The 55,807-nt window shown below is 71.6% G+C and carries 51 protein-coding genes, 1 tRNA gene and 4 pseudogenes (1 of these 56 cut by a window edge); 26 read left to right on the top strand and 30 right to left on the bottom strand.

Annotated features, from left to right (window positions below; genetic code table 11):
- From ABD198_RS14180 to bldG, 3 genes are all read right to left on the bottom strand, one after another.
- Window positions 1-1,418: the 5' portion of a sodium-translocating pyrophosphatase gene (locus ABD198_RS14180; RefSeq protein ID WP_344001005.1), read on the bottom strand. 988 nt of this gene lie to the left of the window's left edge; only the first 1,418 of its 2,406 coding nucleotides appear in the window; it begins with the start codon at window positions 1,416-1,418; its stop codon lies beyond the left edge, outside the window.
- Between the two features lie 308 nt (window positions 1,419-1,726).
- A complete protein-coding gene (locus ABD198_RS14175) occupies window positions 1,727-2,164 on the bottom strand; it encodes an ATP-binding protein (RefSeq protein WP_344001003.1) in 438 nt (145 codons plus the stop codon).
- A gap of 110 nt (window positions 2,165-2,274) precedes the next feature.
- Window positions 2,275-2,616 (bottom strand): anti-sigma factor antagonist BldG, encoded by a 342-nt coding sequence (gene bldG / locus ABD198_RS14170; protein WP_053756513.1) that lies wholly within the window; start codon window positions 2,614-2,616, stop codon window positions 2,275-2,277.
- Between the two features lie 79 nt (window positions 2,617-2,695).
- On the opposite strand from bldG, the gene ABD198_RS14165 reads away from it, so the two are divergent.
- On the top strand, window positions 2,696-5,404 hold the full coding sequence (locus ABD198_RS14165) for a DEAD/DEAH box helicase (RefSeq protein ID WP_344000999.1): 2,709 nt from the start codon (window positions 2,696-2,698) through the stop codon (window positions 5,402-5,404).
- On the opposite strand, the pseudogene ABD198_RS14160 reads toward ABD198_RS14165, so the two are convergent.
- From ABD198_RS14160 to ssd, 7 genes and pseudogenes are all read right to left on the bottom strand, one after another.
- A pseudogene (locus tag ABD198_RS14160) lies at window positions 5,328-5,705 on the bottom strand (Rv3654c family TadE-like protein); the annotation flags it as partial. The gene ABD198_RS14165 and the pseudogene ABD198_RS14160 sit on opposite strands and share 77 nt — an antisense overlap.
- A gap of 185 nt (window positions 5,706-5,890) precedes the next feature.
- Window positions 5,891-6,265, bottom strand: coding sequence for a TadE family type IV pilus minor pilin (locus tag ABD198_RS14155; protein ID WP_344000998.1), 375 nt, complete (start codon window positions 6,263-6,265; stop codon window positions 5,891-5,893).
- Complete coding sequence (locus tag ABD198_RS14150) at window positions 6,252-6,461, bottom strand: DUF4244 domain-containing protein (RefSeq protein WP_344001061.1); 210 nt, start codon at window positions 6,459-6,461, stop codon at window positions 6,252-6,254. The genes ABD198_RS14155 and ABD198_RS14150 overlap by 14 nt, the downstream gene beginning before the upstream one ends.
- A 111-nt stretch (window positions 6,462-6,572) precedes the next feature.
- Complete coding sequence (locus ABD198_RS14145) at window positions 6,573-7,361, bottom strand: type II secretion system F family protein (protein WP_344000996.1); 789 nt, start codon at window positions 7,359-7,361, stop codon at window positions 6,573-6,575.
- Window positions 7,358-8,185 (bottom strand): type II secretion system F family protein, encoded by an 828-nt coding sequence (locus tag ABD198_RS14140; RefSeq protein WP_344001059.1) that lies wholly within the window; start codon window positions 8,183-8,185, stop codon window positions 7,358-7,360. The genes ABD198_RS14145 and ABD198_RS14140 overlap by 4 nt, the downstream gene beginning before the upstream one ends.
- 44 nt (window positions 8,186-8,229) lie before the next feature.
- Window positions 8,230-9,474 (bottom strand): TadA family conjugal transfer-associated ATPase, encoded by a 1,245-nt coding sequence (locus tag ABD198_RS14135; protein WP_344000994.1) that lies wholly within the window; start codon window positions 9,472-9,474, stop codon window positions 8,230-8,232.
- Complete coding sequence (gene ssd / locus ABD198_RS14130; RefSeq protein ID WP_344000992.1) at window positions 9,471-10,577, bottom strand: septum site-determining protein Ssd; 1,107 nt, start codon at window positions 10,575-10,577, stop codon at window positions 9,471-9,473. Before ssd ends, ABD198_RS14135 begins: the two co-directional genes overlap by 4 nt.
- 584 nt (window positions 10,578-11,161) lie before the next feature.
- Between ssd and ABD198_RS14125 the strand changes: the two genes are divergently transcribed.
- Window positions 11,162-11,995, top strand: coding sequence for an HAD family hydrolase (locus ABD198_RS14125; RefSeq protein ID WP_344000990.1), 834 nt, complete (start codon window positions 11,162-11,164; stop codon window positions 11,993-11,995).
- A 377-nt stretch (window positions 11,996-12,372) separates the two neighbouring features.
- Here ABD198_RS14125 and ABD198_RS14120 read toward each other — a convergent pair whose 3' ends face one another.
- Complete coding sequence (locus ABD198_RS14120; protein WP_344000988.1) at window positions 12,373-13,197, bottom strand: Fic family protein; 825 nt, start codon at window positions 13,195-13,197, stop codon at window positions 12,373-12,375.
- A gap of 101 nt (window positions 13,198-13,298) precedes the next feature.
- Here ABD198_RS14120 and ABD198_RS14115 point away from each other — a divergent pair, with 101 nt between their 5' ends.
- Window positions 13,299-14,333, top strand: a complete 1,035-nt coding sequence (locus ABD198_RS14115) for an ATP-binding protein (protein WP_344000986.1) — start codon at window positions 13,299-13,301, stop codon at window positions 14,331-14,333.
- A 70-nt stretch (window positions 14,334-14,403) separates the two neighbouring features.
- Here the strand turns inward: ABD198_RS14115 and ABD198_RS14110 are convergent, their stop codons facing one another.
- Window positions 14,404-15,645 (bottom strand): polysaccharide deacetylase family protein, encoded by a 1,242-nt coding sequence (locus ABD198_RS14110; protein ID WP_344000983.1) that lies wholly within the window; start codon window positions 15,643-15,645, stop codon window positions 14,404-14,406.
- A 294-nt stretch (window positions 15,646-15,939) separates the two neighbouring features.
- On the opposite strand from ABD198_RS14110, the gene ABD198_RS14105 reads away from it, so the two are divergent.
- The 6 genes from ABD198_RS14105 to ABD198_RS14080 all read left to right on the top strand — a co-directional run bounded on the left by ABD198_RS14105 (window position 15,940) and on the right by ABD198_RS14080 (window position 24,350).
- Window positions 15,940-18,438 carry a SulP family inorganic anion transporter gene (locus ABD198_RS14105; RefSeq protein ID WP_344000981.1) on the top strand — a complete coding sequence of 833 codons (2,499 nt, stop codon included), beginning with the start codon at window positions 15,940-15,942 and terminating at the stop codon, window positions 18,436-18,438.
- Window positions 18,439-18,862: 424 nt separating this feature from the next.
- Complete coding sequence (gene acs / locus ABD198_RS14100) at window positions 18,863-20,818, top strand: acetate--CoA ligase (RefSeq protein WP_344000979.1); 1,956 nt, start codon at window positions 18,863-18,865, stop codon at window positions 20,816-20,818.
- A 268-nt stretch (window positions 20,819-21,086) separates the two neighbouring features.
- Window positions 21,087-22,529, top strand: a complete 1,443-nt coding sequence (gene nhaA / locus ABD198_RS14095) for a Na+/H+ antiporter NhaA (protein ID WP_344000977.1) — start codon at window positions 21,087-21,089, stop codon at window positions 22,527-22,529.
- A 102-nt stretch (window positions 22,530-22,631) separates the two neighbouring features.
- Window positions 22,632-23,129, top strand: a complete 498-nt coding sequence (locus ABD198_RS14090; protein ID WP_344000975.1) for a phage holin family protein — start codon at window positions 22,632-22,634, stop codon at window positions 23,127-23,129.
- A complete protein-coding gene (locus ABD198_RS14085) occupies window positions 23,126-24,073 on the top strand; it encodes an alpha/beta fold hydrolase (RefSeq protein WP_344000973.1) in 948 nt (315 codons plus the stop codon). The genes ABD198_RS14090 and ABD198_RS14085 overlap by 4 nt, the downstream gene beginning before the upstream one ends.
- A 94-nt stretch (window positions 24,074-24,167) precedes the next feature.
- Complete coding sequence (locus tag ABD198_RS14080; RefSeq protein ID WP_344000971.1) at window positions 24,168-24,350, top strand: hypothetical protein; 183 nt, start codon at window positions 24,168-24,170, stop codon at window positions 24,348-24,350.
- A gap of 68 nt (window positions 24,351-24,418) precedes the next feature.
- Here ABD198_RS14080 and ABD198_RS14075 read toward each other — a convergent pair whose 3' ends face one another.
- The 3 genes from ABD198_RS14075 to nth all read right to left on the bottom strand — a co-directional run bounded on the left by ABD198_RS14075 (window position 24,419) and on the right by nth (window position 27,587).
- Window positions 24,419-25,618 carry a MarP family serine protease gene (locus tag ABD198_RS14075; RefSeq protein ID WP_344000969.1) on the bottom strand — a complete coding sequence of 400 codons (1,200 nt, stop codon included), beginning with the start codon at window positions 25,616-25,618 and terminating at the stop codon, window positions 24,419-24,421.
- A gap of 48 nt (window positions 25,619-25,666) precedes the next feature.
- A complete protein-coding gene (locus tag ABD198_RS14070; protein WP_344000967.1) occupies window positions 25,667-26,362 on the bottom strand; it encodes an NUDIX hydrolase in 696 nt (231 codons plus the stop codon).
- Window positions 26,363-26,477: 115 nt separating this feature from the next.
- Complete coding sequence (nth, locus tag ABD198_RS14065; protein WP_425580475.1) at window positions 26,478-27,587, bottom strand: endonuclease III; 1,110 nt, start codon at window positions 27,585-27,587, stop codon at window positions 26,478-26,480.
- A gap of 368 nt (window positions 27,588-27,955) precedes the next feature.
- On the opposite strand from nth, the gene ABD198_RS14060 reads away from it, so the two are divergent.
- Complete coding sequence (locus ABD198_RS14060) at window positions 27,956-28,630, top strand: Crp/Fnr family transcriptional regulator (RefSeq protein WP_010031945.1); 675 nt, start codon at window positions 27,956-27,958, stop codon at window positions 28,628-28,630.
- Window positions 28,631-28,744: 114 nt separating this feature from the next.
- Here ABD198_RS14060 and ABD198_RS14055 read toward each other — a convergent pair whose 3' ends face one another.
- The 4 genes from ABD198_RS14055 to sp36 form a co-directional block, all read right to left on the bottom strand.
- Window positions 28,745-29,575 (bottom strand): MBL fold metallo-hydrolase, encoded by an 831-nt coding sequence (locus ABD198_RS14055; protein ID WP_344000964.1) that lies wholly within the window; start codon window positions 29,573-29,575, stop codon window positions 28,745-28,747.
- A complete protein-coding gene (locus tag ABD198_RS14050; RefSeq protein ID WP_344000962.1) occupies window positions 29,572-30,453 on the bottom strand; it encodes an NUDIX hydrolase in 882 nt (293 codons plus the stop codon). Before ABD198_RS14050 ends, ABD198_RS14055 begins: the two co-directional genes overlap by 4 nt.
- 335 nt (window positions 30,454-30,788) lie before the next feature.
- Window positions 30,789-31,256, bottom strand: a complete 468-nt coding sequence (locus ABD198_RS14045; RefSeq protein ID WP_344000960.1) for a RidA family protein — start codon at window positions 31,254-31,256, stop codon at window positions 30,789-30,791.
- The gene (gene sp36 / locus ABD198_RS14040) at window positions 31,253-31,411 is read right to left on the bottom strand and encodes a Sp36 family protein (RefSeq protein WP_009189813.1); all 159 of its coding nucleotides are present in this window, start codon (window positions 31,409-31,411) and stop codon (window positions 31,253-31,255) included. The genes ABD198_RS14045 and sp36 overlap by 4 nt, the downstream gene beginning before the upstream one ends.
- Window positions 31,412-31,732: 321 nt before the next feature.
- Between sp36 and bagA the strand changes: the two genes are divergently transcribed.
- Together bagA and bagB are read left to right on the top strand one after the other, a co-directional pair.
- A complete protein-coding gene (bagA, locus tag ABD198_RS14035; protein ID WP_344000956.1) occupies window positions 31,733-32,710 on the top strand; it encodes an ATPase BagA in 978 nt (325 codons plus the stop codon).
- Between the two features lie 121 nt (window positions 32,711-32,831).
- Window positions 32,832-34,202 carry an ATPase BagB gene (gene bagB, locus ABD198_RS14030; RefSeq protein WP_344000954.1) on the top strand — a complete coding sequence of 457 codons (1,371 nt, stop codon included), beginning with the start codon at window positions 32,832-32,834 and terminating at the stop codon, window positions 34,200-34,202.
- Window positions 34,203-34,533: 331 nt separating this feature from the next.
- Here bagB and wblA read toward each other — a convergent pair whose 3' ends face one another.
- Entirely contained in the window at window positions 34,534-34,872 is a 339-nt protein-coding gene (wblA, locus tag ABD198_RS14025) for a transcriptional regulator WblA (RefSeq protein WP_344000952.1), read from the bottom strand.
- Window positions 34,873-35,290: 418 nt separating this feature from the next.
- Here wblA and ABD198_RS14020 point away from each other — a divergent pair, with 418 nt between their 5' ends.
- Window positions 35,291-37,633: a transglycosylase domain-containing protein gene (locus ABD198_RS14020; RefSeq protein WP_344000950.1), complete on the top strand. Its 2,343-nt coding sequence runs from the start codon at window positions 35,291-35,293 to the stop codon at window positions 37,631-37,633.
- A gap of 165 nt (window positions 37,634-37,798) precedes the next feature.
- On the opposite strand, the gene ABD198_RS14015 is transcribed toward ABD198_RS14020, so the two are convergent.
- On the bottom strand, window positions 37,799-38,266 hold the full coding sequence (locus ABD198_RS14015; protein WP_344000948.1) for a GatB/YqeY domain-containing protein: 468 nt from the start codon (window positions 38,264-38,266) through the stop codon (window positions 37,799-37,801).
- A gap of 131 nt (window positions 38,267-38,397) precedes the next feature.
- Here ABD198_RS14015 and ABD198_RS14010 point away from each other — a divergent pair, with 131 nt between their 5' ends.
- From ABD198_RS14010 to ABD198_RS14000, 3 genes are all read left to right on the top strand, one after another.
- On the top strand, window positions 38,398-39,324 hold the full coding sequence (locus ABD198_RS14010; RefSeq protein ID WP_344000946.1) for a metallophosphoesterase: 927 nt from the start codon (window positions 38,398-38,400) through the stop codon (window positions 39,322-39,324).
- A gap of 125 nt (window positions 39,325-39,449) precedes the next feature.
- Window positions 39,450-40,193 (top strand): Pr6Pr family membrane protein, encoded by a 744-nt coding sequence (locus ABD198_RS14005; RefSeq protein WP_344000943.1) that lies wholly within the window; start codon window positions 39,450-39,452, stop codon window positions 40,191-40,193.
- Between the two features lie 67 nt (window positions 40,194-40,260).
- Window positions 40,261-40,334: transfer RNA gene (locus tag ABD198_RS14000), tRNA-Pro, on the top strand.
- A gap of 210 nt (window positions 40,335-40,544) precedes the next feature.
- On the opposite strand, the pseudogene ABD198_RS13995 reads toward ABD198_RS14000, so the two are convergent.
- A pseudogene (locus ABD198_RS13995) lies at window positions 40,545-40,709 on the bottom strand (FAD-dependent oxidoreductase); the annotation flags it as partial.
- A 178-nt stretch (window positions 40,710-40,887) separates the two neighbouring features.
- Here ABD198_RS13995 and ABD198_RS13990 point away from each other — a divergent pair.
- The 9 genes and pseudogenes from ABD198_RS13990 to ABD198_RS13950 form a co-directional block, all read left to right on the top strand.
- A pseudogene (locus tag ABD198_RS13990) lies at window positions 40,888-41,157 on the top strand (hypothetical protein); the annotation flags it as partial.
- A gap of 221 nt (window positions 41,158-41,378) precedes the next feature.
- The gene (locus tag ABD198_RS13985; RefSeq protein WP_344000940.1) at window positions 41,379-42,008 is read left to right on the top strand and encodes a hypothetical protein; all 630 of its coding nucleotides are present in this window, start codon (window positions 41,379-41,381) and stop codon (window positions 42,006-42,008) included.
- 242 nt (window positions 42,009-42,250) lie between these two features.
- Window positions 42,251-42,715 carry a hypothetical protein gene (locus ABD198_RS13980; RefSeq protein WP_344000937.1) on the top strand — a complete coding sequence of 155 codons (465 nt, stop codon included), beginning with the start codon at window positions 42,251-42,253 and terminating at the stop codon, window positions 42,713-42,715.
- 141 nt (window positions 42,716-42,856) lie between these two features.
- The gene (locus ABD198_RS13975; protein ID WP_344000935.1) at window positions 42,857-42,982 is read left to right on the top strand and encodes a hypothetical protein; all 126 of its coding nucleotides are present in this window, start codon (window positions 42,857-42,859) and stop codon (window positions 42,980-42,982) included.
- Between the two features lie 149 nt (window positions 42,983-43,131).
- Entirely contained in the window at window positions 43,132-43,416 is a 285-nt protein-coding gene (locus ABD198_RS13970; RefSeq protein ID WP_344000932.1) for a zinc-ribbon domain-containing protein, read from the top strand.
- Between the two features lie 36 nt (window positions 43,417-43,452).
- Window positions 43,453-43,626 (top strand): annotated as a pseudogene (locus tag ABD198_RS13965) (Type 1 glutamine amidotransferase-like domain-containing protein); the annotation flags it as partial.
- 111 nt (window positions 43,627-43,737) lie between these two features.
- A complete protein-coding gene (locus tag ABD198_RS13960; protein ID WP_344000930.1) occupies window positions 43,738-44,472 on the top strand; it encodes a nucleotidyltransferase domain-containing protein in 735 nt (244 codons plus the stop codon).
- Window positions 44,473-44,567: 95 nt separating this feature from the next.
- The gene (locus tag ABD198_RS13955; RefSeq protein WP_344000927.1) at window positions 44,568-45,545 is read left to right on the top strand and encodes a sporulation protein; all 978 of its coding nucleotides are present in this window, start codon (window positions 44,568-44,570) and stop codon (window positions 45,543-45,545) included.
- A gap of 228 nt (window positions 45,546-45,773) precedes the next feature.
- On the top strand, window positions 45,774-46,229 hold the full coding sequence (locus ABD198_RS13950; protein ID WP_344000925.1) for a tellurite resistance TerB family protein: 456 nt from the start codon (window positions 45,774-45,776) through the stop codon (window positions 46,227-46,229).
- A gap of 45 nt (window positions 46,230-46,274) precedes the next feature.
- Here the strand turns inward: ABD198_RS13950 and ABD198_RS13945 are convergent, their stop codons facing one another.
- The 3 genes from ABD198_RS13945 to ABD198_RS13935 all read right to left on the bottom strand — a co-directional run bounded on the left by ABD198_RS13945 (window position 46,275) and on the right by ABD198_RS13935 (window position 49,598).
- Window positions 46,275-47,210 (bottom strand): M56 family metallopeptidase, encoded by a 936-nt coding sequence (locus ABD198_RS13945; RefSeq protein WP_344000922.1) that lies wholly within the window; start codon window positions 47,208-47,210, stop codon window positions 46,275-46,277.
- 6 nt (window positions 47,211-47,216) lie between these two features.
- On the bottom strand, window positions 47,217-47,609 hold the full coding sequence (locus ABD198_RS13940; protein ID WP_344000920.1) for a BlaI/MecI/CopY family transcriptional regulator: 393 nt from the start codon (window positions 47,607-47,609) through the stop codon (window positions 47,217-47,219).
- A 186-nt stretch (window positions 47,610-47,795) separates the two neighbouring features.
- On the bottom strand, window positions 47,796-49,598 hold the full coding sequence (locus ABD198_RS13935; RefSeq protein WP_344000918.1) for a S9 family peptidase: 1,803 nt from the start codon (window positions 49,596-49,598) through the stop codon (window positions 47,796-47,798).
- 124 nt (window positions 49,599-49,722) lie between these two features.
- Here ABD198_RS13935 and ABD198_RS13930 point away from each other — a divergent pair, with 124 nt between their 5' ends.
- Window positions 49,723-50,667: an SURF1 family protein gene (locus tag ABD198_RS13930; protein WP_344000915.1), complete on the top strand. Its 945-nt coding sequence runs from the start codon at window positions 49,723-49,725 to the stop codon at window positions 50,665-50,667.
- On the opposite strand, the gene ABD198_RS13925 is transcribed toward ABD198_RS13930, so the two are convergent.
- The 5 genes from ABD198_RS13925 to ABD198_RS30905 all read right to left on the bottom strand — a co-directional run bounded on the left by ABD198_RS13925 (window position 50,637) and on the right by ABD198_RS30905 (window position 55,778).
- On the bottom strand, window positions 50,637-51,899 hold the full coding sequence (locus tag ABD198_RS13925; RefSeq protein WP_344000913.1) for a hypothetical protein: 1,263 nt from the start codon (window positions 51,897-51,899) through the stop codon (window positions 50,637-50,639). The genes ABD198_RS13930 and ABD198_RS13925 overlap by 31 nt on opposite strands.
- A complete protein-coding gene (locus tag ABD198_RS13920) occupies window positions 51,896-52,471 on the bottom strand; it encodes a SigE family RNA polymerase sigma factor (RefSeq protein WP_344001055.1) in 576 nt (191 codons plus the stop codon). The genes ABD198_RS13925 and ABD198_RS13920 overlap by 4 nt, the downstream gene beginning before the upstream one ends.
- Before the next feature lie 401 nt (window positions 52,472-52,872).
- Window positions 52,873-53,946 carry an aspartate-semialdehyde dehydrogenase gene (locus tag ABD198_RS13915; protein ID WP_344000911.1) on the bottom strand — a complete coding sequence of 358 codons (1,074 nt, stop codon included), beginning with the start codon at window positions 53,944-53,946 and terminating at the stop codon, window positions 52,873-52,875.
- Window positions 53,946-55,223, bottom strand: a complete 1,278-nt coding sequence (locus tag ABD198_RS13910) for an aspartate kinase (protein ID WP_344000908.1) — start codon at window positions 55,221-55,223, stop codon at window positions 53,946-53,948. The genes ABD198_RS13915 and ABD198_RS13910 overlap by 1 nt, the downstream gene beginning before the upstream one ends.
- 207 nt (window positions 55,224-55,430) lie before the next feature.
- Window positions 55,431-55,778 (bottom strand): DUF8017 domain-containing protein, encoded by a 348-nt coding sequence (locus tag ABD198_RS30905; protein ID WP_486388890.1) that lies wholly within the window; start codon window positions 55,776-55,778, stop codon window positions 55,431-55,433.
- Window positions 55,779-55,807 lie beyond the last annotated feature (29 nt).

Here is a 55,807-nt window from a genome sequence, read left to right as displayed (position 1 = left end):
ACGATCACACCGACCGTGGTGAGCAGGCCGGTGCCGGCCAGCGCCACCGCGAACAGCGCCAGCATGATCGACGTACCGCCGAGCAGGAACGCCCCGTACACGCCGAGGCCGATCAACAGGGCGGTGTAGACGGCCGATTCCAGGCCGACCGAGATGCCGCCGAGGATGACGGTGGCGGGTCCGGTGAGCGAGGTCTTGCCGATGTCCCTGACCGGGCGCCGGCTGGTCTCGGTGAAGTAGCCGGTGAGCTGCTGGATCAGCGCGGCGAGCACGATGCCGATGGCCACCGCGACCAGCGCGAGGATGCGCGGGTCGCCGTCCTTGGCCTGGATCGCCGTGTCGGTGGCGCCGTCGAGGTCGGCGTACGAGGACGGCAGATAGCTGAACACCGCGATGGCGACCAGGACCAGGGAGATCACCGCGGAGATGAAGAAGCCGCGGTTGATCGCGGTCATGCCGCTGCGGTCGGCGCGCCGCGGGGCCACCGCGAAGATGCCGATCATCGCGGTGAGCACGCCGATCGCCGGGACGAGCAGCGGGAAGGCCAGTCCGGCGTCGCCGAACGCCGCCGAGCCGAGGATCAGCGCGGCCACCAGCGTCACGGCGTACGACTCGAACAGGTCGGCCGCCATGCCCGCGCAGTCGCCGACGTTGTCGCCCACGTTGTCGGCGATGGTCGCGGCATTGCGCGGGTCGTCCTCCGGAATGCCCTGCTCGACCTTGCCGACCAGGTCGGCGCCGACGTCGGCGGCCTTGGTGAAGATGCCGCCGCCGACACGCATGAACATCGCGATCAGCGCGGCCCCGAGACCGAATCCCTCCAGCACCTTCGGCGCGTCCGCCGCGTACACCAGCACCACGCAGGCGGCGCCCAGCAGGCCGAGACCGACGGTGAACATGCCGACGACGCCGCCGGTACGGAAAGCGATCTTCATCGCTCTGTGGGATACGTCGGTGAGATCCTTTTCCGGCTCGCCCGGTGCCGGGGTCGCCTCACGAGCCGCCGCGGCGACACGCACATTGCTCCGTACGGCGAGCCACATGCCGATATAGCCGGTGGCCGCCGAGAACGCCGCTCCGATCAAGAAGAACACCGACCGCCCGGCACGCTGATTCCAGTCGTCCGCGGGCAGCAGCATGAGCAGGAAGAAAACGATCACGGCGAATACGCCGAGCGTCCGCAGCTGGCGGGCCAGATAGGCATTGGCGCCCTCCTGGACCGCCGCGGCGATCTTCTTCATGCTGTCGGTGCCCTCGCCGGCCGCGAGTACCTGGCGCACCAGGACGCCCGCGACCACCAGTGCCGCCAGTGCCACTACGCCGATGACCACCACGAGAACGCGGTTGTCGTCGGTCAGCACGGCGGCTGCGAGGGATGTGGTGTGGCCCGACTGAGGTGAGATGGAAAGCCCCGCCATTCGTCCTCCTTGACGCTTGGGCTGAGCTCAAGATGTGGACGGGATTGTAGGTACCGGAACCTGATCAAAACAGAGCGCAGGAAATGTAAATGGCCCGCCTGGTAATGCCCCGAAGGCATTTACTTGATCTCATCACTATCGATTGATTGATCGTGAATGAATTCACGCGATCAATCGCACCGAGACCACTGTAAGCACGGGAGATGACACCCGCACATGCCGAAGGGCCCCACGAGTGGGGCCCTTCGGGAAGAGCTGGCTGTTCGGGTGAACCGGGCGGGGTGACGGCCGGCCGGGGGAATGCCCGGTCAGTCGATCACCGTGGGCGGCGGCGTGGTGGGCCACCGCATGCGGATCGAACCGCCGTGCTCCCCGGCGCTCACCTCCACGTCGTCGACGAGGCCGCTGATGACCGCGAGGCCCATCTGGTCCTCCTCGACCTCCGCGTCACCGCCGCCGGAGCCGCCCGCGGAGCCCGACCCTCCGGGGACCGCGTGGGGCGCCTCGTCGCCGACCTCGATGGAGAACTGCTTCTCCTCCTCGATCAGCAGCACCTTCACGGGTGCCGAGATTCCGCCGGCCTGGTGCAGTCCGACGGCCCGTGAGCACGCCTCTCCGACGGCGAGCCTGACCTCGTCGAGGACGGCCTCGTCCACTCCGGCCCTGCGCGCCACTGCCGCCGCCACCAGCCGGGCGGTCCTGACATGCTCGGGCTGCGCGCTGAAGCGGAGTTCAACGGTGGCCATGCATCCCCCTCGCAACTTCGGGCGTGCTGCGGGGAGACCGGGCCGCCTTCACGCCCGGTCCCCGCCTGCTTGGCTTCTCCCGCCCGGGCGCGCCGGCCCGGGCGGGATGGTCAGTCGGTGGCCGCAACCGCTTCCTCGACCGAGGTGTGGATCGGGAACACCTTGGTGAGGCCGGTGATGCGGAAGATCTTGAGAATGCGCTCCTGGTTGCACACCAGTCGCAGGGAGCCCTCGTGGGCACGCACCCGCTTCAGGCCGCCGACCAGCACGCCGAGACCGGTGGAGTCGAGGAAGTCCACGCCTTCCATGTCGACGACAAGGTGGAAATTGCCGTCGTTCACCAGCTCGACCAGCTGCTCGCGCAGCTTGGGCGCGGTATATACGTCGATTTCGCCACCGACCCTGACGATCGTGCGATCGCCGATGGTCTCGGTCGACAGGGACAGGTCCACGGATCCTCCAGCACCTTGCTATCGAGCGGTCGCCCTCGGGGCATCTCGGCTCGCCCTCCGGGACGGTTCGCCAGCCGCGATGGCATTCAATCACTTAACGGCAGGCGTACACGACGCCTTGGCTCCATTGTCCGTCACGCCGGTGACACACTCGGTGCCGATGGCCAAGAATCACCGATCCGATCGACCCCCTGCCGGCACCACGCCCCGGCCCGAGCCGGGTGCGGTGCTCGACCGGCTCGCGTCCGGACCGAGCCGGGCTTCGCGCATCACTCATACGGAGCACTTGCCCCCGCGCGAGGGCCGGCATGCCGTCTGGCCGGACCGGATCCGATCCGAGGTGATCGCCGCCGTGCAGGCGGCGGGCATCGGCCATCCCTGGGCCCACCAGGCACGGGCCGCCGAGCACGCCCTGGACGGGGAGTCGGTCGTGGTCGCCACCGGCACCGCCTCCGGCAAGTCCCTGGCCTATCTGGTGCCCGTCCTGTCCACCCTCCTGGACGGCGCCGAGGCCCCCAACGGCCGGGGCGCCACCGCCCTCTATCTGGCCCCCACCAAGGCCCTCGCGGCCGACCAGTGCCGGTCGGTGAAAGAACTTTCACAACCACTGGGCCATTCGGTGCGCGCGGCCGTCTACGACGGCGACACGCCGTTCGAGGAACGCGAGTGGATCCGCCAGTACGCCAACTACGTGCTGACCAACCCGGACATGCTGCACCGGGGCGTGCTGCCCTCCCACCCCCGCTGGTCCTCCTTCCTCAAGGCCCTCAAGTACGTGGTCATCGACGAGTGCCACACCTACCGGGGCGTGTTCGGCTCGCACGTCGCCCAGGTGCTGCGCCGGCTGCGCCGCCTGTGTGCTCGTTACGGCTCCTCTCCCGTGTTCCTGCTGGCCTCCGCGACCGCCGCCGAGCCCGCGGTGGCCGCCCGCCGGCTCACCGGGCTGCCGGTGGTGGAGGTGTCCGACGACGCCTCACCGCGCGGTGAACTGATGTTCGCGCTCTGGGAGCCGCCGCTGACCGAGCTGCACGGCGAGAAGGGCGCCCCCGTCCGCCGCACAGCCACCGCCGAGGCCGCCGACCTGCTGACCGACCTCACCGTGCAGGGCGTCCGCTCGGTCACCTTCGTCCGCTCCCGGCGCGGTGCCGAGCTGATCTCGGTGATCGCCCAGGAGCGCCTGGCCGAGGTGGACCGCTCACTGGCCGGGCGGGTCGCCGCCTACCGGGGCGGCTACCTCCCCGAGGAGCGCCGCGCCCTGGAACGCGCCCTGCACTCCGGCGAACTCCTCGGCCTCGCCGCCACCAACGCCCTGGAGCTCGGCGTCGACATCGCCGGCCTGGACGCCGTGGTCATCGCCGGCTACCCCGGCACCCGGGCCTCGCTGTGGCAGCAGGCGGGGCGCGCCGGACGGTCCGGGCAGGGCGCCCTCGCCGTGCTGGTCGCCCGCGACGACCCCCTGGACACCTTCCTGGTGCACCACCCGGAGGCCCTGTTCGACCAGCCCGTCGAGTCCACGGTCCTCGACCCCGACAACCCCTATGTGCTCGCCCCGCACCTGTGCGCGGCGGCCGAGGAACTGCCGCTGACGGACGACGATCTCGAACTCTTCGGCCCCACCAGCGCGGAGCTGCTGCCCCAGCTGGAGGCGGCGAAGCTGCTGCGCCGCCGGACGAAGGCCTGGCACTGGACCCGCAGGGAGCGGGCCGCCGATCTCACCGGCATCCGCGGCGAGGGCGGCCGGCCCGTCCAGGTCGTCGAGGCCGGCACCGGACGGCTGCTCGGCACGGTCGACGCGGGCGCCGCCCACACGACCGTCCACGAGGGCGCCGTCCACCTGCACCAGGGCCGCACCTACCTCGTGCGCTCCCTGGACCTGGAGGACTCCGTCGCCCTCGTCGAACAGGCCGACCCGCCGTACACCACGGTCGCCCGCGACACCACGTCGGTCTCCGTGCTGGAGACGGACACCGAGATCCCCTGGGGCGAGGGCCGCCTGTGCTTCGGCTCCGTCGAGGTCACCAACCAGGTGGTCTCCTTCCTGCGCCGCCGGGTCATGACCGGTGAAGTGCTGGGCGAGACGAAACTCGACCTCCCTCCTCGTACGCTGCGCACCCGCGCGGTGTGGTGGACGGTCACCGAGGACCAGCTGGACCGGGCCCGGATCAACCCGGAGATCCTCGGCGGCGCCCTGCACGCCGCCGAGCACGCCTCGATCGGCATGCTGCCCCTCTTCGCGACCTGCGACCGCTGGGACATCGGCGGCGTCTCCGTCCCGCTGCACCCCGACACCCTGCTGCCCACCGTCTTCGTCTACGACGGGCATCCGGGGGGCGCGGGCTTCGCGGAACGCGCGTTCCACACCGCCCGCGCCTGGCTCGCCGCCACCCGCCAGGCCATCGCCTCCTGCGAGTGCGAGGCCGGCTGCCCCTCCTGCATCCAGTCCCCCAAGTGCGGCAACGGCAACGATCCGCTGCACAAACGGGGCGCGGTGCGCCTCCTCACGGTGCTGCTGGAGGGGGCCCCGGAGGAGAAGGAGGGCGAGGAAGCCGGGGAGGCCGAGGAGGGTGCGCCGACTCCGGGAGCGGGGGATGCAGCGCCGACTCCGGGATCTCGGGAGGCAGCGCACAGGGAAGCCGAGGGTGCGCCGAACCCGGGTGGGGTGGAGGCAACGCCTCTGGAAGCCGAGGGTGGGCCGCCGCCTCCGGGAGGAGCGGAGGGGGTGCAGGGCCGGGACCGGCGGCGCCCCCGGGATGCGCGGGCGTCGTCGCAGGTCCCGCCCTCGCCCTGACCTCCGCGGCGAAGGGGGCCCGGCCCGCGGCCACCGACACGTCCGAAATCTCACCCTCGACCGTGCACCGCACAAGCCGCGTGCCCTGCGCCCTGGCCACCCGGCCGGCGCGGGCGCAGGCCGCCGCGCCGCCCTCGGCCCAGTGGTCCGCCGCCGCGAGCGCGGCGAGATCCGCGCCCCCGGCCGCACGATGCCGGACCACCACCGCGTGCCCCAGGGCGAGCACGAGACCGAACACGACGCACAGCACCGCGATCGCCCCGACGCTCCACACGGTCGCCGACCCCCGGTCCGCCCCGATCCGGCGGGCTCGGGTGCCACCGCGTCCGGCCGTCCCGCCCCGGCGAACTCGAGTGGCACCGCGTCCAGCAGTCCCGCCCCGGCCGTCTCCGGACAAGCGGCACCTCCCTCCCCGGCCGTCTCCGGATGAACGGCACCTCACTCCGCCCGGGACCGCTTCCCTCACGGTTTCCCTCTCACCGCACCTCACGTCCCCGCCCCCACGGTCTCCTCCACGGCCGCCACGGCCTCCTCCCGTACGTCGAACGGGAGCCCCCGCAGCAGCCGTGGCCTGGCCACGACGACCACCCGTACCTCCTCCGCGCCCCGGCTCACCGTGACCTGCGCCCCGGGCGGCGCCGCCTCGCGGGCGAGTTCGACGACCGCGTCCGGCGGATCCTGCCGGGCGGCCGCACGGGCGCCGGCCCGAGCGGCGTCCACGCACTGGATCTGCGCCGCCACCACCAGCAGCCCCCACACCAGCGCCGTGGCGAACAGCACCAGCACGGGCAGCACCAGGGCCGACTCCGCCGTCACGAATCCCCGGTCGCGCTTGTCACGTCCGGTGTCACATCCGGCCATCGAGGGCCTGCTGCACGATGTTCCGCAGTGCCGTGCTGACCGGCCCGCTGGTGACCACCTTGTAGAGCACCACGGCGAACGCCACCGCCGCCACGATGCCCATGGCGTACTCGGACGTCACCATCCCGGCGTCCTTCCGCCCCGTACGCACCCAGCCCGTGAGTGCCCGCAGCCGTGCCCGTACCGCCCGATTCATCCGATTCATCTCAACCCCCGTGAAGAAAGGTCCTGTTGTTCGCTGATTGCCTGCCGGCTGTTTGCCGGCCTGTCGATCACCCGCGTGTCTCGTCGCCCCCGCCGGGAGCCGTCACCGACCACCCCCTCCCAGCACCCCGCCCGCCAGCCCGATCACCACGGGCAGGACGCCCACCGCGACGAACGCGGGCAGGAAGCAGAGCCCGACCGGTGCGCTGACCACGACGGCCGCCCTGCGGGCCCGTGCCGTCGCCGCACGCGCCCACTCGGCGCGGGTCTCGGCGGCGAGGCGGGCGACGGGAGCGGCCAGCGGGAGTCCGGAGACGTCCGCCCGTTCCAGCAGCCGGGCCAGGGACCGGGCACCCGGCAGCGTGGCCAGGCGCTGCCATGCCGCGGCCGGTTCGCCGCCGAGCCGGACCTCGGCCGCGCCCCGCGCCAGCGCGTCACCGACCGGTCCCGACAAGGTCTCTCCCACGGCCTGTGCGGCGGTCACGGGACCTGCGCCCGCCGCGATGCAGGCGGCCAGCAGGTCGGCGGCCAGCGGTAGCTGACGTTCCGCCCTGGCAGCCTCCCGGGCCCGCTGCCGCGTGCCTGCCGCTTCCTGCCGCAGCCGCCAGCGCCACAGCCCGGCCGCGCAGGCCAGTCCCACCGCGACCCCGGCGAGGCCGCCCACCAGCACCCAGCCCGCGCACACCACGCCCGCCAGCGGCAGCCAGCGCCCGGCGGCTCGCCACGTCCTGCGGCGCCGAACGGCCGCCGCCCGCTCGCCGACCACCAACTCCGCCAGCCGCCGGCGCGCGCCCCGCTCCCGCCGGACCAGCCACAGCCACCGGGCCGCCCAGCCGAGCAGCGCCGCGACGCCCAGGATCATCCCCAGCCTGTGGACAACGTCGCCGCTCATGCCGCCCGCTCCTGAGCCCCGCGCATGATGTGCCGAACCCACAAGAGCCCCAGGCCCTCCAGCACCGCGCCGGCCGCCAGGCAGCCGAGGCCCGCCGGGGTGTGCAGCAGGACGTGCAGCGGGTCGGCGCCGAGGGCGGCACCGAGGGCGAGACCGAGCACCGGGAGGCCTGCCAGCAGCACCGCCGTGGCACGGGCCCCGGCCAGCTGGGCGCGCAGGTCATTGCGCTGGTCCCGCTCCGCGCGCAGGGCCGCCTCCAGGCGGTCGAGTCCGTCCGCGAGCCCGGCGCCCTGGTCCACGGCGACCCGCCAGCACGCGGCGAGTCCGCGCAGTCCTTCCGCCCCTGGCTGCCGCGCCGCCGCGGCGAGTGCCCCGGGGACGTCACCGCCGAACCGTGCCGCCGCCAGCACCGTCGCCTGGGCGTCGCCCAGCCCGCCGGAGTCCCGCGCGGCCGGCAGCAGCGCCTCTCCCGGTTGCCGCCCGGCGCGCACCTCCCCGGCGAGCGACCCGCACAACGCGATCACCGCGTCCCCGCGCCGGTCGCGCTCCCGGCGCCGCAGGGCCGCCAGCCGCAGGCGGCGCAGCACCGGCACCCCGGCCGCCCCGGCCACCAGCGGCAGCACCGAGGCACCCAGCACGGCGAGGACCACCCCGGCGACGAGCGCCCACCACTCGCCGTGCAGCCGCCCCTTGACTCGCCCCCACTCCCGGAGCACCACGGGCCTGCCTGGCGGTCCGCCGCCCACCGCTCCCCCGCCGGCCAGCAGCAGCCGCGCCCGCCGGGCACCGGCCTGCCTGCCGCCAGCCAGCCAGGCCGCGCTCATCAGACAGGCCACGGCGAGCCCCGTCGAGACCTCGGTGACCGCGTTCACCGGCCACCCCCGCTCCGGTCCCGCAGCAGCCGCCGGAGCCGCTCCCACCCGGGCTCCTGGACGAAGCCTCCGGCTCCCCAGCGCAGCGCCGGTACCGTCCGCACCAGGCCGGACGGGTCGCGCTCCAGCACGTGCACCTCGGCGATGCGCCGCCGCCCGGCCCGGTCCCTGACAAGGTGCAGCACCACTGACACGGCGGCGGCCAGCTGGCTGTGCAGCGCGAGGCGGTCGAGCCCGGCGGCCGTGCCCAGCGCCTCCAGGCGGGCCGGTACATCGGCGGCCGCATTGGCGTGAACAGTGCACATACCGCCTTCATGGCCCGTGTTCAGGGCGGCCAGCAGGTGGACGACCTCCGAGCCGCGCACCTCGCCGACGACCAGCCGGTCCGGGCGCATCCGCAGCGCCTGGCGCACGAGGTCCTCCAGAGTCACCAGCCCGGCGCCCTCCTGGTTCGCGGGCCGGGTCTCCAGGCGCACCACGTGCGGGTGGTCGGGCCGGAGCTCCGCCGAGTCCTCGGCCAGGACGATGCGCTCGTCCGGCCCGACCAGCCCCAGCAGCGCGCTGAGCAGGGTCGTCTTGCCGCTGCCTGTGCCACCGCTGACCAGGAAGGACAGGCGGGCGTCCATCAGTGCCCGCAGCACCCGGTCACCGCCCGGTGGCACGGTGCCCGCCGCCGTCAGCTCGTCGAGGGTGAAGGCGCGGGGCCGCACGACACGCAGGGACAGGCAGGCGCTGCCGACGGCCACGGGCGGCAGTACCGCGTGCAGCCGGGTCCCGTCGGGGAGCCTGGCGTCCACCCAGGGGCGGGCGTCGTCCAGGCGGCGGCCGGCGACGGCGGCGAGCCGCTGGGCGAGTCGGCGCACGGCCGGCGCGTCCGGGAAGCGGATGCCGGTCAGTTCCAGACCGCGGCCTCGGTCCACCCAGACCCGGTCAGGGGCCGACACCAGGACGTCGGTCACCGCCGGGTCGGCGAGCAGCGGCTCCAGCGGGCCGCTGCCGACCAGTTCGGACCGCAGTCGCTCGGCCGCCCGGAGGACCTCCGCGTCGCCGAGCACCCGCCCCTGCTCGCGCAGGGCCTGCGCCACCCGGGCTGGCGTCGGCTCGGCCCCGCTCTCCGCCAGCCGGCGCCGCACCTCGTCCAGCAGTCCCTCGGGCAGGCCATCGGGCTGGCCGTCGCGCTGGCTGTCGGGCCGAGCGGGTCCGACCGGAGGCGATGTGGTCGTAGTGATCGTGGTCCTCATGCCGTCCTCGCCTCCACCAGGGCCCGCTCCCAGAACTCCTTGCAGAAGTGGGCCAGCGGTCCCCGCCCGGAGGCCGCGGGCGGCCGGGCCGGCTGGTGGGCGCGCTGCAGGGCGGGTTCGACCGGCACGTCGCCCGCGAGCGGCAGGTCGAGCAGACGGGCCACCTCGTGGTCGTCGAGACCGGGTGCGTAGGGCCCGCGCACGGCCACGCGCAGATCGCGCAGCACCATGCGCACGGCGGAGGACACCCGTTTGGCCGCGGCGACGGCGCGCAGTTCGGCCGGGACCACCAGGAGCCCGATGTCGAGCTGGGCCAGGACCTCGGCCACCGCCTCGTCGACGCGGCGCGGCAGGTCGGCCACGACCGTGCCACCGCCGCGCCGCGCGGCCGCCAGCACCGCACGCACGGCCTGCGGCGGGACGGCCACGCAGTCCCCGCGGTCCCAGCTGAGCACCCGCAGCGAGTGCAGTTCCGGCAGCGAGGCCTCCAGCGCCGCACCGCCGACCCGGCCCCGTGAGGCGGCGAACGCGGGCCAGCGCAGCCCCTGTGCCGTCTCGCCGCCGAGGACCACGTCGAGGCCGCCGCCCAACGGATCCGCATCCACGAGAAGGGTGCGCAGCCCCTCCCGGGCGGAGGTGACGGCGAGCGCGCAGGCCAGGGTGGAGGCGCCGGCCCCGCCCCGGCCGCCGATGACCCCGACGGTCAGGGCGGGCCGTCCGACGCCCTCGGCCACGTCGGCGATGCGGTCGACCAGCCACTGCTCGCCGTCGGGCAGCATGAGCACATGGTCGGCGCCGATCTCCACGGCGCGCCGCCAGACCCCGGAGTCGTCCTGATCGCGGCCGACCAGCACCACGCCGCGACGGCGGGCGGCCCCGCGCACGCGCCGTGCGGCGTCGTCGCCGACGAGCACCAGGGGCGCGGCCTCCCAGCTGCCCCTCGGTTCGGGGACGCCGTGGTGGACCTCCGGTGTGGCGCCGGCCGCCGCGCACAGGCGCAGCAGATCGTCGAGGAGCTGTGCGTCCTCGGTGACGATCAGCGGTCCGCTCTGGCGGCCGCCTCCGGCGGCGGGCGGCGGATCGTGTGTGACGGTTCCGGTCATGTTCGTCCCCCTTCGCTGCGTGTCTCGCGCAGCCCCTGCGGCCCCGCGATTCCCAAACCTGTGAAGAACCGGCAAGGGCCGTCTTATGGACGGCCGACAGAAACCGGCCAAACGCGACCCCGGCAAACGGAACGGGCAGAGAACTCGCCGCGAGCGGGGCGCGCAGGAATCACGGTGCAGGGATCGGGAAATGGAAGGGGATCTTGGTTGAAAACTGTGGACAAGTCCGCCGTTGTGAATATCGCCTTCACCCGCACAGGTGAGTGCGGCTCATGTTCCGGACCGGATCCGCAGCGCAGCCTGAAAATTACCCACAGTAACAGGTCGTGCACATGCCAACACAGGGCCTGCAGCGGGCACCCGGCCACCATCAGGGCCATCATGAGAGCGAGAAAACCCACCCGGACATGCGACGACCCCCGCCGGGGGGGAGAGCGGGGGTCGTCCCCACGGCCGACTCGGGGGGGGAGGAGTCGGGCCGGGTTAGACACGGTCGCGCGAACGATCCGTGACTTCCATGGTGTACCCGAGAGCCCTCTCAGGCAAACCCACGCGCCCTACCTTACGCCGAATGAGGTGCGCCTATGCTCAGGAGCGTGGAAAACCACTCCTTGCCGCGCACAGCCGTCTTCTTTGACCTGGACAAGACGGTCATTGCGAAGTCGAGCACGCTCACGTTCAGCAAGTCCTTCTACCAAGGCGGCCTGATCAACCGCAGGGCTGTGCTGCGCACCGCCTATGCCCAGTTCGTCTTCCTCGCGGGAGGCGCGGATCACGACCAGATGGAGCGGATGCGCAAGTACCTGTCCGCGTTGTGCCGTGGCTGGAACGTCCAGCAGGTCAAGGAGATCGTGGCCGAGACACTGCACGACCTGATCGACCCGATCATCTACGACGAGGCCGCCACCCTCATCGAGGAGCACCACGCCGCGGGCCGGGACGTGGTGATCGTGTCCACCTCGGGCGCCGAGGTGGTGGAGCCGATCGGCGAGCTGCTGGGCGCGGACCGGGTCGTCGCCACCCGCATGGTCGTGGGCGACGACGGCTGCTTCACCGGCGAGGTGGAGTACTACGCCTACGGCCCGACGAAGGCCGAGGCGATCCGCGAGCTGGCCGAGTCCGAGGGGTACGACCTGGCCCGCTGCTACGCCTACAGCGACTCGGCGACCGACCTGCCGATGCTGGAGGCGGTGGGCCACCCGCACGCCGTGAACCCCGACCGCGCGCTGCGGCGCGAGGCGGTCGCCCGCGAGTGGCCGATTCTCGACTTCCACCGGCCCGTGCGGCTCAAGCAGCGCCTGCCCGCGCTCTCCGTGCCGGCCAGGCCCGCCCTGATCGCGGCCGTCGCCGTCGGAGCCGCCGCGGCCACCGCCGGTCTGGTCTGGTACGCCAGCCGGCGCCGGCCCGCGTCCGTTTAGCTCCTCTTTGAACCTAAAAGTAAAGAAGCAGAGCCAACCCTTCCGTTGGCTTCGGTCCTGGAGTACAAAGGAATTAACGGCCCGCGAGACCAAGGGAATCCGAAAGGATCACCTTCGGAACGCAATTGGCCCCACGGACCGAGCATGGAAACCGGGCACCCACGCGACGTCGACCCGTCGATTACGGGCCAGCCGCATCAGGTGACGGGCAAAGTCCCCGACCTGATGGGCAATTATTCGAGGACGCTTGGTAACCCGGTGGACATGCCAGCGGCGGTACGAGTCCTCGTACCGCCGCATTGGTGTGCCAGGGCCCGTGCACTCGGCGCTCAGGTCGCGGTGCCGGGAGGCTCTACGCCCGGCGCAGTCGGGCCGATTCAGGCCGCGCCGCGCTGCAGCGCCTCGCAGACAGCCGTCGACTCGCGCGCACCGAGCTCGACCGCCCGGCCGCAGTGCGCGATCCAGGCGGCCACACCCTCGGGCGTCCCGGAGACATAGCCCTCCAGCGCGGACAGATACGCCTCACGGCCCAGCTCCGCGTACCCCACCTCGGCCGGGCAGACCGACTTTGGGTCGAGTCCGCTGCCGACCAGCACGATACGTTCCGCGGCGCGCGCGACCAGGCCGTTGTGCGAGACGAAGGGCCGCAGCGCGAGCAGCTCCCCGTGCACGATCGCGGCCGTCACCAGCGCCGGAGCGGAACCGCCCGCGATGATCACCTCGGCCAGCCCGTCCAGCCGCCCGTGCATCTCCGCAGCGCCGGGCAGCTCGAGCGTGAGCAGCGGCTCGTCGACCGGCTCGCCCTCCTTGCGCGGGCGGCCGACCTGCTCCGCCTTGTCCGCGGCGGCCACCAGATGCAGCCGGGCCAGCACCCGCAGGGGCGACTGGCGCCAGATGGACAGCAGCTGCCCCGCCTCGGCGGTCAGCCGCAGCGCCGCGCCCATGGTGCGCGCCTCGTCGTCACCGCTGAAGTCGGTGCGCCGGCGCACCTCCTCCAGCGCCCAGTCGGCGCCGGCCAGCGCCGCCGAGCCACGGGCGCCGCGCAGCGCCGCCTCGGAGGTGATCTCGTTGCTGCGCCGCCGCATGACCCGGTGCCCGTAGACCCGGTCGACGGCCTTGCGCACGGACTCCACGGAGTCGGCCACGCCGGGCAGGGAAGCCAGGGCGGCGAGCGGGTCGGCGGACGCGCCTGTCGTACTCATGAGTACGACCCTACGCACCCCGCGCGCCCACCCCACGATGGAGTGGTCTTCTTCACGCCCGCCTGCCACCTGCAGTCATCACCGCACTACGCTTGGTGAACATGAAAATTGCTTTCGTCGGGAAGGGCGGCAGCGGCAAGACCACCCTGTCCTCCCTGTTCATCCGCCATCTGACGGCCGAGGGCGCCCCGGTCGTCGCGGTCGACGCCGACATCAACCAGCACCTGGGCGCCGCACTGGGCCTCGACGAGACGGAGGCGGCTCAGCTGCCCGCGATGGGCGAGCACCTCCCCCTGATCAAGAACTATCTGCGCGGCGCCAACCCGCGCATCGCCTCCGCCGAGACGATGATCAAGACGACCCCGCCCGGCGAGGGCTCTCGGCTGCTGCGGGTCTGCGAGGACAACCCGGTCTACGAGGCCTGCGCCCGCCCGGTGGAACTCGACGGCGGCGCCGCCCGTTTGATGGTCACCGGCCCCTTCACGGACGCCGACCTGGGGGTCGCCTGCTACCACTCCAAGACCGGAGCGGTGGAGCTGTTCCTGAACCACCTGGTGGACGGCCCCGGCGAGTACGTCGTGGTCGACATGACGGCGGGCTCGGACTCCTTCGCCTCCGGCATGTTCACCCGCTTCGACATCACGTTCCTGGTGGCCGAGCCGACCCGGAAGGGGGTCTCCGTCTATCGCCAGTACAAGGAGTACGCCCAGGACTACGGCGTCACCCTGAAGGTCGCCGGCAACAAGGTGCAGGGCCCGGACGACCTCGCCTTCCTCCGCGACGAGGTCGGAGAGGACCTGCTGGTGACGGTGGGCCACTCGGACTGGGTCCGGGCCATGGAGAAGGGCCGGCCGCCCCGCTTCCGTCTCCTGGAGGAGCCCAACCGCGAGGCCCTGCGCCGGCTGCACGCGGCCGCCGACGCCACGTACGAGCTGCGCGACTGGGAGCGCTACACCCGCCAGATGGTGCACTTCCACCTCAAGAACGCCCGCTCCTGGGGCAACGAGCGCACCGGAATCGACCTGGCCGCGCAGGTCGACCCCGGTTTCGTGCTCGGCGAGAGCGAGAGCGCGGGAGCGGGGGCGGGCGCGGGCGCGGAGGCAGGGGCGGGCGCGGGAGTCCCCGCCGGCGCGTGACGACCGCGCCGACGCGTCGGTCGTTCACCCCCACCCCCCCAACCTCAGCCCTTCGCCCCCGCGCCCCTCGTCAGTCCTTCGCCGCCGGCGCCCCGGGCACGCCCTTGGGCGCCGGGGCGGGGCCGGCCTTGAGGAAGGACTTCCAGCCCTTCTCCGGAACCTCGCCGACGTCCAGCGTGCGCAGCTTCTTCAGCACCTTCGGGTCCTGGGCGTCCAGCCAGTCCACCAGCTGCCGGAAGGAGACACAGCGCACGTCGGACTTGTTGCACACCGTCTCGATGACCTCCTCGACGGCCCGCATATAGGTGCCGCCGTTCCAGGACTCGAAGTGGTTGCCGATGATCAGCGGTGCGCGGTTGCCGTGGTAGGCGCGCTCGAAGCCCTGCAGCAGGCCGTCACGCATCTGGTCGCCCCACAGCTTGTGCTTGCCGGGGTCGCCCTGGGTGTTGGTGCCCGACTGGTTGACCATGAAGTTGTAGTCCATGGTCAGCTGCTCGTAGCTGTGGCCGGGGAACGGAACCAGCTGCATCGACAGGTCCCACAGGCCCTTCCGCTTCTTCGGCCAGACCTGGTTGTTGACGCCGCTGGTGTCATAGCGCAGGCCCAGGTCGCGGGCCGCCTTCCTGAAGTTCTTCTGCCCCTCCAGGCACGGGGTCCGGGCGCCGATCAGCTCCTTGTCGTAGTCGAAGGGCAGCGGCGAGGCGTCCGTCATGCCGGTGTTGGTCTTCCAGGTCTTGACGAACCGTTTCGCCTGGGCGATCTCGTCCTTCCACTCCGCCACCGACCACTCGCCGACGCCGCCTTCGCCGCAGAAGTGCCCGTTGAAGTGGGTGCCGATCTCATTGCCCTCCAGCCACGCCAGCCGGAGCTGCTTGACGGTGTCGGCGATGCCCTGGCGGTCGTTGAAGCCGATGTCGGAGCGGCCCGGGGAGTGCTGCGGCGGCCGGTACAGATCGCGCTTGTCCTCCGGGAGCATGTACACACCGCTCAGGAAGTACGTCATGGTCGCGTTGTTCTCCCGGGCGACCTTGCGGAAGTGGGAGAACAGCTTCTGGCTGTCCTCGCCCGCTCCATCCCAGGAGAACACCACGAACTGGGGTGGTTTCTCGCCCGGCTCGAGCCTCTTGGGCCGGGGCAGATGCGGCTGCGCACCGGTGTAGGCGGTGGAGCCGTCGCCGATCAGCCGGACCACGTTCTTCGGCGCCGGGGCGGGCTTCGCCTTGCTCTGGGAGTCGGAGCCGCAGCCGGCGAAGGAGGCTGCGCCGACCGCGGCCATCACAGTGCCCGCGGCGATTTTCCGGGTGGCGGCCATCCGTCCACCTTCTTCCTTCTCTCGGGCCAACCCTGCTGAGGGCGATCTCCGCCAAGCTCGCACGGAAGGGAGAAGGAATTAATACGACAAGCCGATGAAATGACCACTTCACCCGACAGAGGGATTCGTTGATCCATTTGCCATGAAAGTCTAGGTTTGGTCTTTACCCTGAATTGCGAGTCGTTTACTGATTGTTGAAGCCAGCAGTTCGTTCAGTTCGGTTGTTCTCTCTGCCCTTGTCCCCAGCTGGTGCATCCCGCCGTCCGCGATTCCACACCCCGAGGAGACGGGACCATGTCCGCCTGTGTCCCCGCCCATGCCCGAGGCTCGAAGCCCACCGAGCGCACCCACCCCCCGCACAGCCCGCCCCCGCCGGGCCGCCGGCGCTTCCGCATCGCGGGCAGCGATCTCTCAGCCTCGATCACGGTCTTCCTGATCGCCCTCCCCCTGTCCCTCGGCATCGCCCTCGCCACGGGCGCCCCGCTCCAGGCCGGTCTGGTCGCCGCGGCCGTCGGCGGACTGGTCGCCGGACGCCTCGGCGGCTCTCCGCTGCAGGTCAGCGGCCCCGCTGCCGGACTCACGGTGGTCACCGCCGACCTCATCCAGCACTACGGCTGGCGCACCACCTGCGCCGTCACCGTCCTCGCCGGTCTCGTCCAACTCGCCCTCGGCAGCCTGCGGGTGGCCCGTACCGCCCTCGCCGTCAGCCCCGCGATCGTGCACGGCATGCTCGCCGGAATCGGCGTCACCATCGCCGTCGCCCAGCTGCACATCGCCCTGGGCGGCACCCCGCAGAGCTCCGTCCCCGACAACCTCCGTGTCCTGCCCGCCCAGTTGACGCAGCTGCGCCCCGACGCGGTGTCCGTGAGCGTGCTGACCCTGGCGGTGCTGCTCCTGTGGCCGAGAATCCCCGGCCGTGCGGGAGACCGGCTGCGCAAGGTCCCGGGCGCGCTCGTCGCCGTCGCCGGCGCCACCGCCGTCGCCGCGCTCGCCGGTCTGGCGCTGCCCCAGGTTCACCTGCCGTCCTGGAGCAGCCACGCCCTGGCCGGGCTGCCCGACGGGCCGGTGCTCGGGCTGATCGCGGCCGTGCTCACCACCACGCTGGTGTGCAGCGTGGAGTCGCTGCTGAGCGCCGTCGCGGCGGACAAACTGCTCGCCACCCGCCCTGGCCCCGTCCCGGTCAAGCGCTCCGACCTGGACCGCGAACTGCTCGGCCAGGGAGCCGCGAACATCGTCTCCGGCTCGCTGGGCGGACTGCCCGTGACCGGGGTCGCCGTGCGCACCGCAGCCAATGTCCGGGCGGGTGCGGTGAGCCGGAACTCCACGATGCTGCACGGCGTTCTCGTAGTGATCGCCGCGCTGCTGATGGTCCCGCTCCTGGAGCTCATCCCGCTCGCCTCGCTCGCCGCCCTGGTGATGGCCATCGGCATCCGGATGGTGTCCCTGCACCACATCCGCACGGTGACCCGCCACCGGGAGGCCCTGGTCTACGCCGTCACCACCCTCGGCGTGATCTGCCTGGGCGTCCTGGAGGGCGTGGCGCTGGGCATCGCCGTGGCCGTCGGTGTCGCCCTGCACCGGCTGACCCGCACCCGTATCAGGCACGAGGAGGAGGGAGGAGTCCATCACGTCCATGTCAGAGGCCAGTTGACGTTCCTCGCGGTGCCGCGGCTCAGCCGTGCCCTGCATCTGGTGCCTCAAGGGGCGGACGCCGTCGTGGCGTTGGACGGGTCGTTCATGGACCACGCCGCCTTCGAGACGCTGCAGGACTGGCAGCAGACCCACACCGCACGCGGGGGCACCGTGCGGATCACCGGCCGCCGGCCCGGCGTCCGCATCGCCGAACCCGCCGTCCTCGCCGCCGATCCCGCCCGCGGCGCGGCCGCACGGAACGGTGCCGCCGGACGCGCCCCCTCCGGCACCGACTGCCGCTGCCGCCCCTGGACGCCCTGGCGCAACCACCAGTGCGAACGCCCACCGGCGGTGAACCCGCCGCCAGACGAGAGGAGCGCATCCGACGACAAGTTCACCCCCGCCGCGGACGGCACCGCGCCCGCACCCGCCGGCACCCCACCCGCACTCGCCCACGTTTCCGGCGCCGGTGACGCCACATCACCCGGCATCGGAGGGCTGCAACTCGTGCGCGGCATCAGCGCGTTCCAGCGCAACACCGCCCCGCTGGTCCGCGAGGAGCTGGCCCGGCTGGCGCGTGAGGGGCAGCGGCCCACCCAGCTGTTCCTGACCTGCGCCGACTCCCGGCTGGTCACCTCGATGATCACCTCCAGTGGTCCGGGCGACCTGTTCGTGGTGCGCAATGTCGGCAACCTGGTGCCCGCGCCCGGAGAGGAGAGCGGTGACGACTCGGTGGCCGCGGCCATCGAGTACGCGGTGGACGTGCTGGCCGTGCGTTCCATCACGGTCTGCGGGCACTCGGGGTGCGGCGCGATGCAGGCGCTGCTGGGCTCCGCGGCGTCCGGCGACGGCACTCCGCTCGGACGGTGGCTGCGGCACGGGCGGCCCAGCCTGGAGCGCATGGACGACGCGAGCGCGCCCCCGGCTCGACTGGCGGGGAGAGCCGCGGCGGACGCGGTGGAGCGGCTCTGTCTGGCCAATGTGGTCCAGCAGCTGGAGCATCTGCGCGCCCACGAGTCCGTGGCCCGCGCCCTCGAGGCCGGGAGGCTGGAGCTGCACGGGCTGTACTTCCACGTGGGCGAGGCGCAGACGTACCTGCTCACCGGGGCGGACCGGGAGCCGGTGTTCGAGCGGGTGCGCGAGGTGGACCTGGCGGTGTGAGTGGCCCGCCGGGCCCCTCCGAACGCGTCCGCCGGGCCCCTCCGAACGCGTCCGCCCGGCCCCTCCGAACGCGTCCGCCCGGCCCCTCCGAACGCGTCCGCCCGGCCCCTTCGGGCGTGACCGCCCGGCCCGTCCGGGTGTGACCCTCGGGGCCGCGGAGGGCGTCCGTCCGGGTGTCCGTCCCGACCGTCCGGTGTGAGGGGCGTTACACCCCTTGAACCGGCTTGCTCCGCCGCACGTGGGAAGGGATGACCGGGCACACCGGTCCGAGCCGCGTGACCGGAGCACAGCAAGCAGGCCGCACACCCGGACAGGTCTAAACCAATGTGCCGTCGACCCTTGTCAGCGCACCCTCGCGTCTGATGAGCTGTGGCCTGGGACACAACGGACACCCTGAACGGACACCCTGGGAAAGGCAGATGCCGTGAGCAATGAGAGCCTGGCCAACCTTTTGAGGGAGGAGCGTCGCTTCGCGCCGCCCGCTGACCTGGCCGCGAACGCCAACGTCACGGCTGAGGCGTACGAACAGGCCAAGGCTGACAGGCTCGGTTTCTGGGCCGAGCAGGCCCGCCGACTGACCTGGGCCAAGGAGCCCACCGAGACCCTCGACTGGTCGAACCCGCCGTTCGCCAAGTGGTTCAAGGACGGCGAGCTCAACGTCGCCTACAACTGCGTCGACCGGCATGTGGAGGCCGGCCACGGCGACCGGGTCGCCATCCACTTCGAGGGCGAGCCCGGCGACAGCCGCGCCATCACCTACGCCCAGCTCAAGGACGAGGTCTCCAAGGCCGCCAACGCCCTGCTGGAGCTGGGGGTCCGCAAGGGCGACCGGGTCGCCGTCTACATGCCGATGATCCCGGAGACCGCCATCGCGATGCTGGCCTGCGCCCGCATCGGCGCCGCCCACTCGGTGGTCTTCGGCGGCTTCTCGGCGGACGCGCTCGCCACCCGGATCGAGGACGCCGACGCGCGCGTCGTGATCACCGCCGACGGCGGCTACCGGCGCGGCAAGCCCTCCGCGCTCAAGCCGGCCGTGGACGAGGCCATCAGCCGGGTGGACCGGGTCGAGCACGTCCTCGTCGTCCGCCGCACCGGCCAGGAGGTCGCCTGGACCGAGGGCCGCGACGTGTGGTGGCACGACCTGGTCGACCGTCAGAGCACCGAGCACACGCCGGAGGCGTTCGAGGCGGAGCACCCGCTGTTCATCCTCTACACCTCGGGCACCACGGGTAAGCCGAAGGGCATCCTGCACACCTCCGGCGGCTACCTCACCCAGACGGCATACACGCACTGGGCGGTCTTCGACCTCAAGCCGGAGACCGACGTCTACTGGTGCACGGCCGACGTCGGCTGGGTCACCGGGCACTCGTACATCGTCTACGGCCCGCTGGCCAACGGCGCCACGCAGGTCATGTACGAGGGCACGCCCGACACCCCGCACCAGGGCCGCTTCTGGGAGATCGTGCAGAAGTACGGCGTGACCATCCTCTACACCGCGCCGACCGCGATCCGGACGTTCATGAAGTGGGGCGACGACATCCCCGCGAAGTTCGACCTCAGCAGCCTGCGCGTGCTGGGCTCCGTCGGTGAGCCGATCAACCCCGAGGCGTGGATCTGGTACCGCAAGAACATCGGCGCGGACCGCACGCCGGTGGTGGACACCTGGTGGCAGACCGAGACCGGCGCCATGATGATCTCGCCGCTGCCCGGCGTCACCGAGGCCAAGCCGGGGTCCGCGCAGCGCCCGCTGCCCGGCATCTCCGCGACCGTCGTCGACGACGAGGCGAACCCGGTGCCCAACGGCGGCGGTGGCTACCTGGTCCTCACCGAGCCGTGGCCGTCGATGCTGCGCACCATCTGGGGCGACGACCAGCGGTTCATCGACACCTACTGGTCCCGCTTCGAGGGCAAGTACTTCGCCGGTGACGGCGCCAAGAAGGACGACGACGGCGACATCTGGCTGCTCGGCCGGGTCGACGACGTGATGCTGGTCTCCGGACACAACATCTCCACCACCGAGGTGGAGTCCGCGCTGGTCTCCCACCCGTCGGTCGCCGAGGCGGCCGTGGTCGGCGCGAGCGACGAGACCACCGGTCAGGCGATCGTCGCCTTCGTGATCCTGCGCGGCACCGCGGCCGAGACCGAGGACCTGGTCGCCGAGCTGCGCAACCACGTCGGCGCCACGCTCGGCCCGATCGCCAAGCCCAAGCGCATCCTGCCGGTCGCGGAGCTGCCCAAGACCCGCTCCGGCAAGATCATGCGCCGGCTGCTGCGCGACGTGGCGGAGAACCGCCAGCTGGGTGACGTCACCACCCTGACCGACAGCACCGTCATGGACCTCATCCAGGCGAAGCTGCCGCAGGCACCCAGCGAGGACTGAGCCACCCGGCTACAGGACTGAGCAGGACGGACAGCGAGGGCACCCGGCGCGTTCCTTACGCCGGGTGCCCTCGCTCGTCCTCGTGGCGTTCGTCGTCCTCGTCGTGCTCGTCGTCCCCCTCGTGCGGGCGGACGCCCCGCCCCGCACGCAGTGCGACGTCCACGGGTAAGCTCGAGAGCGCGTAGGACAACGTTCAAGATCGTCATGGTGCGCCGGGAAGTCTGGTCGGCATGTGTTCCGTGCTGTCCCCCGACCGGAGGTCCCCGCCGTGTCCGCACCGTCCCGCACCCCCTCCTCCTCGCGGAAGGTCTTCGGGCTGCTCTCGCTGCCCGAGCGGAACTTCGTCGCGGACGCGCTGCGCACCGAGACCGTCGGCGGCGTCCTGCTGCTGCTCGCCGCCGTCGCCGCGCTGATCTGGGCGAACGTCCCCGCCCTGCACGACAGCTACAAGAGCGTCAGCCACTTCCACCTCGGCCCCGAAGCACTGGGGCTGAATCTGTCGGTGGCGCACTGGGCGGCCGACGGGCTGCTCGCCGTCTTCTTCTTCGTGGCCGGGATCGAGCTGAAGCGCGAGCTGGTCGCCGGTGATCTGCGCGACCCGCGGGCAGCCGCGCTGCCGGTCGTCGCCGCACTCTGCGGCATGGCGGCTCCGGCCGTGGTCTACACGATCACCGCGGGCGCCGGCGGCGGGTCGCTGGCCGGCTGGGCGGTGCCCACGGCGACCGACATCGCCTTCGCGCTCGCCGTGCTCGCCGTCATCGGCACCTCCCTGCCGAGTGCCCTGCGGGCCTTCCTGCTCACCCTGGCCGTCGTCGACGATCTCTTCGCCATCCTGATCATCGCGGTGTTCTTCACCGATTCCCTGAACTTCCCGGCGCTCGGCGGCGCGCTGGCCGGCCTGGTCGTGTTCTGGCTGCTGCTGCGCACGGGGGTGCGCGGCTGGTACGTGTACGTGCCGCTCGCGGTGGTGATCTGGGCGCTGATGTACAACAGCGGCATCCACGCCACCATCGCCGGTGTCGCCATGGGCCTGATGCTGCGCTGCCACCGCCGCGAGGGCGAGGAGCACTCGCCGGGTGAGCGCATCGAGCACCGGGTGCGACCGCTGTCGGCGGGGCTGGCCGTGCCGCTGTTCGCGCTGTTCAGCGCGGGTGTCGCCGTCTCGGGCGAGGCGATCGGGAAGGTGTTCACCACCCCGGAGACGCTGGGCGTGGTGCTCGGTCTGGTCGTCGGCAAGACCGTGGGCATCTTCGGCGGCACCTGGCTGACGGCCCGCTTCACCCGGGCCTCGCTCAGCGACGACCTGGCCTGGTCGGACGTGTTCGCGCTGGCCGTGCTCGCCGGGATCGGCTTCACCGTGTCGCTGCTCATCGGCGAGCTCGCCTTCGAGGAGGATCCGGCGATGACGGACGGCGTCAAGGCCGCCGTCCTGACCGGCTCGCTGCTGGCGACCCTGCTGGCGTCGGTGCTGCTGAAGCTGCGCAACGCCACCTATCGCAGGCTCGCCGAGGAGGAGGAGCGCGACGAGGACCACGACGGCGTCCCGGACGTCTACGAGGCGGACGACCCGGAGTACCACCTGCGCATGGCCGAGATCCTGGAGCGAAAGGCCGCCGAGCACCGGCGGCTCGCCGAGGAGAAGGCCGCCGAACGGGAGCGGCTTGCCGAAGTGGCGGGCGAGGCAGGCGAGGACGGGGACCGTCGGGCATGATCTGACGAGACGGTACAAAAGCGGGACGGAAGAAGTCACAACCGCACGCAGACGAGCCGGCAGACGAGCCAGCACCTCGGTCGGCAGAAGAGGGAGACCGCGATGAGCGCACCCGACGGCAGCCCGGTCGGCGCCGAACGCAGCATCGGACAGCTGTTCGCCACCGCGACGGCAGAGATGTCGGCGCTGGTGCACGACGAGATCGCGCTGGCGAAGGCGCAGCTCAGGCAGGACGTCAAGCGGGGCGCGACCAGCGGCGGCGCCTTCATGGCGGCCGGTGTCCTGCTGCTGTTCTCCCTGCCGATGCTCAACTTCGCCCTGGCGTACGGCATCCGCACCTGGAGCGGCTGGAACCTCGCGGTCTGCTTCCTGCTGTCGTTCGCGGCGAACGTGCTGATCGCGGGCCTGCTCGGGCTGATCGGCGTGGTCTTCGCCAAGAAGACCAAGCAGGGCCGCGGACCGCAGAAGGTCGCCGCGTCGGTGAAGGAGACGGCGGGCGTGCTGCAGAACGCCAAGCCGCACCCGCGCCCGCAGCGCAAGGAACTGCCGCAGGACCGGGCTCCGGAGGCCATCGAGGCTGTGGCACGCTCGTCCTCATGATGGACCCAGCTCCTTTCCCGGCGCAGAGCGCCTCGGTCGTACGCCTCGACGTCCCCGGCGCCGAGGTCACCCACCGGGATGTCGCCGCCAATGGCGCCCGTTTCCACATCGCGGAAGTGGGTGACGGACCGCTGGTGCTGCTGCTGCACGGCTTCCCGCAGTTCTGGTGGACCTGGCGGCACCAGCTCACCGCGCTGGCCGATGCCGGGTTCCGGGCTGTCGCCATGGACATGCGGGGCGTGGGCGGCAGCGACCGCACACCCCGCGGCTACGACCCGGCCAACCTCGCCCTGGACCTCACCGGGGTGATCCGCTCCCTGGGCGAGCCGGACGCCGCGGTGGTCGGCCACGACCTGGGCGGATACCTCGCGTGGACGGCGGCGGCGATGCGCCCCAAGCTGGTGCGGCGGCTCGCGGTCGTGTCCATGCCGCACCCGCGGCGCTGGCGCGCGGCGATGCTCGCCGACGTGCGGCAGTCGGCCGCGCTCTCCCACATCTGGGGGTTCCAGCGGCCCTGGATCCCCGAGCGGCGGCTCACCGCGGACGACGGGGCCCTGGTCGCCCGGCTCATCCAGGACTGGTCGGGGCCGAGCCTGCCGGACGAGAAGGCCCTGGAGGTCTACCGGCGGGCCATGTGCATCCCCTCCACGGCCCACTGCGCCATCGAGCCCTACCGCTGGCTGGTGCGCTCGCTGGCCCGCCCCGACGGCTTCCAGTTCAACCGGCGGATGAAGCGCCCGGTCCGCGTGCCCACCCTGCATCTGCACGGCTCGCTCGACCCGGTGATCCGCACCCGCAGCGCGGCCGGCTCCGGACAGTACGTGGAGGCGCCCTACCGCTGGCGGCTGTTCGACGGACTCGGACACTTCCCCCACGAGGAGGATCCGGTCACTTTCTCCACAGAACTGATCAACTGGCTGAAGGATCCCGAGCCGGATCGGTAACCGATCGGACGCTGCCCGTACTTGCCCCGCGCATAAGCCAATTGGGCACCCGTCAGGCGGTTATCGACCTTGGGGCGGGGGCAGACGTCGGGGTATGGGCTGGACGCACGACTACAGTGACGCAAGCCGCAATCGCCGCTCGGCGGGCGGTATCGGTACCCACCAGCGAGGCGGTGCACCGCAGATGGCAGGTACGAACCTCAGGGTGGGAATCCCGCGCATCCTCCGTCGCCGGGCCCGCTGGGTCTCCGTACGCCTGCGCCACCCCAAGGGCTGACCGCCGCCCGCCCGTTACCGGCACGCCGCAACCGACCGGCCGCCGTGCGCCCACAGCGCGCGGCCGACTCACAGTGCGCAGCTGTCGCTGTCCACCTCGCGGTTGGCGGCACTGCCCTTGACGATGTCCTCCTGGATCTCGTCCACGGTGAGCGCGTACCCGGTCTCGGCGTCGTCGCGGGACTTGGCGAAGACCACGCCGTAGACCTCGCCGTCGGGGGTCAGCAGCGGGCCGCCGGAGTTGCCCTGCCGGACGTTGGCGAACAGGGAGTACACATCGCGCCGGACCGTGCCGCGGTGGTAGATGTCCGCGCCGTTGGCCGTGATGCGGCCGCGCACGCGCGCCGAGCGCACGTCGTACGCGCCGTTCTCCGGGAAGCCGGCGACGATCGCGCTGTCCCCGCTGCTCGCGTCCCTCGACGAGAACCGCAGCGCCGGGGCCTTCATGTCGGGGACGTCGAGCACCGCGATGTCGCGCTCCCAGTCGTAGAGCACGACCGTGGCGTCGTACCTGCGGCCCACGCCCCCGATCTGCACGGTCGGTTCGTCGACGCCGCCCACCACGTGCGCGTTGGTCATCACCCGGCGGTCGGCGAAGACGAAGCCGGTGCCCTCCAGCACCTTGCCGCAGCTCTCGGCGGTGCCCATCACCTTGACGATGGAACGCTGGGCGCGGGCGGCCACCGGGCTGCTGGCCAGCGCCGGGTCCGGGGGCTGGACGTCGTTGATCGGCTCGCTGGCGAACGGGCTGAAGACCTGCGGGAAGCCGTTCTGGGCGAGGATGGAGGAGAAGTCGGCGAACCAGGTGTCGGCGCGGTCCGGCAGCACCCGGGACACCCCGAGCAGCACCTTGGAGCTGCGCACCTCCTTGCCCAGCCCCGTCAGCGTCGTACCGGCGAGCGCCGAGCCGATCAGCCAGGCGACCAGCAGCATCGCCACCACGTTCACCAGGGCGCCGCCCGTCGCGTCGAGCGCCCGGGCCGGGGACCAGGAGATGTAGCGGCGCAGCTTGTTGCCGAGGTGCGTGGTCAGCGCCTGTCCGACGGAAGCGCACACGATCACCACGACGACCGCGACCACGGCGGCGGTGGTGCCGACCTCGGCGTTGTCCGTGAGGGCGTCCCAGATCACGGGCAGCACATACACGGCGGCGAGACCGCCGCCCAGGAACCCGATCACCGAAAGGATGCCGACGACGAAGCCCTGGCGGTAGCCGACCACCGCGAACCACGCAGCGGCGACCAGCAACAGGATGTCCAGCACGTTCAACGCTTCAAGCCTCGCCTCGTCATTCGCCTCGCTCCGGCGCCCACCCTGTCATGACCGCCAGTCCAGGGGGACCCGCCGGTCGCGGTTCCAGGGGCGCTCCCATCCGGCGAAGTGCAGCAGACGGTCGATGACCCCCGCGGTGAAGCCCCACACCAGGGCCGACTCCACCAGGAACGCCGGCCCCTGGTGGCCGCTGGGATGGACCGTGGTCGCACGGTTGGCCGGGTCGGTCAGATCCTCGATCGGGACGGTGAAGACCCGGGCCGTCTCGTTCGGGTCCACCACGCCGACCGGGCTGGGCTCCCGCCACCAGCCCAGCACCGGGGTGACCACGAAGCCGCTCACCGGGATGTAGAGCTTCGGCAGCACGCCGAAGAGCTGGACGCCGGACGGATCGAGCCCGGTCTCCTCCTCGGCCTCGCGCAGCGCGGCCCGCAGCGGCCCCTCACCGAGCGGATCACCGTCCTCCGGGTCGAGCGCCCCGCCCGGGAAGGACGGCTGCCCGGCGTGCGAGCGCAGCGAGCCGGCCCGCTCCATCAGCAGCAGCTCGGGGCCCCGCTCGCCCTCGCCGAACAGAATGAGCACGGCCGATTGGCGGCCCGTGCCGTTCTCCGGCGGCAGGAAGCGGCTCAACTGACGCGGAGCGACCGTCTCCGCCGCCCGCACCACCGGGTCCAGCCACTCGGGCAGGCCCTCCTTGGTGATCGTCACCGGCCCGCCCCGGGTGTTGCTCGCCCGCGTCATCGCCACCCCACTCGTCCCGGCCCGCAGAAGCGTGTCTGGTCCTGCGGGTGCAACGCCCCGGGGCCCCGAGATCGTTCCGCGGCCCGCCCTCCCCAGGGGCACCCGCTGCCTGCCCTCATCCGGCCCCCAGCGGAGGAGCGGGGCGGCCGCCCGCGTCCAGGTAGGCCTGCGGGGGCTTCAGGCGCTGGCCCGGCAGGCCGGCCTTCTCGTACTTCAGCAGCTTCTTCGCCTTCTCCGGGTCCGTCTCGCCCTCGCCGTACGAGGGGCAGAGCGCGGCGATGGGGCAGGCGCCGCAGGCGGGCTTGCGGGCGTGGCAGATGCGGCGGCCGTGCCAGATCACGTGGTGCGACAGATCGGTCCACTCGCTCTTGGGGAACAGCGCGCCGACGGCCGCCTCGATCTTGTCGGGGTCGGTCTCGTCCGTCCACTTCCAGCGGCGCACCAGGCGCTGGAAGTGGGTGTCCACGGTGATGCCGGGCCGGCCGAAGGCGTTGCCCAGCACCACGAAGGCGGTCTTGCGGCCGACGCCGGGCAGGGTGACCAGGTCCTCCAGGCGGTCGGGGACCTCGCCGCCGAACTTCTCCACCAGCGCCTTGGAAAGGCCCATCACCGAGCGGGTCTTGGCACGGAAGAAGCCGCACGGGCGGAGGATCTCCTCCACCTCCTCCGGATTGGCGGCGGCCAGGTCCTCCGGGGTGGGGTACTTCGCGAAGAGGGCCGGGGTCGTCTGGTTGACGCGCAGGTCCGTGGTCTGGGCCGACAGGACGGTGGCGACCAGCAGTTGGAAGGGGTTCTCGAAGTCCAGCTCCGGGTGGGCGTACGGGTACACCTCGGCGAGCTCGCGGTTGATCCGGCGCGCGCGGCGCACCAGCGCGGTGCGGGACTCACCCTTGCCCGGATGGACGACGGTCTTCGCGGGCGCGGCCTTGACGGCGGCGGTGGCCTTCTTGGGCGCCACGAGGGGTTTCTTGGCGGCGGGGGCCTTCTTGACGGCGGACTTCTTGGCGGGTGCCTTCGCGGAGGTCGTCTCCTCGGCGGCTGTCTTCTTCGCGGCCGCCTTCTTGGGGGCCGGGGCCTTATTCGCCGACGGGGTCTTCGCAGCCGACGCGGCCTTCTCGGCGGCAGCCTTCTTCGCGGTCGCCTTCTTGGCAGGCGCGGCCTTCACGGCGGCCCTCTCCGCCGCCGTCGCCTCCTCGGCCGCCTTCTTGGCCGCAGTCTTCTTCACAGCCGCCTCCCCGGCAGGCGCCGCCCGCTTGGAGGCGGCCTTCTCTGCCGCATTCGTCGTTTCCCTACCGCCATCGGGGCTCTGTTCGCCCACAGCGGAATCGCGACGTACCGCCACCCGCGCAGCCCCCTCTGCCTGTGCTCTCACCGGCGATTTGGACACCCGGCCAGCCTACGGCCCGGCACCGACATCCGCCCCGGCCCCGGAAGATCGGCGCCCAATTGGACCCCTGCCGCGTACCCCGCCGGGGCGGTGCGGCATCCTTGTGACAGATCACACTGTTTGGACCGTCAGGCAAAATGGACACCACGGTCCCCTGGTACGTGGGGGAGCAAGATCCCCTGAGCAGGTCGACAAGGAGATAACTCGTGGACGACGTTCTGCGGCGGAACCCGCTCTTTGCGGCGCTCGATGACGAGCAGGCCGCGGAGCTTCGCGCCTCCATGAGTGAGGTGACCCTGGCACGGGGCGACTCCCTGTTCCATGAGGGCGACCCCGGAGACCGGCTCTACGTGGTCACCGAGGGCAAGGTCAAGCTGCACCGCACCTCCCCCGACGGCCGCGAGAACATGCTCGCCGTCGTCGGCCCCGGCGAACTCATCGGCGAGCTGTCGCTCTTCGACCCGGGCCCGCGCACGGCCACGGCCACCGCGCTGACCGAGGTCAAGCTGCTGGGCCTCGGCCACGGCGACCTCCAGCCCTGGCTCAACGCCCGCCCCGAGGTCGCCACGGCCCTGCTGCGGGCCGTCGCGCGCCGCCTGCGCAAGACCAACGACGCCATGTCCGACCTGGTCTTCTCGGACGTCCCGGGCCGTGTCGCCCGCGCCCTGCTGGACCTGTCGCGCCGCTTCGGCGTGCAGTCCGAGGAGGGCATCCACGTGGTGCACGACCTGACCCAGGAGGAGCTGGCCCAGCTGGTCGGCGCCTCCCGCGAGACGGTCAACAAGGCCCTGGCGGACTTCGCCCAGCGCGGCTGGCTGCGCCTGGAGGCCCGCGCGGTGATCCTCCTGGACGTGGAGCGCCTGGCGAAGCGCTCCCGCTGACGCCGGCCCCTTTTCGTACGTCGTACGCCTGAGCCCCGCCCCCGGTATGCCTATGGGAGGCGGGGCTCGGCCGTGTTCCAGGGCCGCCGGGGCCGGGATCTGCCGTTCGGGCGTTCAGATCAGCCCGTGCTCCCGCAGGTACTCCAGCTGGGCGCGCACGGACAGCTCCGCGGCCGGCCACAGGGAGCGGTCCACGTCCGCGTAGACATGGGCGACCACCTCGGCGGGCGTGCGGTAACCGTCCTCGACGGCCGTCTCGACCTGGGCGAGGCGGTGGGCGCGGTGGGCGAGGTAGTACTCGACGGCGCCCTGCGCGTCCTCCAGGACGGGCCCGTGACCGGGCAGGACGGTGTGCACGCCGTCGTCGACCGTGAGCGAGCGCAGGCGGCGCAGGCTGTCCAGATAGTCCCCGAGGCGGCCGTCCGGGTGGGCCACCACGGTGGTGCCGCGCCCCAGGATGGTGTCGCCGGTCAGGACGGCCTGGTCGGCCGGCAGGTGGAAGCAGAGGGAGTCCTCGGTGTGCCCCGGCGTCGGCACGACCCGCAGCTCCAGCCCGCCGACGCTGATCACGTCCCCGGCGGCCAGCCCCTCGTCGCCCAGCCGCAGCGCGGGGTCCAGGGCGCGCACCTTGGTGCCGGTCAGCTCGGCGAACCTGCCCGCGCCCTCCGCATGGTCGGGGTGACCGTGCGTCAGCAGGGTGAGGGCGATGCGCTTGCCGGCCTCCTCGGCCGTGGCGACGACCCGGCGCAGGTGACCTTCATCCAGCGGACCCGGGTCGACGACCACCGCGAGGGCGGAGTCCGGCTCGGACAGGATCCAGGTGTTCGTGCCGTCCAGGGTCATCGCCGAGGGGTTGGGCGCCAGGACGTTCACCGCGCGCGGGGTCGCGGGGCCGGAGACGACCCGGCCCCGTGGCCGGCCCGGCAGGGGGCTGGCGTTCGTCATGCGGAGGCTCCCCCGGTCGGTATGTGCTTGGTGAACTCGTCGTGCCCCGGCCAGGAGAGCACGATCTGGCCGTCCACCAGGCGCGCGGTGGCCAGCACCGGCGTGAGATCCCGGGCGGGCGCCGCTTCGAGCGCCTCGGCCGCGCTGCTGTACGGCATCAGCTGGCGCAGGGTCGCGATGGTCGGCGGCATCATCAGCAGCTCGCCCCTGTCGTAGGCGGCGGCCGCCTCGCGCGGCGCGATCCAGACCGTGCGGTCGGCCTCGGTGGAGACGTTCCGGGTGCGCTGGCCCTCCGGAAGCGCGGCCACGAAGAACCAGGTGTCGTAGCGGCGCGGCTCGAACTCCGGGGTGATCCAGCGCGTCCAGGCGCCGAGCAGGTCGGAGCGCAGGACCAGCCCGCGCCGGTCGAGGAACTCCGCGAAGGAGACCTCGCGGGCGACCAGCGCCGCCCGGTCGGCCTCCCAGTCGTCGCCGGTGGTGTCGCCCACCACCGTGTCGGCCGTCGGCCCCGCGAGCAGGACCCCGGCCTCCTCGTACGTCTCGCGCACGGCGGCGCAGACGATCGCCTGGGCGCCCGTCTCGTCGACGCCGAGCCGCTCCGCCCACCAGGTGCGCGAGGGTCCCGCCCAGCGGATGTGCCGCTCGTCGTCGCGCGGGTCCACACCGCCGCCGGGGTAGGCGTAGGCGCCGCCGGCGAAGGCCATGGACGTACGGCGGCGCAGCATGTGCACGACAGGGCCGTCCGGGGTGTCCTTGAGCAGCATCACGGTGGCCGCCCGCTTCGGCGCGACCGGCGTGAGCGTCCCACTGGCGAGCGCCCGGATCCGATCCGGCCACTCCGGCGGGTACCACTGGCCATCAGCCTGCACATTCGCCATGGCCGGAGGCTATCTGCTGACGCCCGGATGTTCGAGTGCCGGGCGCTCCGCTGGCGGTGGAGGAGGGGGTGCGGGGCCGTGATTGCGGGAGCCGAGGGGAGGGCGTGGGGCCCAGTGACGCTGTGGCGCAAGGCCCGGAGAAGGGTGCACCCCGCCACGGGGCGCCATCGCCTGGGGTCCGCGCCGCCCGCGCCCGGCGCTCAATCGGGCACGCGCCTGAGCCCTCGCCCTTCAGCGAGCGCGGGACGCGGCGAGCCCCCGGCCGCCGGGCGGGCAGGCGGTGACGATGCCCCGCCCCGCACGGACGGGCCGGACGGACCCGGACGGGCCCGCCGCTACGCCTGCGTCAGCTCCACCTGGATCTCGACCTCGACCGGCGCGTCCAGCGGAAGCACCGCGACGCCCACCGCGCTGCGCGCGTGCACGCCCTTGTCGCCGAGGACCTCGCCGAGCAGCTCGCTCGCGCCGTTGAGGACGCCCGGCTGGCCGGTGAAGTCGGGGGCGGAGGCGACGAAGCCGACCACCTTGACCACGCGCGCGATCCGGTCCAGGTCACCGGCGACGGACTTGACCGCGGCGAGGGCGTTCAGCGCACAGGTGCGCGCCAGCTCCTTGGCCTCCTCCGCGGTGACCTCCGCACCGACCTTGCCGGTGACCGGCAGCTTGCCGTCCGCCATGGGCAGCTGGCCCGCGGTGTAGATGTACGGACCCGACTGCACGGCCGGCTGGTACGCCGCCAGCGGCGGGACGACCTCCGGCAGGCTCAGACCCAGCTCGGCGAGCTTCGTCTCGACGGCGCTCATGCCTGCTTCTCGCGCTTCAGGTAGGCCACCAGCTGCTCCGGGTTCGGCCCGGGCACGACCTGGACGAGTTCCCAGCCGTCCTCGCCCCAGGTGTCCAGGATCTGCTTCGTGGCATGGACGAGCAGCGGCACAGTCGCGTATTCCCACTTGGTCATGGGGCCGACTCTAGCCGCACGCACCGGCGCGGAGGCGACGGCATCCGGCTCGGCACCGGGCAGCCTCCGGCCGGACGTTCCGGCCGCATCCGGCCAGGCACTCGGGCAGCCTCCGGCCGGACGTTCCGGCCGCATCCGGCCAGGCACTCGGGCAGCCTCCGGCCAGACACTCCGGCCACCTCCGACCAGCCCGGTGGCCACCTCCGACCAGCCCGCTGACCAGTTCCGGCCACGGGCCGGTCCTCGTCCCGCCCGGTGACATGTCCGCGGAACTCGCCCCGGAGCCGCCGGGGCGCACACCGAGCATTTAGGCTCGAAGACGTGAGCAGGCTCCAGGTCGTCAGTGGCAAGGGCGGAACCGGCAAGACCACGGTGGCCGCGGCCCTCGCGCTGGCCCTGGCCACGGAGGGGAAGCGGACGCTTCTCGTCGAGGTCGAGGGCCGCCAGGGCATCGCACAGCTCTTCGAGACGGAGGCGTTGCCCTACGAGGAGCGGAAGATCGCCGTCGCTCCGGGCGGAGGCGAGGTGTACGCCCTCGCCATCGACCCCGAACTGGCCCTTCTGGACTACCTCCAGATGTTCTACAAGATGGGCGGCGCCGGTCGCGCGCTGAAGAAGCTCGGCGCCATCGACTTCGCCACCACCATCGCCCCCGGCCTGAGGGACGTGCTGCTGACCGGCAAGGCGTGCGAGGCGGTGCGGCGCAAGGAGCGCAGCGGGCGGTTCGTCTACGACTACGTCGTGATGGACGCCCCGCCGACCGGGCGCATCACCCGCTTCCTCAACGTGAACGACGAGGTCGCCGGGCTCGCCAAGATCGGCCCGATACACAATCAGGCGCAGGCCGTGATGCGGGTGCTGAAGTCGCCGGAGACGGCGGTGCACCTGGTGACGCTGCTGGAGGAGATGCCGGTCCAGGAGACCGCGGACGGCATCGCCGAGCTACGCGCGGCCCGGCTGCCGGTCGGCCGGGTGATCGTGAACATGGTGCGGCCGGCCCTGCTGGACCCGGCCGACCTGGAACTCCTCGGGACCGTCGAGCGTTCCTCCGTCGCACGGGCACTGTCATCGGCCGGCCTCGGCGGCGCGCGGCGCGGCGGACACGCCGAGCGGCTGGTGGACCCCTTGCTCGAGCAGGCGCGGGAGTACGCCGAGCGGCACGCGCTGGAGGCGGAGCAGCGCGCCGTGCTGGAGGACCTCGGCCTGCCGCTGCACGAACTGCCGCTGTACGCGGACGGCCTGGACCTCGCGGCCCTCTACCAGATGGCCCGCGAGCTGCGCGGACAGGGCGTCTCGTGAACCGTCGCGAGCCGCGCCTCCCCCGCGCCGCGCACGTCACGTCACGTCACGCCACGAGTCGGACGTGCCGGACGTGTCGGGCACCTCGAACGTTGTGGACGCATCGGAAGCAGGGGATGACATGAGCCGTCCGGAACCGGCCCAGGCGCACGACCCGGCCGCCCGTCAGCACCTCTCCCCCGCCCGGATCCTCGACATCGACCCGCTGATCGAGGATCCGCAGACCCGGATCATCGTGTGCTGCGGCGCCGGCGGCGTCGGCAAGACGACCACCGCCGCGGCGCTGGGGCTGCGCGCGGCCGAGCGGGGCCGCAAGGTGGTGGTCCTCACCATCGACCCGGCCCGCCGGCTCGCCCAGTCGATGGGCATCGACTCGCTGGACAACACCCCGCGCCGGGTGAAGGGCATCGACGACTCCGCGGGCGGCGAACTGCACGCCATGATGCTCGACATGAAGCGCACCTTCGACGAGATCGTCGAGGCGCACGCGGACCCCGAGCGGGCCGCCGCGATCCTGAGCAACCCCTTCTACCAGTCGCTCTCGGCGGGCTTCGCGGGCACGCAGGAGTACATGGCGATGGAGAAGCTGGGCCAGCTGCGGGCCCGGGACGAGTGGGATCTGATCGTCGTGGACACCCCTCCGTCGCGCTCCGCGCTGGACTTCCTGGACGCGCCCAAGCGGCTGGGTTCCTTCCTCGACGGCAAGCTCATCCGGGTGCTGCTGGCCCCGGCGAAGGCCGGAGGCCGCGCCGGGATGAAATTCCTGAATGTCGGCATGTCGATGATGACCGGCGCCCTGGGCAAGCTGCTGGGCGGTCAGCTGCTGAGGGACGTGCAGACGTTCGTGGCGGCGATGGACTCCATGTTCGGCGGATTCCGTACGCGTGCGGACGCCACCTACAAGCTGCTCCAGGCGCCGGGGACGGCGTTCCTGGTGGTGGCGGCCCCGGAGCGGGACGCGCTGCGCGAGGCCGCGTACTTCGTGGAGCGGCTGGCCGCGGAGAAGATGCCGCTCGCCGGTCTGGTGCTCAACCGGGTGCACGGCAGCGGTGCCGACCGGCTGTCGGCCGAGCGGGCGATCGCCGCGGCGGAAAATCTTGAGGAGTCCCGCATTGTGGATCAGGAGGACGGGAAAGCTGGTTCTCGTACCTCTCCCGGCAACTCCCCGAGCACATACGACAGTTCAGAATCACCGGCTCGCGACGAGCCCGGCGCTTCCGCCGAGTCCACTGCTCCCGACGAAGGCTCCCCCGCCGACGCGGAACGGTCGGTGGACCGGTTCACGGCGGGCCTGCTGAGGCTGCACGCCGAGCGGATGCACCTGCTGGCGCGCGAGCAGCGCACACGCGACCGCTTCACCGCGCTCCACCCGGAGGTGGCGGTGACGGAGGTGGCCGCGCTGCCCGGCGACGTCCACGACCTCGCGGGCCTGCGGGACATCGGCGACCGGCTCGCGAACAACCGGCCCGAGCTGCCCGAGCCGGGCGCGTAGCGCCGACCGCACGGTTCCGTCCGGTTCCGCGGCAGGCACCGCCGTGTCCTGCGGCAGGCAGGCCGCCCGTCTCACATCACCGAGGCGCGAAGCGGAGCCACGCCCATGCCCGTTCCTGTCAAGGCACACGGGGCCATGCCCATGCCCGCGCCCGTACATGCTCACCGAGCCACGCCCCTCAAGGGCATCCGAGACCCGTCAATGCACGCCGAGCCACACCCCTTAAGGACACACGAAAGGCACATCAAGGGCATACCGACGGCCGTCGAGGGCCCGTAGAAGGGCCCTCAGCTCATCAGATTCCGAAATCCTCGGCTCGGCCGGCGGGCCCTCAGCTCACCGCCGCGTAGTTCTCGTAGACCTGGTCGTCGCCCATCGGCACGACGCCGGCTCCGCGCTCGTACTCCGAGCGGGCGGTCTCCAGCAGCCGGCGCCAGGAGGTCACGGTGGGCCTCCGGCGCAGCAGCGCCCGGCGCTCACGCTCGGTCATGCCTCCCCACACGCCGAACTCCACGCGGTTGTCCAGCGCGTCGGCCAGACATTCGGTGCGTACCGGGCATCCGGTGCACACCGCCTTGGCCCTGTTCTGCGCTGCTCCCTGAACGAACAGTTCATCCGGATCGGTAGTGCGGCAGGCAGCCTGCGCACTCCAGTCGGTAACCCAGCCCATACCGGCGCCGTCCTCTCCCGAATCGAGGCTCCCCCACGGCGGCAGCGGCATATTCACCGTCGCCAGTTGAGGACGTTACGGAAGGTGGGCACGACGCAACACCCCCAGCGGGCCCAATCTTGAATGGTCCGAACGGACTATGGGTAAGCGGCAGATCACCCGCGGGAGTGAGCTGGCGACATGCGCGGCAAACCGGGCATACGGGGTCAGTTCAGTTGCGTCACAACGGACACCAAGTGACACACAAGGCGATTCGGGGCACGCACTCGACTCACTCGCCAAAAGAAAGTCGAGAAGGTCCGAGACGATTCGGGGTCGCCGGACGTATTGATACGTGGCCTCACTGCTGTGACAGTCGAGAGCAGCTTAGGCCAAGGCATATACGCCTGTCCGGCGAATGAGAACGTAGGCTGCTCTCATGTCAAACAAGCGCTCGGGCGGTGGTCTGTCCCCCACGCAGCAGGCCGCCAAGTTCCTCGGTGTCAGTGTCCTCGCGGGAGCGGTGCTGGCCGGAATCGCGCTGCCCGCCGTGGGCGCGCTCGGGCTGGCGGCCAAGGGCTCGGTCGAGAGCTTCGACGAGCTCCCGGCCAATCTGAAGACCCCTCCGCTGAGCCAGCGCACCACCATCCTGGACGCCCAGGGCGGCACGATCGCCACGGTCTACTCGCGCGACCGCACGGTGGTCGACCTCAAGGACATCTCGCCGTACATGCAGAAGGCGATCATCGCCATCGAGGACTCGCGCTTCTACCAGCACGGCGCCGTCGACCTGAAGGGCGTCCTGCGCGCCCTCAACCGCAACGCGCAGGAGGGCGGCGTCGCCGAGGGCGCCTCCACGCTCACCCAGCAGTACGTGAAGAACGTCTTCGTCGAGGAGGCCGGCGACGACCCGACGAAGGTCGCCCAGGCCACCCAGCAGACCCTCGGCCGCAAGATCCGCGAACTGAAGTACGCGATCCAGGTCGAGGAGGAGCTGGGCAAGAAGAAGATCCTCGAGAACTACCTCAACATCACCTTCTTCGGCCAGCAGGCCTACGGCGTGGAGGCCGCCGCCCAGCGCTACTTCTCCAAGTCCGCCAAGGACCTCAACCTCCAGGAGTCCGCCCTCCTCGCCGGCATCGTGCAGTCCCCGAGCCGCTACGACCCGGTCAACGACGAGGCCGAGGCGAAGAAGCGGCGCAATGTGGTGCTCCGGCGGATGGCCCAGATCGGGGACATCTCCCAGGAGGAGGCCGACAAGGCGGCCAAGGCCCCGCTCGGGCTGAAGGTCAGCAAGCCGAAGAACGGCTGCATCACCGCGGTCAAGGGCGCGGGCTTCTTCTGCGACTACGTGCACGAGGTCTTCCTGAACGACCCGGTCTTCGGCAAGACCAAGGAGGAGCGGGCCAGGATCTGGAACCAGGGCGGCCTGACGATCCGCACCACCATGGACCCGCAGGCCCAGGAAGCCGTGCAGCAGTCGGTGAAGAACCACGTCAACCAGAGCGACGACGTGGCGACCGCCGCCACCATCGTCGAGCCCGGCACCGGCAAGATCCTGGCGATGGGCCAGTCCCGGCCCTACGGCCTCGACACCAAGAAGCACGAGACGACGCTCAACCTCTCGGTCGACGACGCCATGGGCGGCGGCGCGGGCTACCAGCCCGGTTCGACGTTCAAGCCGATCGTCGCCGCGGCGGCCCTGGAGAACGGGGTGCCGCCGACCAAGAGGTACGCCGCGCCGTACAAGATGAACTACCCCTCGCCCGTCCAGGCCTGCGACGGCAAGGTGTGGAACGAGCAGAACGTCCCGGTCGAGAACGAGAACGAGTCCGAGGTCGGCCCGTACGGCATGAAGGAGGCGACCGCCAAGTCGGTCAACACCTACTTCGTCGAGCTGATCAGCGAGATCGGGATCTGCCCGGTCACCGAGATGGCCAAGAAGATGGGCGTCCAGCGGGCCGACGGCCGCAAGATGCAGCAGGCCCCGTCCATCGCCCTGGGCACCCAGGAGATGTCCCCGCTGACCATGGCGAACGGCTACGCCACCTTCGCCGCGCGCGGCATGCACTGCACCCCGGTCGCCATCGAGTCGATCAGCCAGCGGATCGGGGGCAAGGAGAAGTCCCTGCCGGTGCCGAAGTCGACCTGCTCGCGGGCCATGTCGGAGAAGACCGCCGACACCATCAACACCCTGCTCAAGGGCGTCGTCGAGGACGGTACGGGCACCCAGGCCGGCCTCGGCAGCCGCCCCAGCGCGGGCAAGACCGGTACGACGGACGAGCGCTACGCCGCCTGGTTCGTGGGCTACACCCCGAACATGGCCGGCGCGGTCTGGGTCGGCGACCCCGCGCACAAGCGGAAGATGATCAACATCTCCATCGGCGGCCAGTGGCACGGCAAGGTCTTCGGTGGCCAGGTGCCCGGCCCGATCTGGCGCGACATGATGAACGGCGCGCTGGAGGGCAAGGAGGCGCCCGACTTCAACCTCGTCGACATCCCGGACGACCGCGACCGCGATCGCGACCGGGACGACGATGACGAGGACCGCGACAAGGGCGACGACAACGGCGGCTTCATCGGCGGCCTGATCGGCGGCGGCAACGGCGGCCCCGGCGGCGGCAATGGCGGACCCGGTGGTGGCAACGGCGGTCCCGGCGGCGGCAACGGCGGCCCCGGCGGCGGCAACGGCGGTCCCGGCGGCCCGGAGCCCGACCCGACGTTCTCCATCCCGGAGGGCTTCATCCGCGGCCCGGGCAACGGACCGGGCGGCAGGGACTGAGGCCGGCAGAGGCCCTGGGCCCCCGGTCACCTGGGCTCCTGGCCTCCCGCCCTGCTCACGAATGCGAGCGGCCCCTCCCCTCTCTACTGGGGGAAGGGGCCGCTCTCTACTGGGGGCAGGAGCCGCTCGGGTTCGTACGCCCATCAGGCATGACGGGCTGGTCGTTCAGCCGCCGGCCAGCATCTTCTTCACCGCGGCGGCGACCCGGCCGCCCTCCGCCTGGCCCGCGACCTTCGGGTTCACGATCTTCATGACGGCGCCCATGGCGCGCGGCCCCTCGGCGCCGGCCGCCTTCGCCTCCTCGACCGCCTGGGCGACGATCGCGTTCAGCTCGTCGTCGGACAGCTGCTTCGGCAGGTACTGCGCGAGCACCTCGCCCTCCGCCTTCTCCCGCTCGGCCTGCTCGGTGCGACCGCCCTGCGCGAAGGCCTCGGCCGCCTCACGGCGCTTCTTGGCCTCGCGGGTGATCACCTTCAGCACATCCTCGTCGGAGAGCTCACGCTTCTCCTTGCCCGCGACCTCCTCCTTGGTGATCGCGGCGAGCGTCAGGCGCAGCGTCGAGGAGCGCAGCTCGTCGCGCTCCTTGATCGCGGCGTTGAGGTCATCCTGCAGCTTGGACTTGAGCGTGGTCATGACTTGATTGTCGCAGGTGCGCAGGGCAGGACGCCTGCTGATTTAAGGGGCGTACGGGAAAAGGCTGTTCGTACGGGCAGCGGGCGGACTGCGTGGCACGGCGGCCGCTCGCGGTCTGACACGATGGGTCCATGCGCGCGCGATACGGAATCCCCCTGGGAATCACGGCGGCCGGGGCCGCCGGACTGCTGTACGCGGCGGGCTTCGAGGCCCGCTCCTTCCGGCTGCGGCGGGTGACGGTCCCCGTCCTGCCGTCCGGGATGCGCCCCCTGCGCGTGCTGCAGGTCTCCGACATCCACATGGTCGGCGGCCAGCGCAAGAAGCAGCGCTGGCTGCGCTCGCTCGCCGGTCTGCGCCCCGACTTCGTGATCAACACGGGCGACAACCTGTCCGACCCCGAGGGCGTGCCCGAGGTGCTGGACGCGCTGGGCCCGCTGATGGAGTTCCCGGGCGCCTACGTCTTCGGCTCCAACGACTACTACGGCCCCCGCCTGCGCAACCCCGCCCGCTACCTGATCGAGAAGGCCCAGGGCAGGCACGGCCTGAACGGCAACCCGCCGGCCGTCGGCGTCGTCCACAACCCGTGGGAGAACATCCGGGACGGCTTCGACGCCGCGGGCTGGCTCAACCTGACCAACACCCGGGGCACCCTCAAGATCAACGACGTGTCCATCGAGCTCACCGGCCTCGACGACCCCCACATCAAGCGGGACCGGTACGACGAGGTGGCCGGCGGCCCGTCGCCCTCCGCGGACTTCTCCATGGGCATCGTCCACGCCCCCTACCTGCGCGTCCTGGACGCCTTCACGGCCGACGGCTACCCCCTGATCCTGGCCGGCCACACCCACGGCGGCCAGCTGTGCATCCCCTTCTACGGCGCCCTGGTCACCAACTGCGACCTCGACACGGACCGCGTGAAGGGCCTGTCCACCCACACCGCCGACGGCCACACCGCCTACCTGCATGTCTCCGCAGGCTGCGGCACCAACCGCTACACCCCCGTCCGCTTCGCCTGCCCCCCGGAGGCGACGCTCCTGACCCTCACGAGCCGAGACTGACCGAAGCAACCACCGGAGCCGACCGAGAGCAACCGAAGCGACACTGACCGTTGCCGCTGCTCCCGATCACCCATCCGCACCACAACAAATCGCACCAATCGGGTCATGCCTCCCACCCTGGAGGCATGACAGCCCCGATACCCAGGGACATCCCGGACCTGCCCGCCGTCCCGATGCCGCCCCGCTCGCTGCTGCCCTCCCCGGTCCCGGCCCGTGCCGTGGTCCCCCCGGTCCGCCGCCCCCTCGCCGCCACATACCGCCTGCTCCTGGCCGTGACGGCGATAGCGTCCGCAGCCGTCGAACTCCTCCTCGGCAATCCGACCCGCGTCCTGAGCTACTTCACCATCCAGGCCACGCTGCTCCTGGCCCTGGTCACCCTGGCCTCGGCCCGCCGAGCCTGGACGGCCCGCCACCCCCTCCCGGGCGCGATCACCGGCGCCGCCCTCCTCTACGTGGTCATGGCGGCCCTGGTCCACCACATCCTCCTCACCGACGCCAAGCCGGCCTTCTCCATGACCGGCGAGACGGGCCTCCTGGAAACGGCCGCGGCCCACACCCTCCACACGGTGATCCCGCTCGCGGCCCTGCTGGACTGGCTCCTGCTCTCCCCGTCGGCCCGCACGCACATCCTCCAGGCCACGACCTGGATGCTGTACCCCCTGGCCTACCTGGCCTTCACCCTGGTCCGCGGCGAGCTCCTCCCCGGCAACCCGGCCGCCTACCTCTACCCCTTCCTCGACGTCACCCGCGACGGCTACCGCAGCGTGCTGGCCAACGCCCTCCTCGTGGGCCTCGCCTTCTACGCCCTGGCGGTCCTCCTGGTCGCCTTCGACCACGTCCGCCCGAACCCGGTCCGCCGCCCCCGCTGAAACCGGATTTCGTCTCCGGCCACCGGTGGGCTAAAGTAATCGTCGTCGCCGCGACAGCGACGACGATCGGGGTGTAGCGCAGCTTGGCAGCGCGCTTCGTTCGGGACGAAGAGGTCGTGGGTTCAAATCCCGCCACCCCGACAGTGAAGTACCAGGTCAGGGGCCTGATCCGCTTAGCGGGTCGCGCCCCTGAGTGGTTCTGGGGGCCGTTTTGGGAGCCATTTGGGAGCCGGTTCGGAATCTGGCTCCCGGGCGGCTCCCGCGCTTGTGGGTAGGCCGGAGCTTGGGAGCTCGCCTCAGAGCGGCATGGCACGGGGAGGGGACACGAGTGGAAGTCGGAGACCTGAGCTAAGGCCCACACATCGCCCCCGCCGCCACCGACGTGGCCCCCGGCACCTGCTCGGCGATCACCTGCACCGAAGCCCCGGCCCCGGCCCCGGCCCCGGCGAGAACAACGGCCGTGGTGAGCCCAGCCACCCCAGCCCCGACAATGACAACTCGCTCCCCTGCGGTCACGAGGCCGGCCCTAAGCACCGGGTGACTTCGACAGGGCATGTTGCGCGAGTCCATGATTGCCCCAGTCCCAAAACACCTCTCGTGCTGTCGCACTCGCCTCCCGCTCCGCCGCCCGAAGCGGATCAGAAACTCGTTTTCCTCCGGAAAGGTGTCGCCCTCGCTGAAGTTCGCGAGCCGCGGCGATATCGATACGACCGTCCAGCGTTGGATGCCCGCGCAAACCCAACCTGAACTGGGCCGACACCACGGCGCCGGTTTTCAGCCTTTTCCACTGGGAGGACTGGGGAACGCACCACAAGGGCTGGACTCGGCCTCGCTGTGAGCGAGTTCGCTTGCCGTCCCGTCTCTCGCCGATCGTGTACGGCAGCAGCGTCGACGGGACTTCGGGAACCGGGACGGCAAAGCTGATGACGCTGTTCGTCTGTCGAAGATCCTCGGACCGTACGCTTCGGCTCAGCATGACGCGGTGCAGGCGCCGAAGGCGGCATGGAACCTGTGTGCGCGACCGAGCCGTAAGTGCCCGAAAGGGCAGTGTCCAAAGTGCCAATAGAGGCGAAAGGGAAGGCTTTGTACGGTGCTTTTCTGACGCCTCGTCCGGAGGGCGACGGGGGATGACCACAGTGAGGTTCCATGCGGAGCGTACGTGTGGCAGCGTCCGGGGTTGTGGCAGTGGCGCTGCTGGCAGGGGCCGCGCCGGCGCAGGCCGCCCAGGTGGATGCACATGAGCGTGCGGCGACGGTTTCGGAGCGGCCGGCTGAGACGGCTGCGGCGAAGAAATCGTCAAAGTACAAAATCTTGAAGGAGTTCGACTACTCCCGGAGCAAGCGGTATGACCTGCCGCTGCGGCTGGGCGAGTACCGCCGCAATGCGAAGGGGAAGATGGTTGGCTTCGGCTGGACGAAGATCAAGAAGAAGCACAACATCACCAAGTACGGGATCATCGGATGGCTGGCCAAGTCTCCGAACATCGATCATCTCGCGGGGAAGCGGTACAACCTGACGGGGTGGGCGCACCGGGTGAAGTGCGGACCGCTCTCGTGCAAGATCGTTGAGCGGCGCAAGATGCTGCTGGCGGCGGACGAGACGATGTACGCGGTCGGCGAGGGCCCGCGGATGGCGTTCCTCGGCGCGGTAACGGCATTCTGCGTCGGCTCGGTGAAATGTCCGACGTGGGTGAACACCAAGTTCAAGCCGAAGACGTCCGTCGCATCGCTGAACGCGGCGGGCACAGGTGAGCAGTATCTGTTCACCTACAAGCCCGTGAAGGAGCAGAAGGGCCGCCTGGTCCTGGCCGGCTGAGTCAGGGACCGAGTCAGACGGGCTGAGTCAAGAAGGACTAGCGTGGATGCTGCTGAGAGCTTGGCGCCTCAGCAGCATCCGTGCGTGTGCGAGAGGGATCGGTCGCGGTGGGTCATGGCAAGCGGCGCCGGAAGCCGGTCACCGTCGGCTCGTTCGAGCCGCTGGGGGGTTCGGAGCCGGACAAGAGTCTGCGGGACGCGCGGGACAGGGAGGTTGCGCGGTTCTTTCAGGACGTTGCCGGCATGGTCTTCAGGGGTGGGCCGCGCGGGATGGAGCTGACGGCCATGGACGTGGCCGCGCGGACGTTCTCCTTCCGGCATGTGGGCGAGCCTGACTCGAGGGCGCTGGCGAGCGAGGCCGGCGAGGTGCCGGATGACGACACCGAGCGCAGCGAGGTGAGGCGGACGCCGCAGCCGGACTCGCCGGCGTGGGCGCACCTCGCCTGTCTGCTCCAGGAACTTCCGTTCGTCCTGTCGTTCCGTGAGTACGGACCGGAGGGCGGACCGTCTTTGGTGGGTGTCGAGTCGCCGGGGCGCGAGTACGCGGATGTGCTGGTGGAGCACGGGGGCAAGCGGTGGCGCGTGCGCGTGAAGCTGGAGGGGCGTGAAGAGCCTCTGCAGTTTCCGGGAATGGCGATCGGTGAGCTGTTCGGGGAGGGAGGGCACCGGGACGCGGAGCGCGGGGGCGTGGTGGACGCGGGAATCTAGTCGGCCCGATGATGACCCTGGCCATGCACGGCTCCATGATGGTGGTCCTGGTCATCGGCGGGATCCGGGTCGCCGACGGGCAGACGTCCCTGGCCAGCCTGGTCTGGTTCCTGCTCTACATCACCTACATCTCGGCGTCTGGTGATCGCACACCGGCCGTCCACGATCCGGGCCGCCGAACGCGCCATCGTCCTCGACGGCGGACGCGTCACCGCCACGGGGGAACCCGACCGGACCCTCGCCACGCACCAGTTCGCGTACGACTGACGCTGCGCGGGAAGTGCTGGGGGAAGGCTGCGGGAAGATCAGGCACTGGTCGACAACCCGGCAGCGCCGGAGTGACACTCTCCAGTGGGGGGCTGCGGCGGTGTTCCGGCCTGCCACACTGCCGACTGCCGACCGGAAGGACCGACGACGTGATCATCTTCGGCACCAAGAGTTACCTCTACCAGCTCGCCATACTCACCCTGGTCTGCGCCCAGTGCGGCAACCCCGCCGCCCACACGCTCCGCAAGCGGGTCACCAAGTTCACCCTGTTCTTCGTGCCGCTCTTCCCGATCTCGACGAAGTACACGACCCAGTGCACCTTCTGCGGCGCGGAACAGCGGATCACCGAGGAGCAGGCGAACCAGCTCCAGGAACAGGCCGCCGGCGGGCAGAGTCACGGACAGCACCCGCAGCAGCAGCCGTACCAGTCCTGACAGGGCGCCCTCGTGGCAGGCGTTCCCGGGCACCGGCTGGCTCTGCTGGGAGGCGGATTCTCCACCGACGACGACGGTCTGCTGGACGACTGGGTGCTGAGCCAAGTGCCGAGTCCCCGGCCGAAGGTCTGCTTCGTGCCGACGGCCAGCGGTGACGCACCCGCCTACGTCGAGCAGTTCCTCTCGGCGTACCGGACGCGCTCCGTCCAGGAACGAGACCAGCAGTGCCGTCTCCTCGGTGCGGCGCCGCAGTCCGAGTGGCCCGCGTGACGAGCGCGGTGCTGTCTTGACCCGGTCGGTCGGGGCTGGTCGGCTGAGCGCATGGCCGCGGACCCCAGTGCGTACGAGAGGACGAATCCGGTCGAGGCGGCACGCGCCGTGGTGGCCGGGCGGCATCCGGAGGCCCGGGCCGCGTTTCTGGGCGGGAGTGTGGCGACGAGGCGCGGGACGGCGACGTCGGATCTGGACATCGTGGTGCTGCTCGACGGGCCTCCGGCGCCGTATCGTGCGAGTTTCCTGCACGGCGGCTGGCCGGTGGAGATGTTCGTGCACACCGAGGCGTCCTGGCACGGGTACGTCGGGCGGGAGCTGCCCCGGCGCCGGTCTCCGCTGCTGTCGATGTGCGCCGACGGGGTGCTGCTCGTCGACGCCGACGGGCTGGGGGCGCGGATCGCCGCAGGGGCGCGGCAGCTGGTGGCCGCGGGGCCGCCGGCGGAGTCCGCGGAGGAGATCGACGACCGGCGTTATGCGATCACCGATCTTCTGGACGATCTCGCGGGCAGTGACGAACCGGACGAGCGCCTGTTCATCGCGACGGAACTGGTGCGCCGGACCGGTGAGCTGGCGTTGGCGGCGGCCGGTTCGTGGAGTGGTGGCGGGAAATGGACGGCACGGCGGCTGGAGAGTGCCGCGCCGGGGCTGAGTTCGCGCCTTCGGCATGGGCTGCAGGAGGTGCTGCAGGGGAGGGCGGAGCCGCTGGTGGTGGTCGTCGACGAGGTGCTCGGGCAGGTGGGTGGCCGGTTGTGGGCCGGTTACCAACGGTCAGGCACTGTCTGAGCGCTCCGCCGCTCTATGCTTCTACTCACTTGTAGAAGGACGGTGTCCGGCACCGTCCTTCACTGAGGCACGCATGTGAAGGAGTGGACGCCAGGATGGTGTTCAAGCGACTGCTCGGCTCGCTCGGCGTGGGCGGGCCCACCGTCGACACGGTGCTGGACGCGGGGCCGTTCCGGCCCGGCGGGGCGCTGTCGGGGCAGGTGCACCTCAAGGGCGGCAACGCGGATTTCGACATCGAGCACGTCACCCTGGAGCTGGTGGCCCGCGTCGAGGCCGAGCACGAGGGCGGTGAGAGCGAGGGCGTCGTCGCCTTCGAGCGCTACACGGTCGGCGGCGGTTTCCGCCTCGCCGAGGGCGAGGAGCGCAGCGTGCCGTTCAGCGTGACGCTGCCGTGGGAGACGCCGGTCACCGAGCTGCACGGGCAGCCCCTCGGCGTCGTCCTCGGTGTGCGCACGGAATTGGCGGTCGCCGGGGCCAGGGACAAGGGTGACCTCGATCCGCTGACCGTGGGCCCGCTGCCCGTGCAGGAGGCGATTCTCGAGGCGTTCGGTCAGCTCGGCTTCGGCTTCAAGTCGGCCGACCTGGAGTACGGGCGCATCGGGGGCACGGGCCAGCAGTTGCCCTTCTATCAGGAGATCGAGCTCAACCCGGCGCCGCAGTACGCGCACCAGGTGAACGAGATCGAGGTGACCTTCCTCGCCAATCCGGGCGGCGTGGAGGTGGTCCTGGAGGCGGACAAGCGGGGCGGCTTCTTCTCGGCGGGGCACGACGCGCTCACCCGCTTCACCGTCGGGCACCAGGACGCCCGTGACTGGAACGCGGAAGTCGACGGCTGGGTACGGCAGTTGACCGAGCAGCGGGCGGCCCACGGCTCGCACGGCTCGCACGGGTCCTTCGGCGCGTACGGCCATGGTGAGCACCACCATGACGGGCACCGGTCCGGGCCCGGCATGGGTACCGCCATCGCGGCGGGGGCCGCCGGGCTCGCGGTGGGTGTGGCCGGCGGGATGGTGGCCGCCGAAGTCGTCGACGAGGTGGGGGACTTCTTCGAGGGTGAGGAAGACGAGGGCTGACGAGGACTGACGAGGACTGAGAAGGACTGACGAAGGCCGACGAAGGCCGACGAAGGCCGACGAAGGCCGACGAGAGCCGACGAGGGTTGACGAGGATTGACGAGGATTGACGGCCCAGCGGGAACTCACCCACTAACTTCTACGTTCTTGTAGAAGATGCGGGCGGCGGTCCGGGACGACGAACCCGGGTCGCCGCGCCGCGAAGCCCCCTCACCTCTTGGAGAGCGCATGGCCCTGTGGGACCGGATCAGGGAGTCCGCATCGACGATGCAGACCCAGCTGATGGCGAAGAAGAACGAACTGACCAGCGGTGCCTTCCGCGACGCGAGCATGGCGATGTGCGCGCTGGTCGCGGCCGCCGACGGCACGATCGACCCTGCGGAGCGTCAGCGGGTGGCCCAGCTGATCGCCACCAACGAGGTGCTGAAGAACTTCGCACCCGACGACCTGCACCGCCGCTTCGAGGAGAACCTGAGCCGGCTCACCACCGACTTCGCGCTCGGCAAGGTCAGCGTGATGCAGGAGGTCGCCAAGGCGAGGAAGAAGCCCGCCGAGGCCCGTGCCGTCATCCAGATCGGCATCGTCATCGGCGGCGCCGACGGCGACTTCGACAAGGACGAGCAGGCCGTGGTGCGGGAGGCGTGCCACGCCCTGGACCTGCCGCCGCACGAGTTCGACCTCTGAGAGACGCGGAAGATCGAACGGAACATCGAATCGGCCCCGCACTCCTCACAGGGGCGTCGCCGCGCGGAGGATGAGGACCATCGTCACCGCCGAGTTGGCCGATGACATGGCCGATACCACGGCTCCCGCGGCGGCTCCCCAGGCCGCGAGCCCGACCGAGGTGAACACCGGGGGCCAGCGACGCGCCGCCGGAGCGGGAGCGAGCAGGGCCGCCACCCGGCGGGGCACCGGACCCACGGCCGCCAGGGCAGCCAGCGTGGGAACCGGCGTGCCGCGGGAGATGAGGGCGGCCTTTCCGATCGCCGAGGCCACGGTCCGGCGGCTGCCGACCGCCTGGGCCGCGTCCTCGTCCGCCCAGCGTTCCGCGGTGTACGCCACCGCGGTGCGCAGGGGACGCAGGAACGGGTTGGTCCTGGCGGCCAGTTGGGCCACCAGGAGGAACCGGTGGTGCCGGGCGGTCAGGTGGGCCCGCTCGTGGGCGAACAGCGCCCGGCGTTCGGCCGGTTCCAGGTGGTCCAGCAGGCCGGTGGTCACCACGACGCGGCCCCGTCGGCCGCCGCCCGGGAGGGCGTAGGCGTAGGGGACGTCGTCGGGAAGGACCGCCACCTGGTTGCCGCGCACCCCGGCCAGCGCGCGGTGGGCGCGGCGCCGGACCCGGCCGTGCCGCCACAGGGTCCGGCCGCAGGCGGCGAGCACCAGGACGAGCGCCGGGATGGCGGCCCTGCCCGCCACCTCGTCGTACGGCACCGCCTGGCGCACCTCGGGGTCGGACCAGCCGTCGGGCAGCGGATTGCCGGGGAGCTGGGCCGTGCCGACCACCATCAGCAGGGCGAGGCAGACGGTGCTGCACACCGCCATCACCGCGGTCACGGCCGTCAGCAGCCGGGTCGCGGTCCTGGGATGCAGATGCTGCTCGGCGAGGCGCGCGACGGGCCAGGCCGTCAGGGGCAGCACCAGCGGAAGAAAGACGAACACCCCCATGAGGCTTCAGTCTTCCCCTTCGTCCTCCGCCTGCCGCAGCAGTTCCCGCAGCAGCCGCTCGTCGTCCGGCCCGAGACCGGTGACGAAGCTGGCCAGCACCGCCTCCCGGTCGCTCTGCGCGTCCAGCACCCTGCGCATCTTGCGGGCGGCCAGTCCGGCCTGGTCGGAAGCGGGGGTCCAGGCGAAGGACCGGCCGGCCCGCTCGCGGGTGACGGCGCCCTTGGCGAGCAGCCGGGTCAGGATGGTGACGACGGTCGTATAGGCGAGGTCACCGCCCAGCCGCTGCTGCACCCAGCCGGCCGTCACCGGCCCGTCGGCCTCCCGCAGCGCCGACAGGACCAGCGCCTCCAACTGGCCCTGACCGCGCCGCCGCCGGGGACGCTGCTGCTCCTCCCCCACGCCTCGTCTCCCTTCCAGCACCGCCGCCTGTCGTACGGGCGGACGTCGTACGGGCGGACATCGTATAGACGCCCTCGGGTTCCCTCCTCTGCGTGCCCCACGGCGGTGTACCGACGGGCGGCCGGTGCTGGAGAGGGGAGGTCAGGGCCTCCCCGCTGCCCCGCTCAGGGCAGATGCCGCCCCTGCTCAGGGCAGATGCCGCGCCGCGAAGTCCAGTTCCAGGCGGACCTGCTTGATGCGTTCGTCCACCACCAGGGAGCCGTGGCCGGCGTCGTAGCGGTAGACCTCGTGGACCGCGCCCCGTTCCTCCAGGCGGCGGACGTAGTTCTCGATCTGGCGGATGGGGCAGCGCGGGTCGTTGACGCCGGCGGAGATGTAGACGGGGGCCTTGACCTGGTCGACGTAGGTGATCGGGGAGGACGCCTCGAAGCGCTCGGGGACCTCCTCGGGGGTGCCGCCGAGCAGGGTGCGGTCCATCGCCTTCAGGGCCTCCATCTCGTCGTGGTAGGCCGTGACGTAGTCGGCGACCGGGACGGCGGCGATGCCCAGCGCCCAGGCGTCGGGCTGGGTGCCCAGGCCGAGCAGGGTGAGGTAGCCGCCCCAGGAGCCGCCGGTGAGGATCAGCCGGTCGGGGTCGGCGAGGCCGGAGTTGATCGCCCACTCGCGGACGGCGGCGATGTCCTCCAGCTCGATCAGGCCGACCCGGTGCTTGAGCGCGTCCGTCCAGGCGCGGCCGTAGCCGGTGGAGCCGCGGTAGTTGACGCGGACCACCGCGTAGCCGTGGTCGACCCAGGCGGCGGGGCCGGCGGCGAAGGAGTCGCTGTCGTGCCAGGTGGGCCCGCCGTGGATGTCGAAGACGGTGGGCAGCGGGCCGGTGGCGCCGGCCGGCTTCTGCACCAGGGCGTGGATGCGGCCGCCGGGCCCCTCCACCCACACGTCCTCCACCGGCACCGAGCCGGGCGACTTCATGCCGGGCGGGTCGAGGACGACACCGCCGGCGGTGGAGCGGACCGCCGACGGCTCGGCCGCCGAGGACCACAGGTACTCGACGGTGCCGTCCGGGCGGGCGGTGGCGCCGGAGACCGTGCCGGGCGGGGTGGGCAGCTCGATCAGCTCGCGGGCGGCGAGGTCGTAGCGGAACAGCTCGCTGCGGGCCTCGAAGCTGTGCACGATGAGCAGCCCGGTGCCGTCCGGGTACCACTCGGCGCTCACGTCGCCGGGCAGCTGAAGGGCGAGGTCGGTCTGCTCGCCGGTGGCCACGTCCCACACCATCGGCTCCCAGCGGCCCCGGCGCTGGTGCCCGACGAGCAGCCGGGTGTCCCCGGCGACGGGTGCGAAGCCCAGCACCTCCAGGCCCAGCTCGCGGGTGCCGCCCTCGGTGTCGTCGAGGTCGGCGACGGTACTGCCGTCGGGGCGCAGCACGCGCAGCGCGGAGTGCATCGCGTCGCCGTGCTCGGTGTGCTCGACGGCGATCAGGGAGCCGTCGTGGGAGAGGTCGCCGACGCCCGCGGACTCGCGGTGCCGGTAGATCTCCACGGGACGCTCGCCGATGCGGGCGAGGTGGATCGTGGTGCCGTCCTCGTCGGTGGAGCGGCCCACGACCGCGGTGCGCCCGTCCCGGCCGAGGGCGAGACCGGCGGGGTAGGACGGGTCGAGGCCGGGGACGGCCAGCTCGTCCTCGCCGCCGGCGAAGCGCTGACGGCGCCAGACGCCGAACTCGTCGCCGTCCTTGTCGTCGAACCACCAGATCCACTCGCCGTCCGGGGAGAGGACACCGTCCGTGGTGCCGTTGGGCCGGTCCGTCACCTGGCGCTGCTCGCCGGTCCTGCGGTCCCAGGCGTACAGCTCGTAGGTGCCGGTGGCGTTGGACACGAACAGGGAACGGTCGGGTGCGTCCTCCGCCCACTCGGGGAGGGACACTCGGGGGGCCCGGAATCGCTTCTCCCAGTCGGGCATCTCGGAGGCGGGGGCGACGTGTGGCTCAGTCATGGGGCCATACTGCCCGCTCGGAGGGACATCGCACCGTCACCCCCGCCCGGCCTGTGGACAACCTTCGCGAGCCCTCCAGGACCCCCACGGTTTCCGGCCGGCGGCTGCCCCGTACCGTTGACGTGTGTACCGGTTTCTGCTGACGCCCCGGTGGTGGGGGATCAACCTCTTCGTGGTGCTCGCCATTCCCTTCTGCATCTTCATGGGGTCCTGGCAGCTCGGCCGGTTCGAGGACCGGGTCGACGGCCACCGCCAGGCCGAGGAGCAGGTGGCGTCCGCCCGGAAGGAGGCCCCCCGGCCGCTGGACGCGATGCTGCCGGTGACCAAGGAGACCTCCGGCAGGCAGGTCACCGCGCGCGGCCGGTACGACGAGCAGCTGCTGGTGCCGGACCGGGAGCTGGACGGCGAGCGGGGCACGTACGTCCTGACGCTGCTGCGCACGGACGGCGGCAAGGCGCTGCCGGTGGTGCGCGGCTGGCTGCCCGGCACGCCCGACGCGGCGGACGTCCCCGCACCCCCGGCCGGCGAGGTGAGCGTGACCGGGGCGCTCCAGGCGTCGGAGACGCCGGGCAACAACGGGGTCAGCGCCCGCGGCGGGCTGCCGCGGGGGCAGACGGCGGCGATCAGCGCGGCGTCCCTGGTGAACCTGGTGCCCTACGACGTGTACGACGCGTACGTCACGCTCAACCGCGGCGACTCCGGGATGAAGGCGGTCCCGGCCACCGCGCCGGGCGGCACGGGGCTGGACCTGAAGGCCTTCCAGAACCTCGGCTACACCGCCGAGTGGTTCGCCTTCGTGGGCTTCGTGGTGTTCATGTGGTTCCGGCTGCTGCGCCGCGAGCTGGAGTTCGCCCGCGATGCGCAGCTCGGGCTCGTCCCGGACGGGGCGGCCGGGACGAACGAGACGACCGGGACGAACGGGACAGCCGCCGAGACGAACGGTACGGCGGAAACGAACGGGACGGCCGCCGAGACGAACGGTACGGCGAGCGCCGGCGCGTCCGGCGGGACGGCAAGGTCCGACAAGGCCGGCGAGGATCAGGTCGCCGTCAGCAAGCCCGTCCAGTAGACCGAGCCGGCGCAGGCGTTGCCCACCACGGCCGACGCGGAGCCGCTGCCCGTCGCGGGCGTGTAGGTGACCGTGACGCTGCCGTCGGCCGGGCCGTCCTCCCTGACCAGCTGGGCGGAGGTGCCCGTGTCGCTGCCCGTGGTCGCCCCCTCGGTGTCCGCCGCCGGCTCGCCGGTGGGCGACGGGTCGGTGGTGGGGCCGCCCGTGGAGCCGCCGGACGAGTCGCCCGGGGTGGGGCAGGTCTCGGTGGGCACCCAGGCGAACTTCACCTCGTAGGCCTCACCCGGCTTGAGCACCAGCTGCGGCACCTCCAGGGAGGGGTCGGGCAGCGCGGCGGCCGGGTCGCCCGCGACATGGCGCGAGGTGCCGATCCTCGCCCGGTCGGCCGCGCCCGCCGGGGTGACGGTCACGCCGCCGGGGCCGGTGACGGTGCAGCTGGTACCGGAGACGTTGCTGACCCGGAAGGAGCCGTAGACGGCGCCGGTGGAGTCGGGGGCGGCGCTGGTGACGACCGCGGGACCGAGGTCGGCGCTGGTGCAGGCGCGGGCCTCGGCGGTGGTGCCGGCGGAGGGGCCGGTGCCCTCGGTGGCGCCCTCGGTGGCGCCGGGGCCGGTGCCCTTCTCCTTGCCCTTGCCCTTCTCCTTGCCGCCCTTGCCGGCCTCGTCGGAGGAGCTGCCGGCGGTGGTCTCACCGCCCGTTCCGCCTATGGCGTCGCCGGTGCCGCCCTGGGTCTGGGAGGCGTGGCCGACGGCGGAGGGGTTGGCGTCGGATCCGGTGCTGTTGGAGACGTGCACGAGGGCCGGGACGGCGGTGCCGACGAAGAGGGCGGCGGCGGCCATGCCGATCATCGCCTGCCGCTTGCGTGCCCGGCGGGCGGGGACGGCGCGGCGCAGATACTCCAGGGTGCCGTCGCTCGGCTCGACCTGCCGCACCGCCTGGTGCAGCAGCTCGCGCAGTTTCTGCTCGTCCGAGTCGAGCCCCTCGGGGCCCTGGTCGTCGAGGCCGTCGTTCACTGTTCCGTTCCCAGCGTGCGGTTCCTTGGCCCCGGGCCCCGGGAGCGCGATGGGTTCGCGCCCCTGCTCGGCCTCGGGGGACGCGGTGGGCTTGCGCCCCTGCTCGGCCCCCGCGGACGCCGCGGTCTTGCGCCCCTGCTCGGCCCCCGCGGACGCCGCGGTCTCGCGCTCCTGCTCGGGCCCTGTGCCCTCGGGGCGGGCGGTGCTGCCGTCGCTCATGCCGGCGCCTCCATGGCCAGCCGCAGCGCCGCGATGCCACGCGAACCGTACGCCTTGACCGAGCCCAGCGAGATGCCGAGGGTCTCGGCGACCTGGGCCTCGGTCATGTCCGCGAAGTAGCGCAGCACCAGCACCTCGCGCTGGCGGCGCTGCAGCCCCTTCATGGCCTGGATGAGGGAGTCGCGCTCGAGCTGCTCGTAGGCGCCCTCCTCCGCGCTCGCCATGTCGGGCATCGGCTTGGACAGCAGCTTCAGCCCGAGGATGCGGCGGCGCAGCGTGGACCGGGAGAGGTTGACGACCGTCTGACGCAGATAAGCCAGGGTCTTCTCCGGGTCGCGGACGCGCTTGCGGGCGGAGTGCACCCGGATGAACGCCTCCTGGACGACGTCCTCGCAGGAGGCGGTGTCGTCGAGCAGGAGCGCGGCGAGACCGAGCAGCGAGCGGTAGTGCGCCCGGTAGGTCTCGGTGAGGTGATCGACGGTCGTTCCGGCCGCCACTGCCTCGTCGGCGCCGTCACGCTGGTTCGGGAGGCGGGCCGGCCGCGCTGCTGGCATCGGCGCGATCACCGGCATGCCACCGGGCGACCCGGGCATGCGCGGTCGGACGGCCTGGCGGGGCGGGCGCAGGCCCAGGCCAGGCGGCGCTGTGAAGTCGAGTACCTCAGCCACGCAAGTTGGACACGTTTCCCCTCGTAAGGGTTGTACGTGCCGGGCGTCACTTCCGCGCCGACGTCCTTTGCCCTCATGTGCCCCGCTCATCCCCTATGTCGCGTCATAACGGGCGTCCCCTCGCCCGGTTCCAGGCGTCCCCACGCACCGGAAAGGGTGACCGCATAGACGCTCCCCGCCCTCTGCGCGGTTGCGGAGAACGGGGAGGCAAATTTACACAGGCCCTACATGGAATCTTAGTGCTGGGCACAACTTTTCCACCTGAGGGCCCGGAGCAGGACGAATCCTCCGCGTGCGGACACCCCCTAGGCTTCGGCGGCCACCAGCTCGGCGATCTGCACGGTGTTCAGGGCCGAGCCCTTGCGCAGATTGTCCCCGCAGACGAACAGCTCCAGCGCGGTCGGGTCGTCCAGCGCCCGGCGCACCCGCCCCACCCACGTCGGATCGGTGCCGACCGCGTCGACGGGCGTGGGGAACTCGCCCGCGGCCGGGTTGTCGCACAGCACCACGCCCGGTGCCGTGGCCAGGATCTCCCGGGCCCGGTCGACGGTGACCTCGTTCTCGAAGCGGGCGTGCACGGTGCACGAGTGCGTGGTGACCACCGGCACCCGTACGCAGGTCACGGCCACCGGGAGGTTCGCCAGGCCGAGGATCTTGCGGGTCTCCTCACGGACCTTGATCTCCTCGGACGACCAGCCGTCCTCCCGCACCGTCCCCGCCCAGGGGACCACGTTCAGCGCGACCGGCTCCGGGAACGGCCCGGTGTTGTCGCCCACGGCGCGCCGCACGTCGCCGGGGCTGGTGCCCAGCTCGGTGCCGGCGACCAGGGACAGCTGCTCGCGCAGGGTCCGCACGCCCGCGTGCCCGGCGCCGCTGGCGGCCTGGCAGGCGGAGACGACCAGCTCGCGCAGGCCGAACTCGGCGTGCAGCGCGCCCAGCGCGACGATCACCGACAGGGTGGTGCAATTGGGGTTGGCGATGATGCCGCGCGGCCGCAGCCGCACCGCGTGCGGATTGACCTCGGGGACGACGAGCGGCACCTCGTCCTCCATGCGGAAGACGCAAGAGGTGTCGATCACCACCGCGCCGCGCGCGGCGGCGACGGGCGCCCACTGACCGGCGACCTCGTCGGGCACGTCGAACAGGGCGATGTCGACGCCGTCGAAGGCCTCCTCGGTGAGCGCCACGACCTCGACCTCCTCACCGCGCACGGCCAGCTTGCGGCCGGCCGAGCGCGGTGAGGCGACGAGTCGGATCTCGCCCCAGATGTCCTTCCGCTGGGACAGGATCTGCAGCATGACCGTGCCGACGGCACCGGTCGCCCCCACGACCGCGAGCGTCGGCCGCACGACCCCGCCGGGCCGTCCGGTGCCGGCCATCAGCGGCCGGTGCCTCCGTAGACGACGGCCTCGTCACTGTCGGAGTCCAGTCCGAAGGCGGTGTGTACGGCGCGCACGGCCTCCTGCACGTCGTCCTTGCGCGTGACGACCGAGATGCGGATCTCGGAGGTCGAGATGAGCTCGATGTTCACCCCGGCGTCGCTGAGCGCGGTGAAGAAGTCGGCCGTGACACCCGGGTTGGTCTTCATGCCGGCGCCGACCAGGGAGATCTTGCCGATCTGGTCGTCGTAGCGCAGCGAGTCGAAGCCGATGGCGGCCTTGGCCCGCTCCAGGGCGTCGATGGCCTTGCGGCCGTCGGTCTTGGGCAGCGTGAAGGTGATGTCCGTCAGCCCGGTGGACGCGGCGGAGACGTTCTGCACCACCATGTCGATGTTGATCTCGGCGTCGGCGATGGCGCGGAAGATCGAGGCAGCCTCGCCCGGCTTGTCCGGCACGCCGACCACCGTGATCTTGGCCTCGGAGGTGTCGTGCGCGACACCGGAGATGATGGCCTGCTCCACCTGCTTGTCCCCTTGCTTGATCGGCTCGCTGCTGACCCACGTGCCCTGAAGGCCGCTGAAGCTGGAGCGGACGTGGATCGGGATGTTGTACCGGCGGGCGTACTCCACACAGCGGTGGAGCAGCACCTTGGACCCGGAGGCGGCCAGTTCGAGCATGTCCTCGAACGAGATCCAGTCGATCTTCCGGGCCTTCTTCACCACGCGCGGGTCGGCGGTGAACACACCGTCGACGTCGGTGTAGATCTCGCACACCTCGGCGTTCAGCGCGGCGGCCAGCGCCACGGCCGTGGTGTCGGACCCGCCCCGCCCGAGGGTGGTGATGTCCTTGGTGTCCTGGCTGACGCCCTGGAACCCGGCGACGATGGCGATGTTGCCCTCGTCCACCGAGGCCTGGATCCGGCCCGGCGTGACATCGATGATGCGGGCTTTGTTGTGGACCGAGTCGGTGATGACACCTGCCTGGCTGCCGGTGAAGCTCTGGGCGTTGTGGCCCAGGTTTTTGATCGCCATGGCCAGCAGTGCCATGGAGATCCGCTCTCCGGCGGTCAGCAGCATGTCGAGCTCGCGCCCGGCAGGCATCGGGGAAACCTGCTCGGCGAGATCGATCAGCTCGTCCGTCGTGTCGCCCATCGCGGAAACCACGGCGACCACCTGGTGGCCGTTCTTCTTGGCTTCCACGATCCTCTTGGCGACGCGCTTGATGCCTTCGGCATCGGCTACGGAGGAGCCTCCGTACTTCTGCACGACAAGGCCCACGTGCGCTCCTCGCTCAGTCCGTCGTTTTCCACGGTCCGTACACATGTGTGCAGGCCGCAGTCGGCAGTCAGTCTAACGAGCGTCCGAATTTCCCCTTCGCGATATCGCATCGTGAGACATCCGGGCACCCGTGCAGCAGGGCTCATGCCCAGGGCCGCCAAGACCACTCGGAAAAGCGACCTGAGTCACACACCGGCCGGGGCGGAATCAGCCGGATTCCAGGCGCACGGTCCCCATGATCTTTCGCACGGTGGCCTCGGTCACTTCCCCGGGCACCTTCGTGGCGCGGACGAGGGACACGGACATGACCTTCCCCTCGGAGTCCCGGAAGGCGAAGGTCCACGCCCTGCCGTCCGACGCGCACGGCCCGGTTGTTCCGCCGGGGCGGCCGGGGCCCGGCCGGCTGCCCGGACGGGCTCGTGGGCATGTCCCACCACGCGTGCTCGCTCTTCGCCGGCTGCTCCCCTGGCCACATGCCGCACCACGATACGGCGCAGGAAAGAAGCACGGTCGTGCATGCCGGCTTCGCCGTACTGCCGGTACCGGTTCGCCCACCGTGCTGCGGTGGTGTGGCTGACCTGGAA

It is taken from the genome of Streptomyces thermocarboxydovorans, from assembly GCF_039524635.1.
Classification (GTDB): domain Bacteria; phylum Actinomycetota; class Actinomycetes; order Streptomycetales; family Streptomycetaceae; genus Streptomyces; species Streptomyces thermocarboxydovorans.
Note: the sequence above shows the minus strand (reverse complement) of the source record. Positions and strands in the feature narration are given on the sequence as shown.

What these genes read in the sequence shown, in the direction of transcription:
- ABD198_RS14175 (WP_344001003.1), bottom strand. Translation starts at nt 2,164, where the DNA reads ATGGCCACCGTTGAACTCCGCTTCAGCGCGCAGCCCGAGCATGTCAGG.
- ABD198_RS14165 (WP_344000999.1), top strand. Translation starts at nt 2,696, where the DNA reads ATGGCATTCAATCACTTAACGGCAGGCGTACACGACGCCTTGGCTCCA.
- ABD198_RS14155 (WP_344000998.1), bottom strand. Translation starts at nt 6,265, where the DNA reads ATGGCCGGATGTGACACCGGACGTGACAAGCGCGACCGGGGATTCGTG.
- ABD198_RS14150 (WP_344001061.1), bottom strand. Translation starts at nt 6,461, where the DNA reads ATGAATCGGGCGGTACGGGCACGGCTGCGGGCACTCACGGGCTGGGTG.
- ABD198_RS14145 (WP_344000996.1), bottom strand. Translation starts at nt 7,361, where the DNA reads ATGAGCGGCGACGTTGTCCACAGGCTGGGGATGATCCTGGGCGTCGCG.
- ABD198_RS14140 (WP_344001059.1), bottom strand. Translation starts at nt 8,185, where the DNA reads ATGAGCGCGGCCTGGCTGGCTGGCGGCAGGCAGGCCGGTGCCCGGCGG.
- ABD198_RS14135 (WP_344000994.1), bottom strand. Translation starts at nt 9,474, where the DNA reads ATGAGGACCACGATCACTACGACCACATCGCCTCCGGTCGGACCCGCT.
- ssd (WP_344000992.1), bottom strand. Translation starts at nt 10,577, where the DNA reads ATGACCGGAACCGTCACACACGATCCGCCGCCCGCCGCCGGAGGCGGC.
- ABD198_RS14125 (WP_344000990.1), top strand. Translation starts at nt 11,162, where the DNA reads ATGCTCAGGAGCGTGGAAAACCACTCCTTGCCGCGCACAGCCGTCTTC.
- ABD198_RS14120 (WP_344000988.1), bottom strand. Translation starts at nt 13,197, where the DNA reads ATGAGTACGACAGGCGCGTCCGCCGACCCGCTCGCCGCCCTGGCTTCC.
- ABD198_RS14115 (WP_344000986.1), top strand. Translation starts at nt 13,299, where the DNA reads ATGAAAATTGCTTTCGTCGGGAAGGGCGGCAGCGGCAAGACCACCCTG.
- ABD198_RS14110 (WP_344000983.1), bottom strand. Translation starts at nt 15,645, where the DNA reads ATGGCCGCCACCCGGAAAATCGCCGCGGGCACTGTGATGGCCGCGGTC.
- ABD198_RS14105 (WP_344000981.1), top strand. Translation starts at nt 15,940, where the DNA reads ATGTCCGCCTGTGTCCCCGCCCATGCCCGAGGCTCGAAGCCCACCGAG.
- ABD198_RS14090 (WP_344000975.1), top strand. Translation starts at nt 22,632, where the DNA reads ATGAGCGCACCCGACGGCAGCCCGGTCGGCGCCGAACGCAGCATCGGA.
- ABD198_RS14085 (WP_344000973.1), top strand. Translation starts at nt 23,126, where the DNA reads ATGATGGACCCAGCTCCTTTCCCGGCGCAGAGCGCCTCGGTCGTACGC.
- ABD198_RS14080 (WP_344000971.1), top strand. Translation starts at nt 24,168, where the DNA reads ATGGGCTGGACGCACGACTACAGTGACGCAAGCCGCAATCGCCGCTCG.
- ABD198_RS14070 (WP_344000967.1), bottom strand. Translation starts at nt 26,362, where the DNA reads ATGACGCGGGCGAGCAACACCCGGGGCGGGCCGGTGACGATCACCAAG.
- ABD198_RS14055 (WP_344000964.1), bottom strand. Translation starts at nt 29,575, where the DNA reads ATGACGAACGCCAGCCCCCTGCCGGGCCGGCCACGGGGCCGGGTCGTC.
- ABD198_RS14050 (WP_344000962.1), bottom strand. Translation starts at nt 30,453, where the DNA reads ATGGCGAATGTGCAGGCTGATGGCCAGTGGTACCCGCCGGAGTGGCCG.
- ABD198_RS14045 (WP_344000960.1), bottom strand. Translation starts at nt 31,256, where the DNA reads ATGAGCGCCGTCGAGACGAAGCTCGCCGAGCTGGGTCTGAGCCTGCCG.
- sp36 (WP_009189813.1), bottom strand. Translation starts at nt 31,411, where the DNA reads ATGACCAAGTGGGAATACGCGACTGTGCCGCTGCTCGTCCATGCCACG.
- bagB (WP_344000954.1), top strand. Translation starts at nt 32,832, where the DNA reads ATGAGCCGTCCGGAACCGGCCCAGGCGCACGACCCGGCCGCCCGTCAG.
- wblA (WP_344000952.1), bottom strand. Translation starts at nt 34,872, where the DNA reads ATGGGCTGGGTTACCGACTGGAGTGCGCAGGCTGCCTGCCGCACTACC.
- ABD198_RS14020 (WP_344000950.1), top strand. Translation starts at nt 35,291, where the DNA reads ATGTCAAACAAGCGCTCGGGCGGTGGTCTGTCCCCCACGCAGCAGGCC.
- ABD198_RS14015 (WP_344000948.1), bottom strand. Translation starts at nt 38,266, where the DNA reads ATGACCACGCTCAAGTCCAAGCTGCAGGATGACCTCAACGCCGCGATC.
- ABD198_RS14010 (WP_344000946.1), top strand. Translation starts at nt 38,398, where the DNA reads ATGCGCGCGCGATACGGAATCCCCCTGGGAATCACGGCGGCCGGGGCC.
- ABD198_RS14005 (WP_344000943.1), top strand. Translation starts at nt 39,450, where the DNA reads ATGACAGCCCCGATACCCAGGGACATCCCGGACCTGCCCGCCGTCCCG.
- ABD198_RS13980 (WP_344000937.1), top strand. Translation starts at nt 42,251, where the DNA reads ATGGTCTTCAGGGGTGGGCCGCGCGGGATGGAGCTGACGGCCATGGAC.
- ABD198_RS13960 (WP_344000930.1), top strand. Translation starts at nt 43,738, where the DNA reads ATGGCCGCGGACCCCAGTGCGTACGAGAGGACGAATCCGGTCGAGGCG.
- ABD198_RS13955 (WP_344000927.1), top strand. Translation starts at nt 44,568, where the DNA reads ATGGTGTTCAAGCGACTGCTCGGCTCGCTCGGCGTGGGCGGGCCCACC.
- ABD198_RS13950 (WP_344000925.1), top strand. Translation starts at nt 45,774, where the DNA reads ATGGCCCTGTGGGACCGGATCAGGGAGTCCGCATCGACGATGCAGACC.
- ABD198_RS13945 (WP_344000922.1), bottom strand. Translation starts at nt 47,210, where the DNA reads ATGGGGGTGTTCGTCTTTCTTCCGCTGGTGCTGCCCCTGACGGCCTGG.
- ABD198_RS13935 (WP_344000918.1), bottom strand. Translation starts at nt 49,598, where the DNA reads ATGACTGAGCCACACGTCGCCCCCGCCTCCGAGATGCCCGACTGGGAG.
- ABD198_RS13925 (WP_344000913.1), bottom strand. Translation starts at nt 51,899, where the DNA reads ATGAGCGACGGCAGCACCGCCCGCCCCGAGGGCACAGGGCCCGAGCAG.
- ABD198_RS13920 (WP_344001055.1), bottom strand. Translation starts at nt 52,471, where the DNA reads ATGCCGGTGATCGCGCCGATGCCAGCAGCGCGGCCGGCCCGCCTCCCG.
- ABD198_RS13915 (WP_344000911.1), bottom strand. Translation starts at nt 53,946, where the DNA reads ATGGCCGGCACCGGACGGCCCGGCGGGGTCGTGCGGCCGACGCTCGCG.